At 45.2% G+C, this 57,671-nt stretch carries 40 protein-coding genes and 1 pseudogene (2 of these 41 only partly in view); 15 read left to right on the plus strand and 26 right to left on the minus strand.

Going from position 1 to position 57,671, the window contains the following annotated elements:
* Window positions 1–914, plus strand: the 3' portion of a protein-coding gene (locus tag XZ46_RS08590) for a vitamin K epoxide reductase family protein (protein ID WP_008049656.1). The gene continues 7 nt to the left of window position 1, outside the view; the window shows 914 of its 921 coding nt (coding positions 8–921); its start codon lies off the left edge, out of view; it ends in the stop codon at window positions 912–914.
* A 104-nt stretch (window positions 915–1,018) separates the two neighbouring features.
* Window positions 1,019–3,208 carry a CHASE2 domain-containing protein gene (locus tag XZ46_RS08595; protein WP_008049657.1) on the plus strand — a complete coding sequence of 730 codons (2,190 nt, stop codon included), beginning with the start codon at window positions 1,019–1,021 and terminating at the stop codon, window positions 3,206–3,208.
* Between the two features lie 449 nt (window positions 3,209–3,657).
* On the opposite strand, the gene aat is transcribed toward XZ46_RS08595, so the two are convergent.
* A complete protein-coding gene (gene aat, locus XZ46_RS08600) occupies window positions 3,658–4,236 on the minus strand; it encodes a leucyl/phenylalanyl-tRNA--protein transferase (protein WP_006669656.1) in 579 nt (192 codons plus the stop codon).
* Between the two features lie 62 nt (window positions 4,237–4,298).
* On the opposite strand from aat, the gene XZ46_RS08605 reads away from it, so the two are divergent.
* Together XZ46_RS08605 and XZ46_RS08610 are read left to right on the plus strand one after the other, a co-directional pair.
* Window positions 4,299–4,778, plus strand: coding sequence for a hypothetical protein (locus tag XZ46_RS08605; protein WP_006620431.1), 480 nt, complete (start codon window positions 4,299–4,301; stop codon window positions 4,776–4,778).
* Window positions 4,779–4,809: 31 nt separating this feature from the next.
* Window positions 4,810–5,139 (plus strand): DUF8822 family protein, encoded by a 330-nt coding sequence (locus tag XZ46_RS08610; protein WP_006617915.1) that lies wholly within the window; start codon window positions 4,810–4,812, stop codon window positions 5,137–5,139.
* Window positions 5,140–5,193: 54 nt separating this feature from the next.
* On the opposite strand, the gene rpsN is transcribed toward XZ46_RS08610, so the two are convergent.
* Genes rpsN through rseP form a run of 3 tightly spaced genes read right to left on the minus strand, consistent with a single transcriptional unit; the run spans window position 5,194 to window position 7,305 of the window.
* A complete protein-coding gene (gene rpsN, locus XZ46_RS08615) occupies window positions 5,194–5,496 on the minus strand; it encodes a 30S ribosomal protein S14 (protein WP_006620429.1) in 303 nt (100 codons plus the stop codon).
* Window positions 5,497–5,537: 41 nt separating this feature from the next.
* Window positions 5,538–6,191, minus strand: coding sequence for an endonuclease III (gene nth, locus XZ46_RS08620; protein ID WP_006620428.1), 654 nt, complete (start codon window positions 6,189–6,191; stop codon window positions 5,538–5,540).
* A 13-nt stretch (window positions 6,192–6,204) separates the two neighbouring features.
* The gene (gene rseP, locus XZ46_RS08625; RefSeq protein WP_006669657.1) at window positions 6,205–7,305 is read right to left on the minus strand and encodes an RIP metalloprotease RseP; all 1,101 of its coding nucleotides are present in this window, start codon (window positions 7,303–7,305) and stop codon (window positions 6,205–6,207) included.
* A gap of 79 nt (window positions 7,306–7,384) precedes the next feature.
* On the opposite strand from rseP, the gene XZ46_RS08630 reads away from it, so the two are divergent.
* From XZ46_RS08630 to XZ46_RS08640, 3 genes are all read left to right on the plus strand, one after another.
* Window positions 7,385–7,714 (plus strand): HAD hydrolase family protein, encoded by a 330-nt coding sequence (locus XZ46_RS08630; protein ID WP_008049665.1) that lies wholly within the window; start codon window positions 7,385–7,387, stop codon window positions 7,712–7,714.
* Between the two features lie 652 nt (window positions 7,715–8,366).
* Window positions 8,367–10,178 (plus strand): group II intron reverse transcriptase/maturase, encoded by a 1,812-nt coding sequence (gene ltrA / locus XZ46_RS08635; protein WP_048895012.1) that lies wholly within the window; start codon window positions 8,367–8,369, stop codon window positions 10,176–10,178.
* Window positions 10,179–10,190: 12 nt separating this feature from the next.
* Window positions 10,191–10,787 (plus strand): HAD-IIB family hydrolase, encoded by a 597-nt coding sequence (locus tag XZ46_RS08640; RefSeq protein ID WP_228116517.1) that lies wholly within the window; start codon window positions 10,191–10,193, stop codon window positions 10,785–10,787.
* On the opposite strand, the gene XZ46_RS08645 is transcribed toward XZ46_RS08640, so the two are convergent.
* A complete protein-coding gene (locus XZ46_RS08645; protein ID WP_008052539.1) occupies window positions 10,699–11,919 on the minus strand; it encodes a DNA cytosine methyltransferase in 1,221 nt (406 codons plus the stop codon). The two genes, XZ46_RS08640 and XZ46_RS08645, sit on opposite strands and share 89 nt — an antisense overlap.
* Window positions 11,920–12,939: 1,020 nt before the next feature.
* On the opposite strand from XZ46_RS08645, the gene XZ46_RS08650 reads away from it, so the two are divergent.
* Both XZ46_RS08650 and XZ46_RS36125 read left to right on the plus strand, forming a co-directional pair.
* Window positions 12,940–21,732: a pre-peptidase C-terminal domain-containing protein gene (locus tag XZ46_RS08650; protein ID WP_082113524.1), complete on the plus strand. Its 8,793-nt coding sequence runs from the start codon at window positions 12,940–12,942 to the stop codon at window positions 21,730–21,732.
* Between the two features lie 1,262 nt (window positions 21,733–22,994).
* The gene (locus XZ46_RS36125) at window positions 22,995–26,780 is read left to right on the plus strand and encodes an Ig-like domain-containing protein (RefSeq protein WP_082113525.1); all 3,786 of its coding nucleotides are present in this window, start codon (window positions 22,995–22,997) and stop codon (window positions 26,778–26,780) included.
* A 214-nt stretch (window positions 26,781–26,994) separates the two neighbouring features.
* Here the strand turns inward: XZ46_RS36125 and XZ46_RS08665 are convergent, their stop codons facing one another.
* From XZ46_RS08665 to XZ46_RS08675, 3 genes are read right to left on the minus strand one after another with little or no spacing between them, the layout of a single operon-like run.
* Window positions 26,995–28,134 (minus strand): beta-ketoacyl-ACP synthase, encoded by a 1,140-nt coding sequence (locus tag XZ46_RS08665; RefSeq protein WP_008049761.1) that lies wholly within the window; start codon window positions 28,132–28,134, stop codon window positions 26,995–26,997.
* A gap of 47 nt (window positions 28,135–28,181) precedes the next feature.
* The gene (locus XZ46_RS08670) at window positions 28,182–28,961 is read right to left on the minus strand and encodes a peptidylprolyl isomerase (RefSeq protein WP_008049763.1); all 780 of its coding nucleotides are present in this window, start codon (window positions 28,959–28,961) and stop codon (window positions 28,182–28,184) included.
* Between the two features lie 10 nt (window positions 28,962–28,971).
* A complete protein-coding gene (locus XZ46_RS08675) occupies window positions 28,972–29,544 on the minus strand; it encodes a photosystem I assembly protein Ycf4 (protein WP_008049765.1) in 573 nt (190 codons plus the stop codon).
* Between the two features lie 104 nt (window positions 29,545–29,648).
* Between XZ46_RS08675 and psbD the strand changes: the two genes are divergently transcribed.
* Together psbD and psbC are read left to right on the plus strand one after the other, a co-directional pair.
* Window positions 29,649–30,707 carry a photosystem II D2 protein (photosystem q(a) protein) gene (psbD, locus tag XZ46_RS08680; RefSeq protein WP_006620420.1) on the plus strand — a complete coding sequence of 353 codons (1,059 nt, stop codon included), beginning with the start codon at window positions 29,649–29,651 and terminating at the stop codon, window positions 30,705–30,707.
* A complete protein-coding gene (gene psbC / locus XZ46_RS08685; protein ID WP_006620419.1) occupies window positions 30,691–32,073 on the plus strand; it encodes a photosystem II reaction center protein CP43 in 1,383 nt (460 codons plus the stop codon). The genes psbD and psbC overlap by 17 nt, the downstream gene beginning before the upstream one ends.
* Before the next feature lie 115 nt (window positions 32,074–32,188).
* On the opposite strand, the gene ppk1 is transcribed toward psbC, so the two are convergent.
* The 6 genes and pseudogenes from ppk1 to XZ46_RS08715 all read right to left on the minus strand — a co-directional run bounded on the left by ppk1 (window position 32,189) and on the right by XZ46_RS08715 (window position 40,350).
* A complete protein-coding gene (ppk1, locus tag XZ46_RS08690) occupies window positions 32,189–34,348 on the minus strand; it encodes a polyphosphate kinase 1 (RefSeq protein ID WP_006620418.1) in 2,160 nt (719 codons plus the stop codon).
* A gap of 280 nt (window positions 34,349–34,628) precedes the next feature.
* A complete protein-coding gene (locus XZ46_RS08695; RefSeq protein WP_006620416.1) occupies window positions 34,629–35,105 on the minus strand; it encodes a DUF4112 domain-containing protein in 477 nt (158 codons plus the stop codon).
* Window positions 35,106–35,209: 104 nt separating this feature from the next.
* A pseudogene (gene dnaK / locus XZ46_RS08700) lies at window positions 35,210–37,133 on the minus strand (molecular chaperone DnaK).
* 501 nt (window positions 37,134–37,634) lie between these two features.
* Window positions 37,635–38,051: an ATP synthase F1 subunit epsilon gene (gene atpC, locus XZ46_RS08705; protein WP_006620413.1), complete on the minus strand. Its 417-nt coding sequence runs from the start codon at window positions 38,049–38,051 to the stop codon at window positions 37,635–37,637.
* A 126-nt stretch (window positions 38,052–38,177) separates the two neighbouring features.
* Window positions 38,178–39,635, minus strand: a complete 1,458-nt coding sequence (atpD, locus tag XZ46_RS08710; RefSeq protein WP_006620412.1) for a F0F1 ATP synthase subunit beta — start codon at window positions 39,633–39,635, stop codon at window positions 38,178–38,180.
* Between the two features lie 406 nt (window positions 39,636–40,041).
* The gene (locus XZ46_RS08715; RefSeq protein ID WP_048895013.1) at window positions 40,042–40,350 is read right to left on the minus strand and encodes a phospholipase D-like domain-containing protein; all 309 of its coding nucleotides are present in this window, start codon (window positions 40,348–40,350) and stop codon (window positions 40,042–40,044) included.
* Window positions 40,351–40,625: 275 nt separating this feature from the next.
* Here XZ46_RS08715 and XZ46_RS08720 point away from each other — a divergent pair, with 275 nt between their 5' ends.
* On the plus strand, window positions 40,626–41,069 hold the full coding sequence (locus XZ46_RS08720; RefSeq protein ID WP_006620410.1) for an aspartyl protease family protein: 444 nt from the start codon (window positions 40,626–40,628) through the stop codon (window positions 41,067–41,069).
* 1,274 nt (window positions 41,070–42,343) lie between these two features.
* Here XZ46_RS08720 and XZ46_RS08725 read toward each other — a convergent pair.
* The 5 genes from XZ46_RS08725 to XZ46_RS08745 form a co-directional block, all read right to left on the minus strand.
* The gene (locus tag XZ46_RS08725; RefSeq protein WP_006620407.1) at window positions 42,344–42,682 is read right to left on the minus strand and encodes a type II toxin-antitoxin system PemK/MazF family toxin; all 339 of its coding nucleotides are present in this window, start codon (window positions 42,680–42,682) and stop codon (window positions 42,344–42,346) included.
* Window positions 42,669–42,896: a hypothetical protein gene (locus tag XZ46_RS08730; RefSeq protein ID WP_006620406.1), complete on the minus strand. Its 228-nt coding sequence runs from the start codon at window positions 42,894–42,896 to the stop codon at window positions 42,669–42,671. Before XZ46_RS08730 ends, XZ46_RS08725 begins: the two co-directional genes overlap by 14 nt.
* 327 nt (window positions 42,897–43,223) lie before the next feature.
* A complete protein-coding gene (locus tag XZ46_RS08735) occupies window positions 43,224–43,457 on the minus strand; it encodes an HNH endonuclease (RefSeq protein WP_008053136.1) in 234 nt (77 codons plus the stop codon).
* A gap of 1 nt (window position 43,458) precedes the next feature.
* On the minus strand, window positions 43,459–43,638 hold the full coding sequence (locus tag XZ46_RS08740) for a hypothetical protein (RefSeq protein WP_008053134.1): 180 nt from the start codon (window positions 43,636–43,638) through the stop codon (window positions 43,459–43,461).
* 8 nt (window positions 43,639–43,646) lie between these two features.
* Entirely contained in the window at window positions 43,647–43,970 is a 324-nt protein-coding gene (locus XZ46_RS08745; RefSeq protein WP_008053133.1) for a hypothetical protein, read from the minus strand.
* Window positions 43,971–44,184: 214 nt separating this feature from the next.
* Between XZ46_RS08745 and XZ46_RS08750 the strand changes: the two genes are divergently transcribed.
* The gene (locus XZ46_RS08750; protein WP_174447137.1) at window positions 44,185–45,531 is read left to right on the plus strand and encodes a helix-turn-helix domain-containing protein; all 1,347 of its coding nucleotides are present in this window, start codon (window positions 44,185–44,187) and stop codon (window positions 45,529–45,531) included.
* A gap of 2,338 nt (window positions 45,532–47,869) precedes the next feature.
* On the opposite strand, the gene minE is transcribed toward XZ46_RS08750, so the two are convergent.
* Together minE and minD are read right to left on the minus strand one after the other, a co-directional pair.
* Window positions 47,870–48,154 carry a cell division topological specificity factor MinE gene (minE, locus tag XZ46_RS08755; protein WP_006670759.1) on the minus strand — a complete coding sequence of 95 codons (285 nt, stop codon included), beginning with the start codon at window positions 48,152–48,154 and terminating at the stop codon, window positions 47,870–47,872.
* Window positions 48,155–48,302: 148 nt separating this feature from the next.
* A complete protein-coding gene (gene minD, locus XZ46_RS08760) occupies window positions 48,303–49,109 on the minus strand; it encodes a septum site-determining protein MinD (RefSeq protein ID WP_006670760.1) in 807 nt (268 codons plus the stop codon).
* On the opposite strand from minD, the gene XZ46_RS34995 reads away from it, so the two are divergent.
* Window positions 49,036–49,236 (plus strand): hypothetical protein, encoded by a 201-nt coding sequence (locus tag XZ46_RS34995; RefSeq protein ID WP_162198535.1) that lies wholly within the window; start codon window positions 49,036–49,038, stop codon window positions 49,234–49,236. The two genes, minD and XZ46_RS34995, sit on opposite strands and share 74 nt — an antisense overlap.
* On the opposite strand, the gene minC is transcribed toward XZ46_RS34995, so the two are convergent.
* The 5 genes from minC to XZ46_RS08785 form a co-directional block, all read right to left on the minus strand.
* Window positions 49,217–50,074: a septum site-determining protein MinC gene (gene minC / locus XZ46_RS08765; protein WP_006620399.1), complete on the minus strand. Its 858-nt coding sequence runs from the start codon at window positions 50,072–50,074 to the stop codon at window positions 49,217–49,219. The genes XZ46_RS34995 and minC overlap by 20 nt on opposite strands.
* Window positions 50,075–50,362: 288 nt before the next feature.
* Window positions 50,363–52,090 (minus strand): succinate dehydrogenase/fumarate reductase flavoprotein subunit, encoded by a 1,728-nt coding sequence (locus XZ46_RS08770; RefSeq protein ID WP_006620398.1) that lies wholly within the window; start codon window positions 52,088–52,090, stop codon window positions 50,363–50,365.
* 108 nt (window positions 52,091–52,198) lie between these two features.
* Window positions 52,199–52,510 (minus strand): hypothetical protein, encoded by a 312-nt coding sequence (locus XZ46_RS08775; protein WP_006620397.1) that lies wholly within the window; start codon window positions 52,508–52,510, stop codon window positions 52,199–52,201.
* A gap of 144 nt (window positions 52,511–52,654) precedes the next feature.
* Window positions 52,655–54,958 carry a penicillin-binding protein 1C gene (pbpC, locus tag XZ46_RS08780; protein WP_008049779.1) on the minus strand — a complete coding sequence of 768 codons (2,304 nt, stop codon included), beginning with the start codon at window positions 54,956–54,958 and terminating at the stop codon, window positions 52,655–52,657.
* 334 nt (window positions 54,959–55,292) lie between these two features.
* The gene (locus XZ46_RS08785; protein WP_008049781.1) at window positions 55,293–56,324 is read right to left on the minus strand and encodes an adenosine deaminase; all 1,032 of its coding nucleotides are present in this window, start codon (window positions 56,322–56,324) and stop codon (window positions 55,293–55,295) included.
* A gap of 158 nt (window positions 56,325–56,482) precedes the next feature.
* On the opposite strand from XZ46_RS08785, the gene XZ46_RS08790 reads away from it, so the two are divergent.
* Window positions 56,483–57,671 carry the 5' portion of a four-carbon acid sugar kinase family protein gene (locus tag XZ46_RS08790; RefSeq protein ID WP_008049783.1) on the plus strand. It continues 128 nt past the right edge of the window, so 1,189 of the gene's 1,317 nt are visible here — the first part of the coding sequence; the start codon lies at window positions 56,483–56,485; the stop codon falls past the right edge of the window.

A 57,671-nucleotide genomic window follows, 5' to 3' on the forward strand; every position in this document is an offset into this window, starting at 1 on the left:
GCAGTCCTTCTACTCCCTGGATTTATCGCCACTCTCGTCTAATTATTCTCACCATCGCTATTATAGGGGCGATCGAAACTGCCTATTTAACTGGGGTTAAACTCTTGGGGGGAGTGGCTGTCTGTCCTACCCAAGGATGTCATGAAGTTCTCAATAGTCCATTAGCCACCGTGGCGGGGATACCCATTAGCCTATTTGGGTTTTTAGCCTATTTCACTATGGCAAGTCTAGCCGCTACCCCCTGGCTGGTCAATCCCTCCAGTCAAAAAAAACTACGGACTAAATTAGAATCCGCTACCTGGTGGATTATGTTTGGTTTGGCTACCGTCATGGCCGTTATCAGTGGCTTTTTGATGTATCTGCTGGCTTTTGAACTGCAAGCCTTTTGTCCCTACTGTGTGGCTTCCGCCATTTTCTCCATTAGTCTCTTTCTCCTGACTATGGTGGGGCGATTTTGGGATGATTTCGGACAACAGCTTTTAGTTGGGGTGGCTGTGACTATGGTGGCTTTGGTCACTGTCCTGGGGGTTTATGGTGGACAACCTACCTCAACCACTCAGCCACCTACCCTCGTCAGCCGTCAGATTACTACTAATTCAGGCGCAGCCGAAATATCCCTCGCTACCCATCTTAAACAGATTGGCGCTAAAACTTTTGGTGCTTATTGGTGTCCCCATTGCTACGAACAAAAGCAGCTTTTTGGCCGTCAGGCTTTTGCTATACTGGACTATGTAGAGTGCGATCCACAGGGTCCTAACGCGCGACCACAACTGTGTCAACAAGCTGGAATTAATGCTTATCCGACTTGGGAAATTAACCAGAAATTCTACCAGGGACGGTTATCTTTACAAAAACTGGCGGAGTTGTCTGATTATCAAGACAGACAGGATTTTGCTAATTCTTCCTTTGATTAACTTTCACAGGTTCTGAGGTTGAGCGATCGCTCTCACCATAATTTGAACTGTCTATAATCAGGGTGGGTCTGAGTTCCATCACATTTGTAGGGATAAGCGATCGGATGTTCAGAATCTTACAGGGATTTAGTAAGTATCCTCAGCAGGCTTTAACTTCCCTAAAATTATGGTTTTTGGAACGTAAGCACATCTGGATTACCTCTTCTGGAGTGGCGGCGGCTGTGCTTATAGTCAGGCTTGTAGGACTTCTACAAACCTCCGAATTAGCTGTTTTTGATGTGTTAGTCCGCGCTCGTCTCCCGGAATCTCCAGAAGACCGGATTGTGATTATTGGTATTGATGAACAGGATTTAAGAGAGTATGGGTTCCCCGTTTCTGATGCCATTTTAGCTGATTTATTATACATTATTAATCACGCAGAACCTAGGGCGATCGGTTTGGATTTATATCGGGGTATACCCATGGAACCCGGTCACGATGAATTTACCCAAGCCTTAACAAATATTCCTAATTTGATTGGTATTGAACTCCTGGAAACTCTTAAAGTCGCCGCCGTTCCACCTCCCCCGGCTTTGGCGGAAATAGGTATGATCGGATTTAATAACTTTGTCATTGACTCCGATGGTCGCATCCGTCGCAATTTATTATATGCTGGTAGTGATGATGGTCAGACTCGACGGAGTTTTGCGCTTCAGTTGGCTTTGATAGAACTGGAATATCATGGCATTTTTCCCACTTTAACTGATAATTATGAAGTGCAATTTAATGGGGTGGTTTTTCCGAAATTTCAACCCAATGATGGGCCTTATGTCCGCGCTGATAATGCTGGTTATCAAGTATTAGCTAATTTTCGCAATCCCGCTGTAGGTTTTAAAACCGTTTCCCTCAGAGATGTGTTGAATGGAGATGTCCCACCCTCTCTATTTCAAAATCGCATTGTCATGATTGGGTCTACGGCTTTTAGTGTCAAAGATTTTCACTTAACCCCCTACAGTAGCAGTCTATTTGAAGAACCTCGTTTTATTTATGGCGTGGAACTTCATGCTAATTTTCTCAGCCAAATTTTAACTACAATCCTAGAAGAACGTCCCCTAATGTCTAGTTGGTCAGAACCTGTAGAATGGCTCTGGATTATCTTCTGGTCTTGGGTCGGTGCTAGTTTGTCCTGGAAACTGCGATCGCCTTATCGTTCCATATTGATGATTATTTTACTTAGCGGCGGTATCTTTACAGGCGCTTATCTAGTGCTTTTAATGGGCTGGTGGATTCCCGTTGTACCACCTTTAATTACCCTGGGGGCTTCTGGTATTGTAGTCACCACTTACTTAGCACATATTCAAGAAGAATTTAAACGCTCAACCGATTTCCTTAATAGCATTATTAACACTATTCCTGACCCTATTTATGTCAAAACTAAAGACCATAAAAAAATGGTGGTTAATCAAGCCTATTCGCGATTGGTAGGCTTCCCGGTGGAGATGATTTTAAAGAAAAGTGACCATGATTTATTCCCGAAGAGGGAAGCGGATCTTTTTTATGAACAGGATGAACTGGCTTTTCAGACTAACTGGGAACAGGAAAATGAGGAAAAATTAACTGATGCTAGTGGCGTTAATCACTGGATTGCGACTAAGCGATCGCTTCATAAAGACGCAGCAGGTAATCTGTTTTTGGTTGGGATAATTCGCGATATTACCGAACGCAAAAAATCCGAAGAAACCCTCCGACAACTAGCCGAACAGCTGGAAAAATATAACGCTGAACTTCAGCAAAGGGCTGACCATGACCCCCTCACAGGTTTACCCAACCGCCAACTATTTGAGGAACGCCTCACCCAAGCCTTAATCTGGGCTGATACTAATCAAAAGTTTGTCGGGCTATTTTTTCTCGACCTTAACAATTTTAAACCTATTAATGACCAATACGGACACCATGTCGGGGATTTAGTGCTTAAACTGGTCGCCGAACGTTTGCGAGGCTGTTTACGCGCTAGTGACACTGTGAGTCGCCTTGGGGGTGATGAATTTACTATCATCCTACCAGGAATCCCTAGTCATGCTGATGCGGTCAGGGTGGCGGAAAAAATACTAGACCAGGTAACTCAAGAGTCAGAACTCGATGGCCATGTTATTACCATCGGTCTGAGTATCGGAATTAGCCTCTATCCCCTGGACAGTCAAGATTATGAAACTTTAGTTCAAAAAGCTGATGCGGCTATGTATCGCGCCAAAAGCCGACATCAGAACTCCTATGAGTTGACCCCCCCTGTACCTCCAAATATTACAGAAGCGTGACTTGTCTAAAAATACTTAGTGCTGTATATTAAATGGTGAGGGTCTATATCTGAAAACTTAACAATTCTTTACAAAAGCTAGATCCGTGGCAGGATACCACTTTAGAGATTGTGTGTTGGCTCACTAGCTCTTCGGAGAAAAATACATCCGTAAAATCACTGATATAATTAAGTGTAGACAGTAAAGGGAATCTATGAGCCGAGAATCAGGCGATTGAGTTCACAGAGGTTATGTTCCATTATGAGATGCTTACTCAAATTTACAACTGTCTTAGTTTTAGTCATCGGGTCTACGTTCAGCATAACCACTGTTGCTGAGGCTAGAAACTCGTCCCTTAGTGACGGTGAAGTTGTAGCAGCCTGCAATAATCCCTTTAATGCTTCAGCCTGTCAAGCCCAAGATCCTCCTGTTAACGATACTCCTAATTCAGGAGGAGGCGGCGGGGCTTATTAATCAAAAAAACACCTTTTTTTGAGGGCTTTTGACAGTAACTGATTATATTGTTTTTTACTTACAATAAAAGCCCCAAAACGCTCTAAATGAGGGTTATTCATTTGGGCATCAAATAGGCAAAATTCCCGTTTTTGCAGGTGTTCAACGAGCTTGACCATTGCTACTTTTGAGCCGTTAGGAATATTAAAGAACATAGACTCGCCGATAAAAGCGCCGCCGATCGCAATTCCCAAAATCCCCCCAGCGAGGCGATCGCCTTCCCAGGTCTCGAAACTATGAGCCCATCCCTGTCTATTCAATACTTGATAAATGCGCTTTAATTCCGCCGAAATCCAAGTATTTTCGCGGTCAGCGCAGCCTTCCACCACTGCATCAAAATCGCCGTTAATCGCGACTTGAAAGCGATTTTGATTAAGGAATCGTTGAAGCGATCGCGGATAGCGGAAACGTTCATCTAGGGGAATCAAGGCTCGTTGGTGGCTGCTGTACCATCCTAGGGAGTCTTCCCCATCATTTGCCATTAAGAAATAGCCTTGAGCATATCCTTCAATAATTGCTGATATATCATATTGCATATTCGCCGAAATGTGATAGAATGGTAAGTTAGTCTAAAATCAGCTTTTATTGATTCAATAATATGGTTAACAATCTTTCTTATCCGATGCTGGAGAATACTTTAAGCAAACTGTTAAATCAAACCGAAAAAGATTGGGGATATTTACGGATCCACAAAGTTGATAATGCTTACACTGTGAGAATGTGGGGTTCAACGGACACAATTTTACGGTTTCAGAGTAATGAAAATACTCGGTCCTATCGTCTATTTTGGTATCGTCGCCCCAAGCCATCAGTATCAATTCAGAGTCGCACCACCACCAATAAAGTTTTAGACCCCAAAACGAAGACCTATAAAGTCAAGAAGTATAAAACCTATCAAGTTTGCTGCAAAATCGAGGCTAACCAGGTAGAATCATCGATTAACCGCATATTTGCGGAAATGGTGAGAGTTCACCTAGTAGCATTGATCCAAGCTAGAATAGAGCAACTGGACCGAGATGATCAAACTGGGACAGAAAAAACCTTAGAGTCACCAGTTGTGACTGTCATTCAAAACTAACTGAAGCAAACACACTAGAGATAATATGATTATGGCTGAACCGCCCAAACCTATTACCCTACCCCCTGTTGAAAATCCCCTACAGGAAGGGGAGTGGCTGAAAAAGACGTTACATGACTGGCTCGATCGCGAATTTATACCGGAAGCGGTGAACGCCGAGATAGCGGAACGCGCCTCACAGATTTTCGTGCGCCAGCGCATAGAGGGGGAAAACGATCTAGGCTGCTTAGTGATCGCCATTGTGACGGAGATGGAATCATTCGACTTTTCCAAAACCTTTTTCGGTGAGTTTGCGATCGCCAATGCCGTCAGCGATTTACTATTACAGAGCCTAGGATACGAGCGTTGCTGCGGTCAGTAGTCAAGTGTTGATCGGGAATCGGGGAATTATCCCAACTCCCCATCGATACCGATCCTACCAGCTAGACTTAACCACACCGGGTAAAAGTCCCTGGTGAGCCATTTCTCGCAATTGGTTGCGGCACAAGCCAAAATCGCGGTAATATCCCCTAGGCCGTCCTGTTACCCAGCATCGATTCCGCAGACGGGTGCGAGAACTGTTGCGGGGTAGTTGCTGGATCTGGCGGTGAATAGTCATTTTTTGCGCCTGAGAAGTAGCACTGTCAAACTGTTCTTTCAGTTGTTGGCGCTTGTCGGAATATTTATCAACCAATTCTTTGCGCTTTTTATCACGCTCGATCATGCTTTTTTTAGCCATTTTTAGAGTTAACGCCTCCTAATCAAGTTTAGATAATCCTACTAGCCTATCTGTGCTGATGGGCATAAATCTGACAATTTGCAATTGTAACACGCCGGATTGCGGGCTGTACAGATCCCACGCCCATGATAAATCAATCGGATTGACCAATTTTCCCAATCTGGCTGAGGTAGAACCTGCATCAAATCCCGCTCAATGCGAACGGGGTCTTTATGCTGAGTCAATCCCAGCCGTTGACTGAGACGACGCACATGGGTATCAACAGTCACGCCCATATTAATCCCGTAAGCATTAGCCATGACCACATTAGCGGTTTTACGGGCTACTCCGGGTAATTCGAGCAATTGTTCCATGCGTTTAGGAACTTCCCCGCCGAATTTCTCAGCAATCATCCGGCTTGATTCTTTGATATGGCGAGCCTTGTTGCGATAAAATCCAGTCGATCGCACCAAAGTTTCCAGCTCTTGCAAATCCGCGGTCGCCAAAGAGAAAGCATCAGGAAAGCGCTTAAATAAAGCTGGTGTCACCTGATTAACCCGTTCATCAGTACATTGTGCTGAGAGGATAGTGGCTACCAATAGCTGTAAAGGTGTCTCATAGTTGAGAGTACAAGCGGCATCAGGATATAAACGCTTGAGACGCACAAGAACTTCTAGGGCGCGATGTCGGAGTTTATGGTGTTGGTGGCTGCTCATTTTGGGCTCAATCCTATTGGAGTAGCGATCGCACCCAACTGAGATCGGTTAAATTGGCAGTATCCCGAATAATCAGGAAAATACCCAACCCCAACAACAACATCAATCCGGTTTGCATGACGCTTTCTTGTACCCGTTGCGGTAAAGGTTTACCCCGTAGGGCTTCAATCAGCAGAAACGCCAACTGACCGCCATCAAGAGCCGGGAGAGGGAGGATGTTAATTATAGCGAGGTTGATGCTAATTAGGGCAGCAAATTGGAATAAATTACTAGCATCGGAACGGGCTATATTAGCACCGATCGCCACAATAGCGACGGGACCGGAAAGTTGGGGAGCTGTTTCCCGAAAATTATTAATCAGTTGGGAAAACCCCGCCAAAGTCAAGTTAAAAATCCGCTGAAATTCCTCAGCACCTTTGACAAACGCATCAATTATCCCATCAGCCTGATAACGGACAATTTGACCGTTAGGGCTTAGTTGTACTCCAATACGACCCTTACCATCGGAGCCTGGTTCTGGAGTCACTTCTACGGGGATAATGCGATCGCCCCGTTGAACTTCCATTTTTAGAGGTTGGTTAGGGTTAGACTGAATTACCTCAATCAAGCGGGTAATGGACTTAGACTCGGCTCCTAGTTCCTCTCCATTCACGGATATGATTAGATCATTATCCTCAATCCCAGCTTTCGCCGCCGCTGAACTAACATCACTGGCTACAGAGGGGACTCGGACACCCGGTTGATAGTCAAAGTCGGGAACGCCAATCATTCCTACCTGAACCACTAATAACAAGTAGGCAAAAATCAAGTTAGCAATTACACCCGCACTGATTACGATCGCCCTATCTAAAATTGGTCGATTGCTCAACAGGTTTGGGTCATCTTTGGGGATTTCACTATCGGGATCTTCATCGGGAAAGCCGACAAAACCCCCCAAGGGAAAGCCTCGCAGTGCATACTCAGTTTCTGGGCCTTGATATTTCCACAAAACGGGACCGAAGCCTATGGAGAATCGATTAACGTGGATATGTTGAAGTCGCGCCGCCATGAAGTGGCCAAGCTCATGAACGACGATTAAGATTCCAAGAACCGCGATCGCAGCCAAAACTGACATGAACAATTCCAAATATACTAACTACTAGGGTGATAATTTTGTCATTATATCACTGCTTTGGCTGTGTTGGGCTTGTGCTATGTTGCTAATTTTTACTGATTTAGACGGTACTCTACTAAATTCTGATGATTATGGCTACGATGGGGCTATAAGGGCGATCGCAGACCTCCAACAACAACAGATCCCGATTATCCCGGTCAGCAGCAAAACTCGCGCGGAGGTGGAGGTATTATCAACAGAAATCGGGTTGACGGATTCGTTTATTGTGGAAAACGGCAGTGCTATTTTTATTCCCCCACATCAAGATTATCTGTTTTCTGAGGAGATGAAAAGGGCGGGAAAATACTATTTTAGGCAACGGGGGTGCGAGATGTTTAGGAGTCAAATAAGGCTGCAATGCCTGAAATAACCTCCTAGTGGGACTTTCACCCCTTGGTGAAATATAAGGGACTCGTACCCTGACCATCCCATAACTGTTTATATGTCCCAACGTTTGGTATAGAAATATACAAAACAAGGCAGGGAACTCAAGGTCAAAACGCTAAATTGGAAATCTTAATGATTCCTTAACAATTGCGTTGAGAGTAACGGCGATAGCCACCCCCAGTTTTAGGATTCACAACCCTAGGATTGAAGCGGGGAACGGAAGGCGTGAGGGAAAACCTATTCCCAATAATCCGACCACTGCCAACCATCCATGACTAAGGAAATCTGAATGTTCCGACTTGAACCATCGTAACTAATAAGTAGCGAAATAGGTTGACACGCTGCGCTCAAAAGAGCAAGGGGAAAAGTAGGAGTTTCTTCGTACTACCTACACAGACCTTTAAAAATACCCCGGTGGATAGGACAAGTCTAAAGATGGAAAGCCCATATAAACGGAACGTTTTAACCCCTTTTAGGCTCTGATAATCTGGTCGAGAGAGTCAGTAGTGAAAAGTGTAAGCGTAAGCCTACTAGGGGGTGAGATGTGACCAGAAGCTAATGCCCAACTATAATGGTTGGGATACGCAGACGGGTCACGGTTTGATTGTAAAGAATAGAGTCTAGTAGGAGTTACTATGGCGAATGCGAGTTTAAAGAAAGGATTTGGGAAACCAAAACCAATCAAGACTACGAATGTATGGAAACAAATCCCCTGGGCGAAAGTTCAGAGAAAAGTTTTCAAGCTCCAAAAGAGGATATTTCAAGCAGCTAAATCGGGACAGGACGCGAAAGCAAGAAGGTTGCAACGTCTATTGTGCAAATCATATTATGCCCGTCTACTAGCAGTACGGCGAGTGACCCAAGATAATCAAGGCAAGAAAACAGCTGGAGTCGATGGAATGAGAGCAATCTCATCAAGGCAAAGGTTTAAACTTGTTGAGAACATTAAAGGAAATCTCAAAGTAAAACCACTGCGAAGGGTGTGGATTCCAAAACCCGGTAGGGATGAAAAACGCCCTCTAGGAATACCCACAATCCAAGATAGAGCGAGGCAAGCCTTGGTTAAGTCGGCTCTCGAACCTGAATGGGAATCGAGATTTGAAGACACTAGCTATGGGTTTAGACCTGGCAGGTCAGCCCACGATGCAATATCCAGAATCTTTCAGAGTATCAACAAAGGAGGTTATTATGTTCTGGATGCAGATATAGCTAAATGTTTTGACCGAATAAACCATGATTACCTTCTGTCCAAAATTCATTGTCCAAGCAGTCTAAAAAGAGACCTGAAATCATGGCTCAAAGCAGGCGTGCTAGATAACGGTGTATTTGAGGATACAGAAGCAGGGACACCCCAAGGAGGGGTAATAAGTCCACTCCTAGCCAACATCGCACTGGATGGGATGGTTAGGCTCATAAAAACAATGTATCCTAAGAAGAAAAATGTGGTGCAAGCCACAGTAATCAGATACGCCGATGATTTTGTAGTAATATCTCCATCACTAGAAATCATTGAACAGTGCAAAACTGCAATCTCCGAATGGTTAAAACCTGTAGGATTAGAAATTAAACCCGAAAAGACTCGAATCTGCCATACACTCAATCCCATTGAGTACAACGGCAAAACAGAAGAGCCAGGTTTTGATTTTCTAGGATTCAATATCAGGCAATACCCAGTAGGAAAATATAAATCTGGAAAGAGTGGGGGAAGAAGAAAAGGAGGCTTCCTATGTAACAAGACCCCACATAAAATGTTGGGTTTCAAAACCCACATCAAACCCAGCAACAAAGCAGTTAAAGCCCACATTGAAGCGATAAAAGGTGTAATTAAACGATATAAAACATCACCTCAATCAGCCCTGATTAGCAAACTAAACCCGATTATTCGGGGATGGTCAAACTACTACTCAGGGGTCGTTTCATCTGAAACCTTCAACAAGCTAGATAACATAATCTGGCAAATGTTACGGGCATGGACAGCATCAAGATGCGGAAAGGCAAGTTACGAAAAGCTAGGAAACTACTTCCACAAAGGAACGGTTAAACTTAGCAATGGGAAAGAAAGACATGAATCCTGGTTATTCAAGACTAAGGATGGATTCACATTATGGCAACATAGTTGGACTCCAAATGTTAGACACACCCCAATACGCCCTGACGCAACACCATACGACGGAAACTGGACTTACTGGGCAACCAGGAAAGGACAAGCAATTGAAACGCCAACAAGAGTAGCCAAACTACTCAAAAAGCAAAAAGGTAGGTGTACCTGGTGTGGACAGTATTTCGCACCATCGGATTTAGTTGAAGTAGACCACATTATACCTCAAAGCCAAGGTGGAAAGGATGAATATAAGAATCTTCAACTATTACACCGCCACTGTCACGATGATAAAACGGCGTTAGACAACGCCAATGCTGTATCCTTAACAATGGAGCAATCAGACTAGGAGCCGGATGAGGTGAAAGTCTCACGTCCGGTTTTGAATGGGAGGGGATGGAGGCGACTCCATTCTCGACCCCTAATATGTGTTTATGCACAAGTGCGCGACGGTTTGCGAGATTTGAGCGCGGCGATTGGTGAAGATTTGACGGGGTTCGGTGATTTGAATATTGCCGATATTATGCAGTTAACTGGTTTGTCGGAACCGGAAGCACAACGGGCAAAAAATCGAGAGTTTACTGAGCCTTTTATTACTCCTCACCATGTGGATCCGGAGAGGTTAGCACATCAGGTCAAAGCCCTGGGGTTTAATGTGGTGGTTGGCGATCGCTTTTCTCATTTAATTGGAGACCAGGCGGGAAAAGGTGGCGCGGTTCAATGGCTGGTTAATCGATATCAACAGGTTAATAGGGGGGAAAGTATTACGACTATTGGTTTGGGGAATAGTCCTAATGATTTGGCTATGTTGGAGGTGGTTGATATTCCGATTATTATACCCGGAATAAAAGGGGTACATCCTGGGTTGACTAATCAAGGCTGGAAAGTGGCTCCTTTTCCTGGTTCTGTGGGTTGGGGGGTGGCTGTGGCTGAGGAGGTGAAAGGGTTAAGCTACTGAGACTATTTGGGGAGTTGATGGCTGATTCGGAATTGGCTAATTTGAGGCGATCGCTAAGGGAAAGTTTCTGTAATTCCTGATTGAATTGATATAAATCTACGGGTTGATATGAGTTGTTAAATAGTGGGATTAATGCTTTGACTAATGCTACCATACCATCAGGAGGAACCGCGTTTCCAATTTGACGACGAACTTCGGTTACAGACCCTTCAAAGACAAAATCATCCGGGAAAGTCTGCAACCTCGCACGTTCCCGGTTAGTCAGCGATCGCGGTTCTTGATAATGATAACCCCAAGTTCCCCCACCACCCCCAGCGATAATAGTTGTGGAGGGTTGGTCTGGGTGGAGTCGTCGATATACATGACTAATCATTCCTTTGACATAGTATTCGCTATCTTGGGGAATATCTGTATAATTTCCCCCTGGTTTAATGCGCTTGATAATTTCGACGGTGCGAGAATGGATCCTTTGATGTTCATTATTATCAGCCACTTTTTCCACATCTTTTAAGGCTTGTTTGGCGGTGAGATAGGGATAAAGGCGATCGCTTCCATATTCCGGGGAAGGATGAATAAAATTAAAGCCTGTATCCATTCTTACCCCCACAATTAAGACCCTTTCCCGATATTGGGGGACTCCATAATCGGCGAAATTGTACAGTTTTGGCTTGACCACATAACCCGGTTCTATGTTTTCAAAATCCGCAATAATTTTAGCGATCGCCTTATATTTATTGGCACTGAGTAAACCCTTGACATTTTCCGCAATGAATGCTTTAGGTTTATGGTAACGAATAAACTCTAAAAAGTAGGTATACAGATTTCCCCTGGTTCCCGTGAGTCCGGGACGCTTCCAAATCATCGAAAAATCTTGACAGGGAAAACCTCCGGTAATTAAGTCAGCTTGGGGAACTTTAGTGATCTCAATTTCTTGAATATTATCACAGGCGATATTCTCGGAAATATTCCGCCTAAAAGTCTGACAAGCCGCCTCATTACAATCAATCGCCCAAACCACTTGAAAACCCGCCCGATGAAATGGTAAATCCATTCCGCCACACCCAGAAAACAAGGAAATTAACTTAGGTCGATTTTGCCATTTAATCCCATTTAAAATATCTAAAATTGGCATTTTTTATTTAAACAAATTAATCATAAATTGATAGGATAACATTAAGGGTTAATTCCTGGCAAATTGAACGATACCAATACCAGGATAATAGGCATAATCATCTGCTATCAGTCCATTAATTCCTCCATTCTAGTATAGCAGTTCACTGTCACCTATTGACAGCACCAGTATTTTCCAGGTTTTCTGAGCCACCATCCATGTAAAATTTGTAAATACGCCAGCCACCAGACCTATCATCACTCCACCAGGGAAGAACTCCTTTTACATTTCTTAACTAGGCCAGGAGTGTTTCCATACTTGTTAATGTTCCCTTAATCAGGGGATGGGATCATTTATCCTGGCGAGTCTCAGAAATATATTGACAATCTTGCTCCTTGACGGGGGGCAGGAATTATTAAGATTATTGAAGCAAATTCAGGCTGTGATTTATAGCAATGTCAAAAAATATTAAATTTTCATGAATAAACTCCCAATCCTTTAAGCGGCGGATATAATGGTGTCAAGTCAGGGTTGCAGGAGGTCATATATATAGAGTTAATAGCTTTTCCCAAGCCATCTCAAATAGTCACTGAGTCTCGCAAAAAACATGATAGCCACAACCGTTATGGGAAAGCAGTTTTGAGGATTTAGCCCATCCGTAACCACTGAATTGAGGCCCGTCACTGTTGTAAATTTCATGCCAAGAGGCAGTGCTTATGTCTTGATAACTAGGCTACAGCCACAGAATCTCCGAACCAGGATGAAATCAGGATTTTCCTCTTCACTGTTGCCTTTAGCCTCTTCGTGGCAAGTATCGATATAAGAGGCGTTCTCTCCGTCTGTACCTATTCACTAGGAAATCATTTTCCCAGAAGAGATAACTCAGGAGTTAAATATAGAAAAAATTTGCCAGTTGACACTCAACGGATCTAATTGCCTGAAACTTTGAGCTTCGATGATTAGATCACCTGTGAAAATCACAAACATCCACCCTGATTGGGGGTGGCTTAGGTTTTTGTATTCGTTTAATGGAGAAGAAAAATGCCATATCATTCTGATGATGTCTATGTGATTCCAGCTCCAGAATATCCCTGGCCTTATGGCTGGGACAGCGACACAATATTAAGCGAAGACCGTTTCGCTCCTAATCACAGCTTTGAGGCTGCACACTATTTTGGTACTGTCACCTCACAGCTAGTCGAAAATGACCTGGTGATAGTATCGGGAAATGATGACTGGTTTAGGTTTACCACCGATGGAACTGCTGGCAGTGGTGCAGAGGTTCGTATTGACTTCCTCCACAGCCTAGGAGATGTGGATATGCGCCTGTATGATGCCAACAATAACCAGCTCGGCAGTTCCACCAGTGTATCGGATAATGAGAGCATTAGTTTGGCTGGCTTAGGCGCTGGAACCTACTACGTTCGTGTTTGGGGTTGGAGGGATGCTAGTAACCCCAACTATAGCCTGACCATTGACCCCCGCGTTGTCAGCGCAGACGGTGGCGAAGACCGTTTCGCTCCTAATCACAGCTTTGAGGCTGCACACGATTTTGGTACTGTCACCTCACAGCTAGTCGAAAATGACCTGGTGATAGTATCGGGAAATGATGACTGGTTTAGGTTTACCACCGATGGAACTGCTGGCAGTGGTGCAGAGGTTCGTATTGACTTCCTCCACAGCCTAGGAGATGTGGATATGCGCCTGTATGATGCCAACAATAACCAGCTCGGCAGTTCCACCAGTGTATCGGATAATGAGAGCATTAGTTTGGCTGGCTTAGGCGCTGGAACCTACTACGTTCGTGTTTGGGGTTGGAGGGATGCTAGTAACCCCAACTATAGCCTGACCATTGACCCCCGCGTTGTCAGCGCAGACGGTGGCGAAGACCGTTTCGCTCCTAATCACAGCTTTGAGGCTGCACACGATTTTGGTACTGTCACCTCACAGCTAGTCGAAAATGACCTGGTGATAGTATCGGGAAATGATGACTGGTTTAGGTTTACCACCGATGGAACTGCTGGCAGTGGTGCAGAGGTTCGTATTGACTTCCTCCACAGCCTAGGAGATGTGGATATGCGCCTGTATGATGCCAACAATAACCAGCTCGGCAGTTCCACCAGTGTATCGGATAATGAGAGCATTAGTTTGGCTGGCTTAGGCGCTGGAACCTACTACGTTCGTGTTTGGGGTTGGAGTGGTGCTAGTAACCCCAACTATAGCCTGACCATTGACCCCCGCGTTGTCAGCGCAGACGGTGGCGAAGACCGTTTCGCTCCTAATCACAGCTTTGAGGCTGCACACGATTTTGGTACTGTCACCTCACAGCTAGTCGAAAATGACCTGGTGATAGTATCGGGAAATGATGACTGGTTTAGGTTTACCACCGATGGAACTGCTGGCAGTGGTGCAGAGGTTCGTATTGACTTCCTCCACAGCCTAGGAGATGTGGATATGCGCCTGTATGATGCCAACAATAACCAGCTCGGCAGTTCCACCAGTGTATCGGATAATGAGAGCATTAGTTTGGCTGGCTTAGGCGCTGGAACCTACTACGTTCGTGTTTGGGGTTGGAGTGGTGCTAGTAACCCCAACTATAGCCTGACCATTGACCCCCGCGTTGTCAGCGCAGACGGTGGCGAAGACCGTTTCGCTCCTAATCACAGCTTTGAGGCTGCACACGATTTTGGTACTGTCACCTCACAGCTAGTCCAAAATGAGCTGGTGATAGTATCGGGAAATGAAGACTGGTTCAGCTTTACCACTAATGGAACTGCTGGCAGTGGTGCAGAGGTTCGTATTGACTTCCTCCACAGCCTAGGAGATGTGGATATGGTCCTCTACGATGCCAACAATAACTGGCTCGGCAGTTCCACCAGTGTATCGGATAATGAGAGCATTAGTTTGGCTGGCTTAGATGCTGGAACCTACTACGTTCGTGTTTACGGTTGGAGGGATGCTAGTAACCCCAACTATAGCCTGACCATTGACCCCCGCGTTGTCAGCGCAGACGGTGGCGAAGACCGTTTCGCTGGTAATCACAGCTTTGAGGCTGCACACGATTTTGGTACTGTCACCTCACAGCTAGTCCAAAATGAGCTGGTGATAGTATCGGGAAATGAAGACTGGTTCAGCTTTACCACTAATGGAACTGCTGGCAGTGGTGCAGAGGTTCGTATTGACTTCCTCCACAGCCTAGGAGATGTGGATATGCGCCTGTATGATGCCAACAATAACTGGCTCGGCAGTTCAACGAGTGTATCGGATAATGAAAGCATTAGTTTGGCTGGCTTAGGCGCTGGAACCTACTACGTTCATGTTTACGGTTGGAGTGGTGCTAGTAACCCCAACTATAGCCTGACCATTGACCCCCGCGTTGTCAGCGCAGACGGTGGCGAAGACCGTTTCGCTGGTAATCACAGCTTTGAGGCTGCACACGATTTTGGTACTGTCACCTCACAGCTAGTCCAAAATGAGCTGGTGATAGTATCGGGAAATGATGACTGGTTCAGCTTTACCACTAATGGAACTGCTGGCAGTGGTGCAGAGGTTCGTATTGACTTCCTCCACAGCCTAGGAGATGTGGATATGCGCCTGTACGATGCCAACTCTAACTGGCTCGGCAGTTCAACGAGTGTATCGGATAATGAGAGCATTAGTTTGGCTGGCTTAGGCGCTGGAACCTACTACGTTCATGTTTACGGTTGGAGTGGTGCCAGTAACCCCAACTATAGCCTGACCATTGACCCCCGCGTTGTCAGCGGAAATGGTGGCGAAGACCGTTTTGCTGGTAATCACAGCTTTGAGGATGCATATAATTTAGGTCCGGTAAACTCACAGCTAGTCCAAAATGAGCTGGTGATAGTATCGGGAAATGATGACTGGTTCAGCTTTACTACTAATGGAACTGCTGGCAGTGGTGCAGAGGTTCGTATTGACTTCCTCCACAGCCTAGGAGATGTGGATATGCGCCTGTACGATGCCAACAATAACTGGCTCGGCAGTTCCACCAGTGTATCGGATAATGAGAGCATTAGTTTGGCTGGCTTAGGCGCTGGAACCTACTACGTTCATGTTTATGGTTGGAATGGTGCTAGTAACCCGAACTATAGCCTGACCATTGACCCCCGCGTTGTCAGCGGAAATGGCAGCGAAGACCGTTTTGCTGGTAATCACAGCTTTGATACCGCATATAATTTAGGTCCGGTGAACTCACCGCGAGTCGAAGATGACCTGGTGATAGTATCGGGAAATGATGACTGGTTCAGCTTTACCACTAATGGAAATGCTGGCAGTGGTGCAGAGGTTCGTATTGACTTCCTCCACAGCCTAGGAGATGTGGATATGCGCCTGTACGATGCCAACTCTAACTGGCTCGGCAGTTCAACGAGTGTATCGGATAATGAGAGCATTAGTTTGGCTGGCTTAGGCGCTGGAACCTACTACGTTCATGTTTACGGTTGGAGTGGTGCCAGTAACCCCAACTATAGCCTGACCATTGACCCCCGCGTTGTCAGCGGAAATGGTGGCGAAGACCGTTTTGCTGGTAATCACAGCTTTGAGGATGCATATAATTTAGGTCCGGTAAACTCACAGCTAGTCCAAAATGAGCTGGTGATAGTATCGGGAAATGATGACTGGTTCAGCTTTACTACTAATGGAACTGCTGGCAGTGGTGCAGAGGTTCGTATTGACTTCCTCCACAGCCTAGGAGATGTGGATATGCGCCTGTACGATGCCAACAATAACTGGCTCGGCAGTTCCACCAGTGTATCGGATAATGAGAGCATTAGTTTGGCTGGCTTAGGCGCTGGAACCTACTACGTTCATGTTTATGGTTGGAATGGTGCTAGTAACCCGAACTATAGCCTGACCATTGACCCCCGCGTTGTCAGCGGAAATGGCAGCGAAGACCGTTTTGCTGGTAATCACAGCTTTGATACCGCATATAATTTAGGTCCGGTGAACTCACCGCGAGTCGAAGATGACCTGGTGATAGTATCGGGAAATGATGACTGGTTCAGCTTTACCACTAATGGAAATGCTGGCAGTGGTGCAGAGGTTCGTATTGACTTCCTCCACAGCCTAGGAGATGTGGATATGCGCCTGTACGATGCCAACTCTAACTGGCTCGGCAGTTCAACGAGTGTATCGGATAATGAGAGCATTAGTTTGGCTGGCTTAGGCGCTGGAACCTACTACGTTCATGTTTACGGTTGGAATAATGCTAGTAACCCGAACTATAGCCTGACCATTGACCCCCGCGTTGTCAGCGGAAATGGTGGCGAAGACCGTTTTGCTCCTAATCACAGCTTTGAGGCTGCACACGATTTCGGAACTGTCACCTCACAGCTAGTCCAAAATGACCTGGTGATAGTATCGGGAAATGAAGACTGGTTCAGCTTTACCACCGATGGAACTGCTGGCAGTGGTGCAGAGGTTCGTATTGACTTCCTCCACAGCCTAGGAGATGTGGATATGGTCCTCTACGATGCCAACAATAACTGGCTCGACAGTTCAATGAGTGTATCGGATAATGAGAGCATTAGTTTGGCTGGCTTAGATGCTGGAACCTACTACGTTCGTGTTTGGGGTTGGAATGGTGCTAGTAACCCGAACTATAGCCTGACCATTGACCCCCGTGTAAGGGGAGATGTCAGCAGTATTAATCCCGATTACTACGATCAGAACTATGAGAACAGTAGTTGGGATAATGCAGTTCAAATTAACAGCAGTGGCGTGATTCCCCATCAACTCTCCATCCATGAATCAGGTAATGACGACTGGTTCAGATTTACCCTCGCAGAAACAGGCTGGTTTAATCATGTGGTGGTTGTTGATCAGTTTGAACACAGTTTGGGGGACATTGATGTTGAGTTATATGATTCAGACAATAATCTGCTGCGGGCATCTCGTGGAGTAGGTAATGAAGAAGCTATCTTCTTGAACGGATTAAGTCCTGATACCTATTATGTCCGGGTGTTTGGCTACAACGGTGCCACTAATCCAGAATATCGCCTGACTATTGAGGCTCCTCTTGGTGAGTTCCAAAGTTCTGGTGGTATTGCTGCCGATCGCTTTGAAGGAGACGAAGGAAACAACACCCTAGAAACCGCCCACGACTTTGGTTCAATTCGTCAGGTTAGCGAGAATAACCTCACCCTGCATACCGAGGGAGACAGAGACTGGTTCCAATTCAGCCCTGTTGTCAACGGTCAAGTTGAAGTCCGACTCGAGTTTAATCATGGCGATGGAGATATTGACCTGCGAGTTTATGACCAGGATGGGTTACTGGGAATTTCTCAAGGCACTACTAACAGCGAATCTGTGGTATTCAATGGCAGTGTCGAGGACAATTACTGGGTTGAAGTCTACGGCTATCAAGGTGTTACCAACCCTCAATACAGTCTGAATATCACCACTGGTAGTGGTTTGGGTAACATTGAGCCCGATCGCTTTGAACCTAACAACAGTCGCGAACAAGCCACTGAATTACGTTATGTTACCAGTAGCCAAACGAATCTCAGTATTCACAACAGCGATGATGAAGACTGGTTCAGCTTCACTACCGGCGATAATACCCGCGACCACCGAATTTCCATTGAGTTTGATCCCAATTTCGATCTCAATCTGGAGTTGTATGATCAGTCCGGTAGTTTAGTTCCACTCAACAGCTTCGGACCTAGTGGCGAAGGCATCCGGGGAATTAACCTAACTGACTTGGCTGCCAACACCCCATATTATGCTCGGGTTTCTGGAGATGACCCTGTTAACTATAATCTGAACCTAAACGCTCCTCAAGTCCAAGTTGAAGCTGGTGGGGCTGAATGGACAATTATGGTCTACATTGCTGGGGACAACGATCTTCAATTAGCAGCTATTGACGATATCAATCAGATGGAAGCTGTGAACCTGCCGGATCATATCAATGTGGTGGTTCAGGTTGATGTCGAAAATGTTTCCGCCGATCTCATTAGCGGTTATGACCCAGAGGGTAACCGTTGGACGGAGACCCTTCGTGGCTTGATTCAGCATGACAACAACCCCAACCTGATTACCAGCAACCTCACTTCCATTGGGGAAGCGAATATGGGAGATCCAAACACCCTGACTGAGTTTATCCAGTGGGGCGCAGAAAACTATGCCGCCCAAAACTATGCTGTGGTGGTTTGGAATCACGGTAATGGTCGTGATGGAGTCGCATGGGATGAGACTGATGGTAATGACTACTTGCAATTGTCGGAAGTTGCCCAGGCGATTCAAGAGGCTGGTTTGGAGAGTCTTCAATTGGTTGGTTTCGATTCCTGTCTCAACGGAGTGGTTGAGCAAGTCTATGAACTCCACGACCTCACTGAAGTGGTTGTCGCGTCTCAGGGACTTGTACCCTGGAGTGGTTGGGATTATACAGGCTGGCTGCAACAAGTCGCTGACGCAGGCCGTAACATCAGTGCTGAACAAATGGGTACAGCAATTCTAGAATCCTACGGTAATGTTTACAACAATTCGCAAACCCAGTCTGTGACCACAACGGGTGGGTTGGCAAATCTGAACAATGCTCTGGATAGCTTTGTTGACACCGTCCTTGATCATGCGACTGATAATGATTGGAGTGCTATTGTCCAAGCTCGTTCATTATCGACTGAGTTCTCTAACCCCGATGAGCGTGATTTGGGCAGCTTTATGAATGCGATCGACAACCTACTGGGTGACGATAACCAAATTGGTGTCGCAGCCAGGGAGGTTTCCCAAGCCCTAGATGATGCTATCATCGGTCAGGTTGATGTGTCTGGTGCTAATGGTCTGAGTATCTATTTGCCAGCCATCACAGGCCGTGGCTTTGACTCTCGTTACAATGAGAACAATTATCGGTTCGTAGCCGATACTCGCTGGGATGACTTCCTGACAGCCTTGACAAATCCAGACCGCCGTACCCAAGCGAGCGATCGCAGTCGTCGTATTGAGCCTGATTATGCCGAAACCACTGATATCACTGGCAACATTACCGGCAACGTCAATAACGACTCCTCTAGCACAGCCTTTAATCTCGGTCGTCTGACTGGTTCACAAAACTCGTTTGCGGACTTTAACCTCCATAACAGCCAAGATATCGACTGGTATCGGTTTGAGACTGGTCAACATGATGGCAACCTTGACATCAACATTAGCTCCATTCATGGCGGAAACCTGAATCTGGAAATCTATCAGGGTAATGCTAATGGCGGTGTCAGTCGGGATGAACAAGGAAACCGCATTCGACTCGGTGAGGCTTCTGGACAAAATAACCTAGAGGTTAATCTGGAAGGACAATCGGGTGGCACCTATTTCGTGAGGGTTTCCAGTGAAACTGGAGATACCAACCCCAACTACTCCCTACAAGTCAATCATCAACCCCTAGTTCGCCAAGGTGGTGTGGTTGTTGAACCTGATCATCTTGAAGGAGTCGGTGGCAGCACGGACAATAATACTCAGGCCAAGGCTACTGACTTGGGTGAATTGCGACTCAATGACATCATTGAGATTCCTGGCTTGTCAATTCACGCTGGTGATGTCGATTGGTTTAAGGTGACTCCCAGCCGCATTCCTCAGCGTCATCCTAATGGGATTACCATTGAATATGATCCGAGTTTGGGAGAACTAGATCTCGAACTTTACAATGCTGACGGGGAACGCCTCGATCTTGATCTGGTCAGGGGTGACTCATTTATGTCGATTAGTTTCCCATCTACCAACCAGCCATTTTATATTCGGGTGGCAGGTGAGAACGAAGACACCCAAAATCACTACGAACTCAACATCAGCCGTCGGGAGTTAGATATTAATGGAGATGGTAGTGCATCCGCACTGACTGATGGTTTGATGATTTTCAACTATCTCAGCTTAAGCAATACTAATCCGACTCTACTCGATCAGCGACTAGAAAATGTGGCAAGTGACGCTGGTGGCAATCGCGTCTTCTCTGACGAATTGACTCGATACCTCGAGCTAGCCCAAAATACGATGCTCGATGTTAATGGGGATGGCAGTTTCAGTGCGCTATCTGATGGTGTGATGATTTTTAACTATCTGAGCTTAAGGGATACTAACCCTAACCTACTCGATCAGCGCTTAGAATCATTAGCCCAGACAAGTCCAAACGCTACTCGCACAACTGCTGCCGAGATTCGCGATTTCCTGGATATTCATTTACCCAGCACTAACACCCAACGTTCTTCAAATCCCACTCAGCCGGAAGAACGGCCTAACTCGGTGACGGTTGAACCTGAATCTGAAGAATTGGAGGAATCTGACCAGGTGCCTGAAAATGATTCGGAAACACCAGAGGAGTCTCAAGCATCTCCAGAATCTGAGGCAGTGACCAGCAATATTGCTGAGTCTGACGAGCCTGATGAGTCTGACGAGTCTGACGAGCTTGATGAGTCTGACGAGCTTGATGAGTCTGACGAGCTTGATGAGTCTGATGAGCTTGATGAGTCTGATGAGCCTGATGAGTCTGACGAGCCTGATGAATCTGACGAGCTTGATGAGTCTGATGAGTCTGCGGAAGTTGATCCCCTCACTGGTGAGAGTGATTCGTCAGAAACTTCTTCAGAAAATCTGGAAGCGGAAGCGGAGGACATTTTAGTTAATCCCTCCTCCATCGATGACTTGCAAGGCAGTGAAGAAGCTAACTTGATTGCTGGTAGTTCCGAAGATCTCAGTGGCGTGACTGTAATACCAACCACCGATGATGCGATCGCTCTTGAGGTTGAGGAAGCTGAAGGCAGTTCTAATTTTGATCCCGTTGACTTAGAAGAGGAGGATGTTTTATTGGCGGATGAGCCATCGCTGTTCTAACAGCTATTACTGGCTATAATTTGTCCCAGGTCAATCAGTGGAGTAGAAATATCACATAACCATATTTCTACTTCCTCTAGCAAAGTCGAAGCTCCGAAAACTCCATGATGGGTGCATGAGAACAACAATAGTAGTTGAACATGGAATGCTACTAGCTATCTGATGCACCCTATTAACTTGATTGATACCCAAGGAGTAGCGAAAACAGAATACAGTCAAGCTCAGTAAAAATAGTTTCTTGAACTAAATCTGGCTGGCTTGATCCAATCAGATCGGATGTGTCTGAAAACCTTTCATAACCACCTTAAATTCAACGGGAGAGTATGAACAGCAACTATCAGAACCTGCGCTCTGGGCATAGGATGGCTATCTAGGTTATCAACATCTGTGTAGGGTGTCAATTTTTCTGGGCTGTGTTCACTAAAACTTAATTTTGGGATGATCCAGATCCGGAAAAAAAAACGTTTATATGTAGTATTTTTCAGTCAGATCATGTAGACTGCCAGGTGTGACATAGTGAACCATCTACCCTTGGTCCATATTAAAGGTCAAAAGAGGACTCCCGTTAAGCCGATAGGCTCAACGACGAGATGAATTTTGACCAGTAACTAAACCATCCGGAAGCGAATCCTTTTTTGGGAAACGCTTAGTAGCGTACAGTCCTTTGAGTGTTCAAAGGATGTCCACCTTTCCCACTCCTGATTTGACAGGCGAACCCGTGAAATTTTATACCTTGCCATTGTGGTCTTTCTAGTGCTACAATCGCGATGGCTGTTACCAGTAATGTGGGCTGTAAAAAACCAACCAACTCAGTACCTCGAAAGTTAAATAGCACAAGTATAGGGTTATTGACTCGAAACTCGAAAATCGTAAGGTACGTCAGACCGAATAGCTTAGGTAAGGCCACCATAACTCCGATATGGCTGACGCACTGGAGTGGAACTTTTGAGGAAAAAGTACCGCCTAGATACTAGGGTTCGGGCATAACATAGCTGGGAGAAGAAACCCAGATGAAAATGCTTGTGGAGTGAGTATTACGGGGGTTTCAAGAGTAATCTTGGGGTCTAGTTCAGAGGCACGAAAAGGCAATAATCCCCCGTTATATGGCTTGAGCAATTAACTGCGGGAGTCTCAAATTTAGTACAGATAGATGAGGATGATGTCATATTTTATCCATGAGTAAGGATATGAATTTAGCATCCTTAACCGCTATAATTCTACCGATTGTGATGTAGGTGAGATAATTAGGAGAAAAGGCAAAAATGGGTATTCAATTTGTATACGCAAGCGACCAAAGGTCTGAACCAGGAGTTCTTGGAGAACCCCTTGAATCTCTGACTGTATTACCTGGTGAAGAGTTCACCATTTTCATTATATATGACACTCAGGATGCCACTGGACAAGGTTCAGCATTTAATGAACAAGTCAGTGGAATTGGCTTTTTTACCCTGTTTAATGATAACCAGTTGCAATTGATCGAGGTTGCTGATGTTTTACAAACTGGTCAATTCCCTGGCTTATCTGTTGATCCCAGTGCTTCAGAATCGCTAATAGACGACGCTGATAATCGCGATGGTGATCCGGAAACAAATAAGGCTCTCCAGGGTTCATGGGTTGATTTTGGTGGTCAATGGACAGGTGATGGCACACAGCCTGCCACCCTATACAGCTTAACCTTTAATACTGTTAATGATTTTGATGGCACTTCGATTAACTTCTCCGCAACCGACATAGCACCAGGATTTCAGTTTGACTCGCGATCGCTGAGACTAGAACGTGGGGTTCCACCAAGTAGTTTTACTATTCAACCCCTCCAAGGATTGGAAACTACTGAAGCAGGTGGCACAACAGAGTTTACTGTAGTTCTTGACAGTGAACCGACAGCAAATGTAACTCTTAGCATAGTCAGCAATGACGAGTCAGAGGGAACTGTTGCCGTCAATGAATTGGTATTTAATCCCGAAAACTGGGAAACCCCACAAACTGTGACCATCACCGGGGTAGACGACGATATTGATGATGGAGACCAAGAGTTTACCATTACTGTCGGACCTGCTATCAGTCAAGACCCAGCTTTTAGCGGGTTACCTGCCCAAACTGTGTCGGTCACTAATATTGATGATGATACAGCAGGAGTTTCCATTAATCCTACTGACTTCACTATCGCTCAAGTGGGAGAAACAGCTGAGTTTGAGGTATCTCTCACCAGTGAACCTATAGCCCCAGTACAATTTGAGGTTGTCATTTCTGAACCATTGGTAACTGTTAATCCCGGTTCATTAGACTTTACTGCTGAGAACTGGGATATCCCGCAATCAGTTACCATCACCAGAGAGGCAGGAGATGAAGGACAACTCCAAATCTCCCTAAATCCTACCAGTGATGACCCAAATTACAATGATATTCCGGTTGACCCTGTACAGGTCAATAATCCCCCAGTTGTACCCGACGACGACCCAGACCCGGAATTACTAACGGTCAACATAACTAGCGATGCGGATATTGCTACGGGGGATGTTGTATTTACCTTCACTTTCTCCGCAGCGGTCACAGGCTTTACTGTTGATGACATTACTGTCACCAATGGCACTCGTGGTGAGTTAACCACAGATAGCCCTAGTGAATATAGGCTGTTGGTAACTCCTAGCCCCAACTTTGAGGGGAATTTGACTGTGGAGGTAGCCCCAGAAGCTGCTACGGACGCAGCAGGGAACTTGTTGGTGGCTCCTGCACCCTTTGAACAAGTGGTGGATACTCTAGCTCCTACGGTCAACATAACTAGCGATGCGGATATTGCTACGGGGGATGTTGTATTTACCTTCACTTTCTCGGAAGCGGTCACAGACTTTACTGTTGATGACATTAATGTCACCAATGGCACGGCTGGTGAGTTAACCACAGTTAGCCCTAGTGAATATACGCTGTTGGTAACTCCTAACCCCAACTTTGAGGGGAATTTGACTGTGGAGGTAGCCCCAGAAGCTGCTACCGACGCAGCAGGGAACTTGTTGGTGGCTCCTGCACCCTTTGAACAAGTGGTGGATACTCTAGCTCTTACGGTCAACATAACTAGCGATGCGGATATTGCTACGGGGGATGTTGTATTTACCTTCACTTTCTCGGAAGCGGTCACAGACTTTACTGTTGATGACATTACTGTCACCAATGGCACGGCTGGTGAGTTAACCACAGTTAGCTCTAGTGAATATACGCTGTTGGTAACTCCTAACCCCAACTTTGAGGGGAATTTGACTGTGGAGGTAGCCCCAGAAGCTGCTACGGACGCAGCAGGGAACTTGTTGGTGGCTCCTGCACCCTTTGAACAAGTGGTGGATACTCTAGCTCCTACGGTCAACATAACTAGCGATGCGGATATTGCTACGGGGGATGTTGTATTTACCTTCACTTTCTCGGAAGCGGTCACAGACTTTACTGTTGATGACATTAATGTCACCAATGGCACGGCTGGTGAGTTAACCACAGTTAGCTCTAGTGAATATACGCTGTTGGTAACTCCTAACCCCAACTTTGAGGGGAATTTGACTGTGGAGGTAGCCCCAGAAGCTGCTACCGACGCAGCAGGGAACTTGTTGGTGGCTCCTGCACCCTTTGTTCAAGAGGTCAATACGGTGCCGCCTAACAATCCCCCAGAACCTCAAGATGATGAATTTCGTGGTTTCTTAAATCAGGCGTTGACCATTGCGGTTGCTGATTTACTGGCTAATGATACTGACCCAGATGAGGATGTTCTTACTGTTACAGGTGTTAGCAATCCCGAAAATGCTACAGTAAGATTAGATGGTGATAATGTCATCTTTACGCCGCAAGCTGATTTTACCGGAAATGCTGGTTTTGTCTACACAGTTAGTGATGGAACTGATACAGCTACGGCTAATGTGACGGTTACAGTTAACCCAACTCCTGGAGTGACAGTTGAACCTACAGCAGGCTTGGTCACTGCTGAAGACGGACAAACCGACAGATTTACAGTGGTACTGGATAGCCCACCGACTGCTAATGTATCCATTGGGGTTAGTAGTTCCAATCCACAGGAAGGGGTTGTTAGTCCTAATCAGTTGGTATTTACTCCCGCTAATTGGAATCAAGCCCAAACTGTAACTGTGACAGGGGTTCCTGATGATGGCCGTGTTGACGGAGATCAACCCTATCAAATAATTTTAGCTCCTACAGTCAGTTCCGATCCGCTCTTTGATGGTCTCAATGTGCCTGATGTATCGGTGCTTAACCTGGATTTGGATGTTGCTCCTCCCATACCTCGTCCTCCAGTTCAACCGCCGGAAGTCGAACAGCCGGAAGTCGAACAGCCGGAAGTCGAACAGCCTACTATACCTCCCATTGATATCAATTCGGTCAGACCTCCTATACCTGGCATTGCTGATGCGAATTTGGGCTTTATTACTCAGGCTTCCTTAGAGTTCCCAAATCAGTTATTTGGTACGGATGATCCTGATTTGATTCTAGGTAGTGCTTCGGATGAAACTTTGCTAGGTTTTCAGGGTAATGACTTCCTTCAGGGAACTGCTGGTAATAATACCCTGTTTGGAGGTCAGGGTAATGATACGCTTGTGGGTGGCAATGGTAATGATGTGCTGTTTGGAAATAAGGATGATGATATCCTATTTGGACAGGGTGGTAATGATACCCTCTTCGGAGGTCAGGGCAATGATACCTTAATCGGTGGTGCTGGTAATAATGAACTCTGGGGCGATAAGGGTAATGATGTCTTGTACGGAGGAATGCGAGGGATTGATACTCTGCGGGGAGGAGAGGGTAATGATACCTTTATCCTGGTTCCTGGGGATGGCTACAGTGTGGTAGCTGATTTTCAGATGAATCAAGACTTAATTATTCTGCCAGGAACTCCAGCTAATTACGAGATTGGTGATTTACCCCAGGGATTTGCTAATGCTACGGCGATTTACCAAGTTAATCCGCCTAACTCGGAAACTCCCAGGGAACTGGTGGGAGTCTTGCAAGGGTTGACTGATATCAGTTTGCAAGATGATAATATCTTCAGGTTTGTCTAGTGTCTGGTGCTGTCTAGTATTGATGGAAATTTTGCCATTGGTTTGCTAAACTAAATAAGGCTCAAATTCATCAAGTAAATACCTAGTTGGACTGGAAAGCCTGTGACTTAATTTAATAAGTGTACCTACTAACAGTAGAGGCAAGGCATACTTTGTCTCTACTTTTTTATCTATCTAGGTTGGATATCCATGTGGTGAATTTCAATAATTAAGTCTATTTTTTCGGAGGATGATTTCCTAAAGCGATCGCCACATTTTGCCCCCCAAATCCAAACCCTAAACACAGCACATTATTGACCACCGTTGACCGGGGAGTGGTGACTACATCTAGGGGAAATTCTAAATCCTGTAACCCTACACAAGGCGGTAAAAGTTGCTGTTCTAATGCCTTTAAACAAAAGGCGACCCCCAAAGCACCAGAAGCGCCTAAAGTGTGACCTGTTGCGCCTTTGGTGGAACTCACCGCTACACCATGGGGGAATAGTTGATTAATAATAAAGGCTTCGTGTTGATCATTTAAAATGGTAGCAGTTCCGTGGGCGTGAATATAGTCAATATCAGTAGGATGAAGATGGCTGTCATTAAGGCTTCTTTGAATAGCAGCGATCGCACTTTTTCCCTCACCATCAGGCTTATTATGATAGCAGGCATCCACCGTGACACCAAAGCCTAAAATACTCCCATAAATCTTACCATGGCGGCGATGGGCAAGTTCTGCTGACTCCAATACCAAAAGCGCCGCGCCTTCTCCCAAGGCTAAACCATCTCGCCGCCGAGAAAATGGGTAAGCAGACCGAGAGGCTAAAGCACCCATTTTGGCAAATCCGATTAAACTTAGGGGAGTAATGGGAGCCTCGAGTGCCCCAACGATCACGCGCTGACATTGTTGGGTTTTAATTAACTCAAATCCTTGAGCGATCGCCCACAGTCCGGTCGCACAAGCAGCCATAGGACTCAATACCGGACCTTCAGAGCCAATTATAGCGGCGATCGTAGCGCCTAGTTGACCATGCAGAAAACCAGGGAATAATCCCAGACAACTGTCTGTAGTGTCCCTAGCCAGTCCTTCTAAATCGGCTTGGTAGCCACGAGAAGACCCCACTACTACCCCACAATCAGTTAAGGGAAATTCTAACCCGGCATCTGCTAAAGTCTCAGCTACCGTCGGCTGAATTAGTGGCTGTAGGTGGGTGGGTTGGCTTCCCCACATTGCTAGAGGCGACGGGGGAAGTTCCGGGAAAGGTTGAGACAAGGCGATCGCCGTCTGACCCTTAATGATAGCTTCCCAAGTCTGGTTCAGATCACCACTAGCCGAACGCAAACCTATTCCCGTCACCACAACATCCACAGCCACTTACCAACCCAGAAACTTAGTTTCTTGTTGCAAATCGTAACAATCTGCTAATTTTGGAGGTCCTCTAACCCCGTAATAATCTTAGCCGACTCAATGCGATCGCCCTGTTCAATTTGGTCTACAACCGCCATACCATCGACAACATAGCCAAAAACCGCATAATTGCCATCTAGGAAAGGCAAATCCGACAGAGCAAAATAGAACTGAGAGGAAGCAGAATCAGGTAATGCGGAACGAGCCATAGCTACCGCCCCCCGGGTATGGCTTAATAGGGGAGCCACATTAATCTTAGCCTGATCAAAGGTTTTGCCATAAATCGGTTCATCCGCATTCCTCGGTTTAATTTCCAAGGGGATATAGCGCTGTTGGGAAGTGTCCGGGTCAATAAATCCCCCCGTACCTAACCGAGAAGTCGGAACAGTTTCATCCTTACTTTGGGGGTCGCCACCCTGAACCACAAAAGGTTGTGGGTCGCGCACGACACGATGAAAAGACACCCCATCATAAACCCCACGATTAACTAGATCTACAAAATTTCCCGCCGTAATTGGGGCTGCTATGCCGTCTACCTCAATGGTAATCGGCGATCCGTTAACCGTCATGACAATAGTTGCCTTTCCTTCGAGTCTTGGTAAATTGCTCATTATGCTTGAATTATTAGTTGCAGAAATGGAAGCAGCCCTTTGACTGCCGCCGGGTGGCGTGGTATTTTGGACCCCCATGGAGTCCCCAACTGATGGGTTACCACAGCCAGTTACCAGAACCAGGAACACCAGAGACAAAAGCCACAGCCACCCTCTAATCATGGTTAGTAGTCTATTTTTCATGTACCTGATGTTAAAGTCCCTCCAAGGGAACCTGTAGAAACTTAGCCAGTTGGGCCCCATCATTTTCTAGCTCAGATAAAGCCATAGGCTGGCCCACCCTGGTTAAAGGAATTTCCCGCCTGTCCTTTAATTTTAGATACAAGGCGCGACGGGGGCTAAGTCCTTCTTTGAGATCTACCCGAATAGATTGGACTTGGGAACGATTGCAGTTGAACTCAACCCGGCGGTTCTTGCCAGGAAACCCCCAACGAAAAATCTCGATTTCCCCAGTTTCCTGGTCAAATCTATTGTAACCGCCACCAAGATCCCAGATAACGACTAGCCATAGGTATGTCGCTAATAATATGGCAGCAGTGCCATAAAGTCCCATGACCAGCCCCTGGGGAAGAAAAATTAGTTGGGAAGGGTCAGCAAAGGGTAACAGGTTCTGGCCCAAATAGCTGGAAAGCCCAGCCAGCAGAAAACCTACCCCGCCAATAGTGATTGTGGTCGCCCAAAAGTAGTTACTGAAGCGACGCGAACCTAAGATTTGCTTTTCAAGAATGCGATCGCCCATAGCGGCCTTTTCTGTCTGTGTGTTCATAAAAATCTCAGAAATCTTTGCCAAAAATGTGAACTGTAATATATATTTATGTTAACTTGCTTAACAAAGCATGATCTTTAGAAAATCCCGAGGAACGTTCTCAAATGACTATAGCAGTCGAGCGCCCTCAAGTCACTAGAGGATGGTTTGATGTCCTCGATGACTGGCTGAAGCGCGATCGGTTCGTATTTGTGGGATGGTCGGGTATCCTGCTTTTCCCCTGCGCCTATCTATCTATCGGCGGATGGTTGACAGGAACCACCTTTGTTACCTCTTGGTACACCCACGGACTCGCCAGTTCCTACCTAGAAGGTTGCAACTTTCTGACCGCTGCCGTCAGCACCCCCGCTAACAGTTTGGGGCACTCCCTACTGTTCCTGTGGGGTCCCGAAGCTCAGTGGGACTTTACCCGCTGGTGCCAATTAGGGGGTTTATGGGCTTTTGTAGCCCTGCATGGAGCTTTCGCACTGATTGGGTTCTGCCTGCGTCAGTTGGAAATCGCCCGGTTGGTTGGCATTCGTCCTTATAATGCGATCGCTTTCACCGGCCCTATTGCCGTGTTCGTGAGCGTATTCTTAATGTACCCCTTGGGTCAGTCGGGGTGGTTCTTTGCTCCCAGCTTTGGTGTAGCAGGTATCTTCCGGTTTATCCTATTTTTCCAAGGATTCCACAACTGGACTCTAAACCCCTTCCACATGATGGGAGTTGCGGGCATCCTCGGCGGTGCGCTACTATGTGCTATTCATGGTGCTACAGTAGAAAACACCCTGTTTGAAGACGGAGAAGGATCTAACACCTTCCGAGCCTTTGAACCGACCCAAGCGGAAGAAACCTATTCCATGGTGACAGCCAACCGCTTTTGGTCTCAAATTTTCGGTATTGCTTTTTCAAACAAACGTTGGTTACACTTCTTCATGCTGTTCGTTCCCGTAACAGGTCTGTGGATGTGTTCCATCGGTGTAGTGGGTCTAGCTGTAAACCTGCGTGCTTATGACTTCGTGTCACAAGAATTACGCGCCGCAGAAGATCCGGAGTTTGAAACCTTCTATACTAAGAACATTCTGCTCAACGAGGGTATTCGCGCTTGGATGGCTCCAGCCGATCAACCTCATCAAAACTTTGTATTCCCTGAGGAGGTATTACCGCGTGGTAACGCTCTCTAGCAATTCTTACTTAGGCGGTCGCGACCAAGAATCCACAGGGTTCGCCTGGTGGTCTGGTAACGCTCGTTTAATCAATCTTTCTGGAAAACTGCTGGGCGCTCATGTAGCCCATGCTGGACTCATTGTATTCTGGGCTGGGGCAATGGCCCTGTTTGAAGTGTCCCACTTCGTTCCCGAAAAGCCCATGTATGAGCAAGGTCTGATTCTGTTGCCTCACTTGGCTACCCAAGGTTGGGGTGTCGGGCCTGGTGGTGAAGTGATTAACACTTTCCCCTACTTTGTCGTCGGCGTACTACACTTGATCTCCTCTGCAGTTCTCGGCTTAGGTGGCATTTATCACGCTGTTCGTGGTCCTGAAGTCCTGGAAGAATATTCCTCCTTCTTCGGATACGACTGGAAAGATAAAAACCAAATGACCAACATCATCGGTTATCACCTGATTCTGTTGGGCTGCGGTGCGCTTCTACTCGTATTCAAAGCCATGTTCTTTGGCGGTGTCTACGATACTTGGGCTCCTGGTGGTGGTGACGTTCGCATCATCAACAATCCTACCCTAAACCCGTTGGTTATCTTTGGCTACCTACTTAAAGCCCCCTTCGGTGGTGAAGGTTGGATAATTGGTGTGGACAACATGGAAGATATCATCGGCGGTCATATCTGGATCGGTCTGATCTGCATCGCTGGTGGTGTTTGGCACATCTTGACTAAGCCCTTTGGTTGGGCTCGTCGTGCCTTCATCTGGTCTGGAGAAGCCTATCTATCCTACAGCCTCGGTGCTTTGTCTCTGATGGCTTTCATTGCCTCTGCTTTCGTCTGGTTTAACAACACCGCTTATCCCAGCGAATTCTATGGCCCCACTAACGCTGAAGCATCCCAAGCTCAGTCCTTTGTGTTCCTAGTTCGTGACCAAAAACTCGGTGCTAACATCGGTTCCGCCCAAGGCCCCACTGGTCTGGGTAAATACCTGATGCGCTCCCCCACTGGTGAAATCATCTTCGGTGGTGAAACTATGCGTTTCTGGGACTTCAAAGGCCCCTGGCTTGAGCCTCTGCGTGGACCTAACGGCCTTGACCTGAACAAGCTCAAAAATGACATTCAGCCTTGGCAAGTACGTCGCGCTGCTGAGTACATGACCCATGCTCCTAACGGTTCTATCAACTCCGTAGGCGGTATCATTACTGAAGCTCAAGGGTTCAACTACGTTAACCCCCGTGCTTGGCTGGCTGCTTCTCACTTTATTCTCGCTTTCTTCTTCCTGGTTGGTCACTTGTGGCACGCAGGTCGCGCCCGCGCTGCTGTGGCTGGCTTTGAAAAAGGAATTGATCGCGAGACTGAGCCAGTTCTCGCTATGCCTGACCTAGACTAATTCAGTCTCCTTAATTCTCCCTTTATAACAGGGGGAATTAGAGGTTGATTTCCTAACAGTTAGGAAAATTTACCCCACCTATAAACGGTGGGGTTTTTCGCACTTTGATGGGACTTTATTTCCCCGTTTCCGCTGTTTCCATAAAAATTGTTTGGGCGCTTAGTTCAGGAGCCTTATCAGCCGGTTGACGCTGAATATAAATCCCGTCAGACTGTAAATCCCAAGCATGACGATTATCTGATAGCATAATCCCTAGGATTTCCTGTAAATCTTTGACAATTTTCGGATCTTCTACTGGTGCGATCGCCTCTACTCGTCGGTTTAAATTTCTCGGCATCCAATCTGCTGAACCAATATAAACCTCCTCCTCACCATGATTGTGGAAATAGAAAATCCGAGAGTGTTCCAGAAATCGCCCCACAATACTAATTACATTGATATTTTCACTAATTCCTTTCACCCCCGGACGTAAACAACAAATCCCTCGCACAATTAAATCAATCGTTACTCCCGCCATGGAAGCCTCATAAAGAGTAGCAATTATTTCCGGGTCTACTAAAGAATTCATCTTCGCCACAATTCGCCCCGTCTTCCCGGCGTTACAGTTGTCAATTTCCCGGCGAATTAAACCCAAAAAGCGATCGCGCATATTCACAGGCGCAACCAGCAATTTTCGATAGGACTGTTGGCGAGAATACCCCGTCAAGAAATTAAACAAATCCGTTAAATCCTCTCCCAACTCTTCCCGACAACTAAACAACCCCAAATCTGTATAAAGTTTCGCCGTTTTCGGGTTATAGTTCCCCGTACCAATATGAACATAACGGCGGATATGACCTTCTTCATGGCGCACAACCATCACAATTTTGGTATGGGTTTTTAACCCCACCACCCCATAAACCACATGAACTCCCCGCTGTTCTAACTTCCGCGCCCAATGAATATTATTTTCCTCATCAAATCGCGCCTTTAACTCCACTAAAGCCGCCACCTGTTTACCATTCTCCGCCGCCGCAATGAGAGCATTAATAATTGGCGAATCCCCAGAAGTTCGGTACAAAGTCATCTTAATCGCCAACACATTCGGATCATCCGCCGCCTGGGTAATAAACTGCTGTACCGTCGCTGAAAAAGATTGATAGGGATGATGCACCAATACATCACCCTGTCGAATAATTGCAAAAATATCCTTTTCCAGTTCCCCATTACTCGAACAGGTAGTTTCATCACTATCAGCTAACCATTTGGGTAGAGCCGGAGTCCAATCAGGATCTTTTAACTCCGGTATAGGAAGGCCTATAAATGACATCAAATCCTTCAGGTCTAGCAGTCCATCTAAGCTATAAATATCCTCTGGATCTATTTCTAGTTCCTCCATTAACATATCTCGGATATACTCAGGCATGGCGGTATTTACTTCTAATCTCACCACCGAACCGCCTAAACGTCGCTTTCTTAACTCCTGTTCAATCGCTAGTAATAAATCATCTCCCTCATCCTCCTGAACCGATAAATCCGCATCCCGGGTAATTCGGAAGGGATAGTAATCGAGGATATTCATTCCGGGAAATAGAGATTCCAAATTATGAGCAATTAGCTGTTCAATTGGAACTCCCGCCCAAAAACAACTTTCGCTCTCTTCCCGTTTCTGGAATTGGTCGGGAATAGCAATAAATCTAGGTAATAGTTTCGGGACTTTAATTCGAGCCAATAGATCTTCGTTAGTTTCGGGATTTTTTAGCACCACCACTAGATTAAGACTGAGGTTAGATAAGTAGGGAAAAGGATGGCTTCTATCAATGGCTAACGGAGTGAGAACTGGGAAAATTTGTGACTCGAAATACTCGTGTAAATAGTTCCGCTGTTCCTGATTTAAGTCAATGTAGTTCAGGAGGTGAATATTATGTTGTCCTAGTTCAGGTTTGATAATTTTATCAAAAACATTATGTTGCTCAGATACCATGGGTAGCAACTTCTCGTGAATTTCTGTAAGCTGCTGTCTGGGAGTGCGACCGTCAGGGGTACGTTTATTAACATGGGCTTCCATTTGGCGTTTTAACCCGGCTACCCTCACCATAAAAAATTCGTCTAAATTGGAACTAAATATTGCCATGAATTTTAGACGCTCTAATAGTGGCGTGCGAGGATCTAATGCTTCCGCTAGTACCCGGCGGTTAAATTCTAGCCAACTCAGTTCTCGGTTAAAAAAGTATTGAGGGTCCTTCATGTCAATTTTGACAGATGTGGAGTTGTCGGTTTTTTTAGATTTTGCCATAATCTCAAATTAATCCCGGGAGTCCGGGAAACAGGTGATTGATTGGATAATACCTGAATCGGGTAACAGGTAATACATACTACAGGAAGTTTAACACTGAAAAGTAGGGGTAAGCTGTGCCTGGTCTTTACTTACCACAGGGAACAGCCAACTCCCTAATTATCCTGGCAGTTACTATATGTTAAATTTTTGTTAAGTATGATTCAAGCGATCGCCTTTTGATATTTAATTAGGATTAACCCCCAATCTCTGCCCATATATATAGGCAATTCCACATTATTTAACCGCTGAAAGACACAATAATTATTAATGCCAAAACTATGATTGATGTGACGAATAACACCGCCGTAAATATCAGGCAACCTTTACCCGAAAAATTCCCGGCTGAATAGTTTTTAATATTGTTTATATCTTCCCCTTCACAATCACTTAAATATGACTCTAATATATCGACATTTTTAACATTGGCTTGCCAAAATACATCAAATAAATCACCAAATATTGGCACACTTCCTAACACCGTATCTATGACAATATTGTATGTCATAATCAGCAATAATTTCTTAGGTACACCTAATTGCAAAGACCTAAACACAATATATGCAGCTAATACCGCTCCCCATAAATCACCACCACCAGGAATTAATCCGATGAGAGGATCTAAACCAATACCTTGGGAAGTTCCGGGAATGCGAATAGCTCGATCTAAAAAATCACTAAATTGTCTGAGTTCTCGTAGTGCGATCGCTTTTTTCAAAGAACCTCCTCGACAAATTCCCAAAAAAATAGAGGGATATTAATATAATACCCTCTATCATAGAATCCGAGTCAAATTATCTGCAATACTCAACCTTTACTAACTTATTTAGCTTCGGTGAAGTCCGCATCAATTACATCATCAGAACCGCCTCCATCACCATCAGTAGGACCAGCACCCGGTCCAGGCCCCTCAGCACCCGGCGCAGCGCCACCAGCTTGCTGATATAGATTACTGCTGAGAGTATATAGCGCCTGTTGCAGATCTGTAGTCAAGGTTTTAATCTGATCATCATTTTCCTGAGCGATCGCATCCCGCAGGTCCTTAATCATAGCCTCAATCTTAGACTTATCATCAGCGGGAACCTTATCACCCAGTTCCGAAATTTGCTTTTCAGCCTGATAAGCCAAAGTATCAGCCTGGTTCTTACGGTCAATACGTTCACGGCGTTCACGGTCGGTGGCTGCATTCTTTTCAGCTTCCTTAACCATGCGTTCAACTTCCGTATCCGGTAAAGTCGAAGCACCAGTAATGCTGATAGATTGTTCCTTACCAGTACCCTTATCCTTAGCAGTAACATTCAAGATACCATTGGCATCAATATCAAAAGTTACCTCAATTTGAGGAACACCACGGGGAGCCGGAGGAATCCCATCGAGGCGGAAAGTTCCCAAACTCTTGTTATCATTGGACATTTCCCGTTCACCCTGGAGAACGTGAATTTCCACATTAGTCTGACCATCAACTGCTGTTGAGAACACCTCAGACTTCTTAGTAGGAATAGTGGTATTACGGGGAATAATCTTAGTCATCACACCGCCCAGGGTTTCCACACCCAGAGACAGAGGAGTAACATCTAGCAGCAGAATATCCTTAACCTCACCAGCCAGAACACCCGCTTGAATCGCAGCACCCACAGCCACCACTTCATCAGGGTTCACCGTTTGGTTAGGTTCCTTACCCAGAACCCGTTTAACCAACTCCTTAACCGCTGGAATACGGGTAGAACCTCCTACCATTACCACTTCATTAATAGCAGACTTATCCAGTTTCGCATCCCGGATCGCATTTTCCACAGGAATGCGACAGCGGTCAATTAAATCAGAGCAGATTTCCTCAAACTTAGCGCGGGTGAGGGTCATATCCAAATGTTTAGGACCATCGCTAGTCGCCGTAATAAACGGCAAGTTAATTTCAGCTTGGGTAACGCTAGATAGTTCCTGCTTCGCTTTTTCCGACGCTTCTGTTAGACGTTGTAGCGCCTGTTTATCCTTACGCAGATCAACACCTTCTGCTTTCATGAACTCCCCAGCGAGGTAGTCCACTATTTTTTTGTCAAAGTCATCACCACCGAGGTGAGTATCACCAGAGGTAGCCAATACTTCAAATACCCCATCACCCACTTCTAGGATGGAAACATCAAAAGTACCACCCCCAAGGTCAAAGACTAAAATAGTCTCATTGCTTTTTTTATCCATCCCATAGGCTAGGGAAGCAGCGGTAGGCTCGTTGATAATCCGCTTAACTTCAACACCAGCAATTTTACCAGCATCCTTAGTCGCTTGGCGTTGAGAGTCATTAAAGTAAGCCGGAACAGTGATTACAGCTTCCGTTACCGTTTCCCCTAGATAGGTACTAGCATCTTCCACCAGTTTGCGTAGTACCTGGGCGGAAATTTCCTCTGGCGCAAATTGTCTATCTCGTGCGGGACGGGACAGTCTAGCTTAACGTAACGTTGCCGCTACTGTCTCTGAGAACCTTGTAAGAAACTTCTGTAGACTCATTACTAACTTCTTCCTGCTTACGACCAATGAACCGTTTTACTGAATAGAATGTGTTGTCCGGGTTCATGACCGCTTGGCGCTTGGCGATTTGTCCCACTAGCTGATCGCCATTTTTAGCATAAGCAACTACTGACGGGGTGGTGCGAAGACCCTCTGCATTGGCTATTACAGTGGGTTTACCACCTTCCATTACCGCTACACAAGAGTTTGTGGTTCCTAAGTCAATTCCAACTACTTTTCCCATATTGGTGTCTTGGCTCCTATCATAACTACAAAATCGGCTTTACTCAGGCGCTATTGATTTGCCCAAGTATCTGACCACAGGTCAAACCTGGAAACTTTAATTTAGTCCGGGGGTTCTTATTTGAATAAGATCTTCAGGATCGATTCTTATCTCTATACTGTGGGTGGTTAGTCATTTTGATGAAGGGGTATTTACCGAACCTCTAGGGACGGTTAGACTCCTTGCCAACTAACCTTTCCTCGCTGTTGGCGATATCTATTGAATACTGTAGAGGTAGCGATCGCATTTGATGTGGTGGCAAACCCTAACTCCCAGGTTGTATTTCCCGTCCATGGGAAATTAGCGATCATACTGTTGTGTGTCGTTGGTTAGTTCACGCTAATTGGCAGTCTGAAAAACCATCACTAAACATTTTGATAAAAAATGTACAGACAAGGCACGCCCTGTCTATAAGCACGCCTTGTCTCTTTGATCTTGGTGGTTGATTTCACCAGAAACTGGTTATTCCATTGCCTTGTCACCCGCCGCCTGTAGACGGGCTCTGGCACGCTTTAACCCTTGCTTCGCTTTCATTTGCTCCTGCACATTCCCACCAGCGTTAGCAGCTTCTACGGCTGCTTGAGCTTGATTATAGGCTTCGCGGGCTGTCCCCACATCAATATTTGCACCTTTCTCGGCACCATTGACCAGAACAGTTATTTCATTATTTTGAACTTCGGCAAACCCTTCCATGAGGGCAATAGTCACCCATTCATTTTTAGCTCTCACTCTCATAACTCCCGGATCTAAAGCCGTTAGTAGGGGAGCGTGATCACTAAGAATACCAAGCTGACCGGTAGTGCTTGGGAGAATCACCTCTTGAGCCGTATCATCCCAAACCGTTTGGTCAGGGGCTATAACACGCACAGTTAATGTCATTTTCAGTTATTAATAGTAAAATCCACAATTGAAGCGCCTTTTTTGCACTCAAGAATCAGAATCAGGCGGATTATCTCCTCTGACTCTGATTCTCTAACTACACCTTTGCAGGTTAATCAGACCGAGTTATTTATTCTCAGCCTTCATTTTTTCCCATTTAGCGATCGCCATATCGATATCACCGACCATATAGAAGGCTTGTTCTGGCATATCGTCAAGTTCTCCATTGAGAATCATCTGGAAGCCCTTAATAGTTTTTTCCAGGGGCACATATTGACCCGGAGAACCAGTAAACACCTCAGCCACAAAGAAAGGCTGAGATAGGAACCGTTCAATTTTCCGAGCCCGAGCCACAACCAGGCGGTCTTCCTCAGAAAGTTCATCAAGACCCAGAATCGCGATAATATCTTGCAGTTCTTTATAGCGCTGCAAAGTAGACTGTACAGCACGAGCGGTCTGGTAGTGTTCTTCCCCGACCACACTAGGCTGTAACATAGTGGAACTGGAATCGAGGGGGTCAACCGCCGGATAAATACCCTTAGATGCCAAAGAACGAGACAATACAGTGGTCGCGTCCAAGTGAGCGAAAGTAGTAGCCGGAGCCGGGTCGGTCAAGTCATCAGCCGGAACATATACCGCTTGAATAGAGGTAATCGAGCCTTCTTTCGTAGAAGTAATCCGTTCTTGCAGCTCACCCATTTCCGTCCCCAACGTGGGCTGATATCCCACAGCAGAAGGCATCCGTCCCAGGAGAGCAGACACTTCCGAACCCGCTTGTACAAACCGGAAGATATTGTCAATAAATAATAGAACGTCTTGTTTACTGACATCACGGAAGTATTCAGCCATTGTCAGAGCCGACAGAGCCACCCGCATCCGCGCTCCGGGGGGTTCATTCATTTGTCCATAAACCAGAGCCACCTTAGACTGACCCAGATCTTCTTTGTTAATTACGCCGGACTCGATCATTTCGTTGTAGAGGTCATTCCCTTCGCGGGTACGTTCTCCCACACCACCAAACACGGAAACACCCCCGTGAGCCTTAGCGATGTTGTTGATCAACTCCATAATAATTACAGTTTTACCAACACCAGCCCCCCCAAATAGGCCGATTTTGCCTCCACGACGATAGGGAGCCAACAGGTCTACCACTTTAATGCCTGTTTCAAAGACCGATGGGCTAGTCTCCAAATCTACAAAAGCGGGTGCGGGGCGGTGGATAGAAGAAGTTTCATCATTGGGAACCGGACCCAGGTTATCAATGGGTTCGCCCACCACGTTAAAGATACGACCTAGAGTTCCAGAACCCACCGGAACCTGAATCGCTCTCCCTGTGTCTGTGGCTTCCATACCCCGAACCAAGCCATCTGTACCACTCATGGCAACCGATCGCACTTGGTTATCCCCAAGAAGTTGCTGAACTTCACAGACCACGGAAATCTCTTGGCCGGCTTCGTTTTTGCCAGAGATTTTCAGAGCGTTGTAGATTTCCGGCAGTTTGCCATCAGGGAACTTAATATCTACAACTGGACCAATTACTTGGGTAATGTAGCCGATTTTTGTTTTTTCTGCGGTGCTGACCATGCTTTCGCCTATTTCCTTATTTCGCTAATCCGATGTTTCGGCAAGCTTTAGAAGAATTTAATATTGCCATTTCTTAGGGTATCACTCTATGGAGACATCAAGAACAACTTAGCTGATAAAATTGATACCGTCCCCAAAAACTATCCTTCCTTACCACCCCCATTTTTTTGGTCAGTGGGCGGGCTTGCTTTTTGTCTTTCACCGTGCTATTATTTGATATAATCGAAATATTGCCGTTTTTTGGATTTTAGCAAATATTCGATTATTAAACAATATGTCAATATATTAGCATTAACTCTGGGTGGTTGTCAACCCCTGGGGGCTTTTTTTGGGAGGGTCGCCCTAAAGGTTTCTAGGAGAAGGTGACAGAGGGGGGTCGCCCCAGGTCATCAATGCTAGGTCGGGGTCATCCTCGAAGGCTTCCGGGGAAAAGTGACCCGGCGATTGTGGCCATTGTCCGATAAGAGAGTCCAAAGGCGATCGCCCTCTTTTTGGAAGTGAAACCCGGCCGCCCGGAGGATGTTTGAATAGGCTCCAAGTCCCCCGGGTGAAACTGACAACCCATAATCGATCGCATTTTTCCATGATTATGCAACAGGAGACCCAACCCGGCGGCGACCCGGCGAATGAGTGCGCTGGCGAAAAATCCCGACTGGCGATCGTACTGACTACAGTTTTCCCAAGCTGGAATATAAAAGTCGATAAAATTAATCATTAATAATTGATAATTTTATAGTAGGTAATATAACTCCCCCCAAAAAGCCGATTTCCAGAAACCCGGTTTCTGATCCCGCTAACTAATTAATAATTTTACATGAGCAACCCCGTTTGTGTCTGTGCTGGGTTGGCTTTCTTGTGCTAAACTGGTGATGAAACTGGCAAAAACCCGGTTTCTGAGTTGAAGGTGATCATGAGACTCCATGGCTTTGGAAATCCCACCTCTGCTCAAAAATTAGTCATAATTGAGGTAGAGTAGCAGGAGGTACAATCATGTCAAATCCCACAGAAAAGACCATGGGCCGAATTATCACGACTTTAACCATAACGAACCGGATCGACCAAGCCAATGCCAGACAAGGTTTGATTCCAGTCGAACAAGTGCGATCGCTAACTTTAAATAATGTTCTGGTGGATACAGGAGCTACGACATTATGCCTTCCTTCCAATGCGATCGCCCAATTAGGTTTAGAATTACTAAAAGAAGTTGATGTAGCCACGGCTAACGGATTCAGTAAAGCCAGAGTTTTCCGAGACGCTAGTATTTCCCTATTGGGTAGAGAAGGAACTTTTGAATGCTTAGAATTACCTGGAGGACGCGACCCGCTTTTGGGGGTTTTGCCTTTGGAAGCATTAGGAATCGAACTGGATTTGACAAATCAGCAATTAAAGCTATTACCCGAAACCTCAATGGACACTTATTTAACTATTTTGTAATTGAAAGCGATCGCTTGGATAATTAATAATTAATAATTAATAATTGTAGGGTCGGGTTCTGCGAATACCTCTCCTCCTCACGAACTCCCCTAAATCAGGTGGATTGGGTTGATTTTCTGGCAGTTATTAAGTTAAACTGGTAATATCGCTCAATCAATTTATTGTGTGATGGCAATGGTTACACTGCAAATTGAAAACTTGCCTGATGAATTATACTATCTAATTGAAAATATTGCCTCTGAAAATAATCTTACTGTTAATGAGGCAGTTTCTTTATTGTAGGGTGCGTTAGGCGGTGACCAACTTGAGATTTTTACGAAAATTTAGCAATCCGCCGTAACGCACCAATATTTAGCCAAAAAGGTGCGTTACGTTGGCAATAGAGATGGTTAATTGGAGGCAGAAATTTACCCCCAACTAACGCACCCTACCAAAGACTTACTGAGAAATTTTACTTGATTGTAGGGTGCGTTAGGCGGCGACCAACTTGAGATTTTTACGAAAATTTAGCAATCTGCCGTAACGCACCAATATTTAGCCAAAAAGGTGCGTTACGTTGGCAATAGAGATGGTTAATTGGAGGCAGAAATTTACCCCCAACTAACGCACCCTACCAAAGACTTACTGAGAAATTTTACTTGATTGTAGGGTGCGTTAGGCGGCGACCAACTTGAGATTTTTACGAAAATTTAGCAATCCGCCGTAACGCACCAATATTTAGCCAAAAAGTGAGTTTCTTTATTGTAGCGTTAGGCGGCGACCAACTTGAGTTTCTTTATTGTAGGGTGCGTTAGGCGGCGACCAACTTGAGATTTTTACGAGAATTTAGCAATCCGCCGTAACGCACCAATATTTAGCCAAAAAGTGAGTTTCTTTATTGTAGCGTTAGGCGGCGACCAACTTGAGATTGTTACGAAAATTTAGCAATCCGCCGTAACGCACCAATATTTAGCCAAAAAGGTGCGTTACGTTGGCAATAGAGATGGTTAATTGGAGGCAGAAATTTACCCCCAACTAACGCTACCAAAGACTCAATGGACACTTATTTAACTATTTTGTAATGGCAAGCGATCGCCGTTTTGGGGTTGGTAGAGGGCTTCAGAAACCGGGTAATTTACGACCATCGAAAGCCACCCAACCAAAATACTCATAGAAACCCGGTTTTTTTGCTTAGTTGCTTGAGGCGCGATTCCGCGCAGCGGATCCAGAGACGGGAATCGCGCTTTTTTAACCACAAATAAAGGTGAATGAATCAATGGCGATCGTGAGGAAATTTAATCTAGCTTGAAGTGGAGTTTGAGGGCAGTCTCTACTATTTGCATAACTTCCTGACTCAAAAAACCCACGGCATCCCCACCGATCCTTTGTTTAGAAATAGTTCGCACCTGCTGCGCTTGCACCTTGGAAGGCTTGGATAAACCGCTATCCTCTGGATTGATTAACACTTCAAAAGGGTAAACGCGAGTCACATTAGAGGTAATGGGTAGAATTGTCACTGTATCCGCTGCGCGGTTATTTGCATCGTTACTTACTATAAGCACGGGGCGGCGTTTATCCATTTCCGATCCAACCGCCGGACTGAGATTAGCATAGTAAATTTCACCACGTTTCATCGGTTAATCCATCGGCAATTGTAATATCCCAAGCGGAATCAATTTCACTAGATGCTTCTCTGTAAGCGGATTCTAGTTCTTGATTTCTCAATAATTCTAAAGCTAATTGAATCACTTGGTCAGGGGATTGACATCCTTTGGCGGTTTTATAGTTCTCAATAAATTGTACTAGGGATGTTGGTAAGGAAATTGAGATTTCTTTAGCGGGCGACATCTTAGTTATCGATTGTTATAGATATGATTATTTGATTATAGCATCAGCGGTAAACTTAATTCAGAAACCGGGTAATTGACACCAAATCTCTGTCACCCAACCAAAATGCTCACAGAAACCCGGTTTCTTTATTGTAGGGTGCGTTAGGCGGCGACCAACTTGAGATTTTTACGAAAATTTACCAATCCGCCGTAACGCACCAATATTTAGCAACAAAGGTGCGTTAAAGTGAATCTATAAATTACCGATTATATCCATAAATTTTTATCCGCATAACGCACACTATCACGTTCAATTAAACTACTACACAAAAATTTGACGTTTTAATTAAAATCGCCAAATATCTACTTTTATTTCACCATTGTGATAAGCTCTGTGACAGTCTGGGCAAAGCGTCATCATATTTGTTAAATCCGCTGGCCCACCATCACTGTAAGCAATAACATGATGTCCATGTGCGATTTCTCCTATTTTACCGCAAATTTCACATTCGTTCCCATCCCTCTGCTTAACTAATTTTTGTGCTTTTTGGTGTTCTTTTGGTCGCTTTTGACTTGCCACATTAATCACCTTTTATTTTCTTTTTAGAGGAACCTTCAAACACTTCTGGACTTGCCCCTAGAATAGAAATATCACTATTGGGAGCTTCGGACTTGACTGCTTTAACTACCTGATGAGCGACATCCGCGTAGTTATCATCATTCAACCCGTTGACGGTAATTTTAAGAGACTTCTTACCCACTATTTACCTCATTCACCCGTATACGTTATAGACAAAATTTCCTCTCCACTATTAGGATCGATAGCCGAGGCTTCAACTTCACCATCTCCAGAAGTGATAGTAATCGCTGGTTTTTTAGACAATCTAGGCTGTCCACCCTCATCAAGAAAGACGACGTAAATTAAAACTTCCTCGTTTTTTTGGCGCACCACTATATGGATTTGATCGCCAATGTATGAGACATTCAAAACTTGATCGCCTTCTTTAAGGATTTTTATGGTTAGGCTCTGCTTGCTATTGTAGAGCCTAAAAGGTGCAGGTTGCTCTGTGTGCTTCTCTAGAGCTTGCTCCATGTAGTTAACCTTAATAAATCGATAACAGTTGATTTATATTGATCATAGCAACGACTTGTTATGACTGGGTTTGGAAAAAATATAATTTTGTTGGCAATTTTGTTGGCAACTCCAACTCCACCTCGTCAAAAATGTGGTAAAATGCAATAATTTGTGGTAAAATGCTGGTAAATGTTGGCTATAATATGGAAAATCACAAAATCTACCCGACTCCATGAATGTTGATGAAGTGCTAAAAATGGCTGACGCTCTGGTGTTTGCTAAGACTGGGCAACACCTTGATGACTTGCAACAGGCGATCGCACGGGGAACTCTGCAAGGCAAGAAATACAGCGAAATTGCCCAGGAAAAGCACTGTAACGAGAGTTATGTTCGGGATGTTGGAGCGAAATTATGGCAGACTCTTTCAGAGGAGTTGGGAGAAGAGGTTAAGAAATCCAATTTTCGCTCGACCATACAGAGGTGGCAAATTGATCATGTGACAAATTTTGCACAGGACGTTGTAGCCATTAGTAGTTTTAACACTTGTGGACAAGCCAGACAACCACCAGATATACCCAACCAAAACCCGGAAAATCAAGTAACATCTAACCCCCAACAAAGCCCAACTTTCCATCACGATTTAAGTGAAATGCCTAAGTTAGGTAACTTCTATAATCGTACTGCTGAACTGGAACTCCTCAAAACATTAATCCTCACAGAAAAAGCACAAATTTTAACTATTACTGGCATGATAGGGATGGAAAAAACCGCCCTGGGTATCAAACTGGTAGAAGAAATTAAACATGAATTTGAATATGTGATTTGGCGTAGTCTGGAAACTTGCCCCACTGTCGCCCAATTGCAAAATAATTTAACCGAAATTTTTGCCGAGGGGGATAATCAAACTTCACGGCTACCCCTGATGAAATATTTACAAAATCATCGCTGTTTAATTATTTTAGATGATATCAATTACCTATTTAGGCGGGGTGAATTGGCTGGTCACTATCAACCAAAATCTGAGGATTATCGCAGTTTATTTAAACAAATTAAAGAGCGATCGCATCAAAGTTGTTTTATCCTGATGGGTTGGGAATACCCGCGAGAAATTGCTCAAATTAAACACCCAAATACCCATAACTTAATCTTGAGGGGGTTAGACACTGCATCCGCTCACCAAATTATCGCCCAACAAGGATTAGAACCCGAAGCAAATGGCTCCCGATTTATTGACTATTATCAAGGCAACCCGTTATGGTTAAAAACTGTGGCTAATTTCATGGTTGAATTAGGCTTAACCGTGAGTGAATTGTTAGCAAATCAGCCTTTTTTATTGCCTCAAGATTTGCAAGATATTTTACAGCAACCGTTGGCTTACCTATCGGAACCAGAAAAGCAACTTTTATCGCTTTTAGCTAAAGAAGATGAGGCGATCGCCCTAGTCAAACTCTTAGAAATTGCCCCGATGCCATCTGCAGATTTACTCAATACCTTACAATCTCTTAGCCGTCGTTGTTGGCTGGAAAAAACCGATCGCCTTTATCGGATGTCACCTGTATTGAGACAGTACCTAGGATGAGGCGATCGCCTCTATCCAGAAACCGGGTAATTGACGACCATCTCTGTCACCCAACCTTCATGCTGATAGAAACCCGGTTTGTTTGGTTGTAAGATTAATTATCAATATACTGGTAAATTTAGACTAATTTTAGATAAAATATAATAGGTTTTTCTGGAGCAAAATAGATGGAAAAAATTAAGCTAAATTGTCATGTGGGAACCGATGGTATTCTCCAAATTCCGATGCCAGTTTCTTGATTGTAGGGTGCGTTAGGCGGCGACCAACTTGAGATTTTTACCAAAATTTAGAAATCCGCCGTAACGCACCAATATTGAGCCAAAAAGTGAGTTTCTTTATTGTAGCGTTAGGCGGCGACCAACTTGAGATTTTTACCAAAATTTAGCCATCCGCCGTAACGCACCAATATTTAGCCAAAAAGTGAGTTTCTTTATTGTAGGGTGCGTTAGGCGGCGACCAACTTGAGATTTTTACGAAAATTTACCAATCCGCCGTAACGCACCAATATTTATTTAGCCAAAAAGGTGCGTTACGTTGGCAATAGAGATGGTTAATTGGAGGCAGAAATTTACCCCCAACTAACGCACCCTACCAAAGACTTACTGAGAAATTATACTTTATTGTAGGGTGCGTTAGGCGGCGACCAACTTGAGATTTTTACCAAAATTTAGCCATCCGCCGTAACGCACCAATATTGAGCCAAAAAGTGAGTTTCTTTATTGTAGCGTTAGGCGGCGACCAACTTGAGATTTTTACGAAAATTTACCAATCCGCCGTAACGCACCAATATTTATTTAGCCAAAAAGGTGCGTTACGTTGGCAATAGAGATGGTTAATTGGAGGCAGAAATTTACCCCCAACTAACGCACCCTACCAAAGACTTACTGAGAAATTTTACTTGATTGTAGGGTGCGTTAGGCGGCGACCAACTTGAGATTTTTACGAAAATTTAGCCATCCGCCGTAACGCACCAATATTTAGCCAAAAAGTGAGTTTCTTTATTGTAGGGTGCGTTAGGCGGCGACCAACTTGAGATTTTTACGAAAATTTAGCCATCCGCCGTAACGCACCAATATTTAGCCAAAAAGTGAGTTTCTTTATTGTAGGGTGCGTTAGGCGGCGACCAACTTGAGATTTTTACGAAAATTTAGCCATCCGCCGTAACGCACCAATATTTAGCCAAAAAGGTGCGTTACGTTGGCAATAGAGATGGTTAATTGGAGGCAGAAATTTACCCCCAACTAACGCACCCTACCAAAGACTTACTGAGAAATTTTACTTGATTGTAGGGTGCGTTAGGCGGCGACCAACTTGAGATTTTTACGAAAATTTAGCCATCCGCCGTAACGCACCAATATTTAGCCAAAAAGTGAGTTTCTTTATTGTAGGGTGCGTTAGGCGGCGACCAACTTGAGATTTTTACGAAAATTTAGCCATCCGCCGTAACGCACCAATATTTAGCCAAAAAGTGAGTTTCTTTATTGTAGGGTGCGTTAGGCGGCGACCAACTTGAGATTTTTACGAAAATTTAGCCATCCGCCGTAACGCACCAATATTTAGCCAAAAAGGTGCGTTACGTTGGCAATAGAGATGGTTAATTGGAGGCAGAAATTTACCCCCAACTAACGCACCCTACCAAAGACTTACTGAGAAATTTTACTTGATTGTAGGGTGCGTTAGGCGGCGACCAACTTGAGATTTTTACCAAAATTTAGCAATCCGCCGTAACGCACCAATATTGAGCCAAAAAGTGAGTTTCTTTATTGTAGCGTTAGGCGGCGACCAACTTGAGATTTTTACGAAAATTTACCAATCCGCCGTAACGCACCAATATTTAGCCAAAAAGGTGCGTTACGTTGGCAATAGAGATGGTTAATTGGAGGCAGAAATTTACCCCCAACTAACGCTACCAAAGACTTGAGATTTTTACGAAAATTTACCAATCCGCCGTAACGCACCAATATTTAGCCAAAAAGGTGCGTTACGTTGGCAATAGAGATGGTTAATTGGAGGCAGAAATTTACCCCCAACTAACGCTACCAAAGACTCAATGGAAACTTATTTAACTATTTTGTAATGGCAAGCGATCGCTTTGAGAATTAATAATTAATAATTAATAATTGTAGGGTCGGGTTCTGCGAATACCTCTCCTCCCAACGAACTCCCAGAAACCCGGTTTCTCAAAGAAACCCGGTTTCATAATAGGCTAGATGTCTAATGTTGGCAGATAATATACCACTTTTTCCTTAATCTGCTGCACGCGCCGCCGGTTGACTAAAGCCTCCCACTCCGGGTCGGTTTGACAACACAAAAAAGCAGTTCTCCTGGGAGTGCCAGTTTAGGAGTCCGGCGCGACGGTTTTTCTCACTCGTCTGATCGGAAGGTTAGCTATCAAAATAGTCGATCTTTGGTCGCTTTCTAACCCAAATTCTGAGTCATCTGTATCAATTTCCACATACCTAGATACCACCTCCAAAATCTCCCGCCGCATAGCTTCTACAACTTCGGGAGATAAATCAGCGCGATCGTGGGCGAGAACTAATTTTAACCGTTGTTTGACCGCATCACGACTGTTAGGCCTCTTGCGGTTCAAAAATTTGTCGATAAATTCATTAATTTTCATTGCTGTTGCTACATTATCGAACAGTGGATCAAAACCTACACCTGGGCGATAAATACCTCGATGATCCAATACTCCGCACGTCCCTAGTCACCTCTTGAGAAAGCCCCCAGACCCCTACCGCCCCGGCGATGAGTTATTCAAAGGGTTACTACATAATCTTAGACGACAACAGCCTACGCAGTCGCGCAAAAAAACCAGGAGGCGCTGGGTCTAACTCCATAAACGGCACTTTTTCCCCCTCTAGGCGGCGGGCAATATTATTAAAGGCTGTCACCGCCGGAGAAATAGTTTCCGTTAATACCAAAGGTTCACCCTTGTTAGTCGAAACAATTACCTGTTCATCATCGGGAACTACGCCCACCAGTGGAATGGCTAGAATTTCCTCGACATCCTGAACCGACATCATATCATTAGCTTTTACCATCCCCGGTTTAATCCGGTTGATCAGCAGCCGTATCCGCTTGATACCATTCGCCTCCAATAAGCCAATCACACGATCGCCATCTCGCACGGCTGATATTTCCGGTGTCGTTACCACAATAGCCTCACTCGCCGCGGCGATCGCATTTTGGAAACCTTGTTCAATACCCGCCGGACAGTCAATCAAAATATACTCATATTTCGGACTCAACTGGCTGATCAACTCCTTCATTTGTTCCGGCGTTACCGCATCCTTCATCCGATTTTGAGCCGCTGGTAACAATACTAACCGGGGTTGGCGCTTGTCTTTCACTAAAGCCTGTTCCAGACGACACTCCCCTGATAGGACTTCCACCGCCGTATATACAATGCGGTTTTCCAGTCCCAGCAGCAAGTCTAAATTTCTCAAACCAAAGTCAGCATCAATCACCACAACTGAGTGTCCTCGTTGGGCGAGAGCCATGCCAAGATTGGCTGTAGAGGTAGTTTTTCCGACTCCTCCCTTTCCAGAGGTTACAACTATAATGCGACTCATGGGGGTTCTTAGTTGGTTAACAGTTATTAATATTAACGATCGCTACATGGGCAATAAATGCGATCGGATGATAGCAGATTCCCTAGCCATATCCAACAGCAATAGTATTACAGGCTGTCATCACTAGGGGCTTTGCTGATTTGCCAGAGTTTCACTCGCCCCATTTCCGTAGCCCGGCTAATACGGATGCCTTTCGCCGTCATATAAGCTACTTCCGGGTAAAATTCCTCCGGCGGGTTTTCTGGACCCCGCGCCACCTGATCCCCTATGCGGATCAGCATCGGTTCCATTTGCAAGGCCATAATCATGGTTTGCAGGTTTCCGTTAGCCCCAGCATGGACGGTTCCCCGCAAACGACCCCAAATGATTATATCCCCATTAGCAACTATGGAACTACCTGGGTTAACATCTCCCAAAACTACCACCGTCCCCGGATGACGTATTTCTACCCCCGATCGCAAAGTCATCTTTAAGTATAGGGGTTCAGCCTCTACGGTAGTCCTTTCCCTTTCCTTTTGGTTTAAATGGTCGCGATCCGATTCGCGATCGACTGAATATCCCGCCGTCGCCGCCGCTACCGCTGTTTGCGCCCTACCTGTTCTTACCCGCTTTAGCTCTAATTTCGCCGATGTCAGGATATCTCTAATATCCTGCAATTGACGACTATCTAACAGCCTATTTGGGCTGACCAGATGCACTTCTAGCCCCTCTTCCCAGCTATGTTCCTCCCCTGTGATCCGATGTTTCATCACCTGCAACAAATCCCCCCAACTACTACTGTTGGAGTTCTCAGAGCGATCGCCTTCCTCTGGTAAAATCAGCAGTAAATTCTCACCCTCCCGTTTAAACCGGATTTGGGAATTACCATCACTCTGCCCAAATCCCTTTGCCGTTTCTTCGGCGGTTTCTTCGGCGGTTTCTTCGGCGGTTTCTTCGGCGGTTTCTTCTAAGTTTTCTTCAGACATAATAATTGGTTAAGCACATTCTTCACCGGGAACTGTTTACCCGAAATCATCACCAATCACTCACTTTCCACTATCCCATCCCAAATGTCAAGATTTCAGAAACCCGGTTTCTGGGAAGTCAGCTTGTGTTCACAGTGGCGGGTGTATTAATCTTTTCCGTGGGAGGCGAGGTATACCGGAACCCCGTAGGCGATCGCCTTTCCCTGACCGATATCTTGAATTATCAATTAAATTTTCTCCCCTGTAAAAGTCTTCTTTGGTCACAGGGGAGATGATAATTTGAGTGATTTAATACTTGCGTTCCTGGGGTTCAAACATAGTAATAGCCACAGGACGATAAGCCAAATCAATGCCAGCCTGGGAATAGTAAGCAAGAGTATGCTTGAGGAAATTCTGGTCATCGCGGGTAGTATAATCCTCGCGACTGTGAGCGCCCCGACTCTCGCGACGGTTGAGGGCAGAAGTCAAAATCATCTCACCCACAATCATAATATTCCGTAATTCCAAGGCTTCAATAACTTCTGTATTCCACAATTTACCCCGGTCATCCAAATAAATATTTTGGTAACGTTCACGGCATATCTGAAGCTGATTTAAGCCCTCCTGCATGACATCTTCAGTGCGAAAAACTCCACAATGCAAAGTCATAGCATCCTGAAATTCTTGTCGAAGTTGACCAATGCGACAGTCCCCGGACTTATCCAGTAATTCCTGTACCTGATTTTTAGCTTCTTGGAGGTAGTGCGACTCGTTGACATTTGGCAATTTACGGTTTTGTACAAATTGTGCGATCGCCGCCCCCGTCCGCTTCCCATAAACCACACACTCCAACAGAGAATTACTACCCAAACGGTTAGCCCCATGGACAGACACACAAGCCGCCTCACCCGCAGCAAATAACCCATCTACCAAACTATCAGCACTAGCGAGAACCCGACCATCAGTATTAGTGGGAATACCCCCCATAGAATAGTGAACCGTAGGACGCACAGGCATAGGTTCAACCACCGCATCAACCCCCACCAAACGATGGGCTTCTTCCCAACAGAAAGGAATGCGACTCATAATTTTTTCCCGCCCCATGTGTCGCAAGTCCAGATACACAAACGGGCCGCCCGCAGTGCCATCACGATTAATACCCCGTCCGGCACGAATTTCTAACGTAATTGCCCTAGAAGTAATATCACGGGGGGCTAACTCCATTTTACCGGGGGCGTAATTTTTCATAAAGCGATCGCCCTCACTATTAATCAAATAAGCCCCTTCACCGCGTACCGCCTCAGAAATTAACACACCCACCGGATAAAGGCCTGTCGGGTGAAACTGGACAAACTCCATATCCTGTAACGGTATCCCCGCCAAAGCCGACATAGCCAAGCCATCCCCCGTAGAGGCAAAATCATTAGAAGTAGTGTTAAAAGCCCGACCATAGCCACCCGTAGCGAACATCACCGCTTTAGCCCTAGCCACTTGGATAGTACCATCGAGGATATTATACATCACCACACCTTTCGCTTCCCCTTCTTCCAGAATCAGGCGCATTACATACCACTCATCATAGATATGCACACCGTAGCGACGCAGGTTATTAACTAACTCGTGGAGGATAGCGTGTCCAGTTTTATCAGCCGCGTAGCAAGTGCGGCGGTGGGTATGACCTCCAAAAGCCCGTTGGGCGATACGACCGTCCGGGAGGCGCGAAAACAAAACCCCCATGTGTTCCAGGTCAATAATTACATCTGGGGCCTCTTTCGCCAGAATTTCCACAGCGTCTTGGTCTGCTAGGTAGTCTGACCCTTTCACCGTATCAAAGGCGTGGGCTTCCCAGGTATCTTCAGGGTCAACATTATTGAGAGTCGCCGCGATACCTCCTTGGGCTGCTACAGAGTGAGACCTAATGGGGTGCGTTTTAGCTATAACAGCAATATTTAGGCTGGGGTCAGTCCGGGCTATCTCAACGGCCGCGCGACTTCCCGCTAAACCACCACCAACGATAATTACATCATGTTCTAGCATAGTTCTCTAGTTTGTTCGATATTTGCACATATTCCATAGTTAAACAAAAAAAAACCTCCCTGCCAAAAGGCAAGGAAGTCTTTAGGGTTGACTGACTGCTATGGTGTCTTAACTGGTAGCTTGCGCTGGCTGTTCAGATCCCTTAATTTCCTGATCTGTTGCTGTTTCTGAGTTGATGTCTGTGGGCATGACTTCGATATGGTTTAACAAGGTGGTAACGAAGGCAAACAGCAGAAACGGCAGCGATAGCACTACAATCAGTCCTAGCATGGTGAGGGCAAAAATTTGCTGAGAACTACTCCACAAGGCTAGGGAGGAGGCTAGGGCGATGAAAATGACGATCAGCCAAATCATGATTTGACCGTAAATGTCGCCATAGGTAAGGGTACAGTTGATCCGGTATTTCTTTAACTTTTCCATCTCAGTTAATCTCGTGACTTATAAAATTCTAGGCTAAGGCTAAGATGAGGTTTTGGAACATTTCTCAATATTTTCACAAAAGTTGTAATTAAACTTTACATTCCCTCGGCTGGCTTCGGTTTGGGGTCTGTCCCGCAGCCCCTGTCAATCTTCACCTATGGAAAAACCCCGCCGATACGGTTTGACTTCGGCTTCCCTCACTTGAAAATTAATGCGATCGCTCATATTTTCACGGGTGACTACTTTCAGGGTAAAATCTCCGATTTCTGGCTGCCAAAATATTGATTTGCTGGTGGTTGTGGCTATCTTATTATCATTAATAAACCATTGGATTTCTTGATTGTCAACTCCCGCAACTTTCAACTCTAGGGGCGAATCATGACCCGCAGTGACCAGGAAATAATCATTATTTTGAGGTAAAACAATCCTCAGTTTTCCTGAACTTAAATGAGGCGATTCCTGTTGCGATAACCACTCATTATATGCGGCGGGTAACTCCCCCGTCACAGACAGGTTATCATAATCCTTAATATCCTCTGGATAGAAATATTCTAACACAATCCCTGAGCCACAATCATCAGTGGGTTTCCATCCCGTATGGCTACAAATCGGCAATTCAAATAATCCCTCTGGCGGCGGGAAATTATCCGGTTTTTTGTTTCTATGAAGATACATCATAATCTGATTCCATAACGGCGCAGCCCCCATGACACCCGAAATATTTTGCATCGGCTGAGAGTCGAAATTTCCCACCCAAGTTGCGACGGTGTAATCAGTAGTAAATCCCACCGTCCAAGTATCTCGATAATCAGAAGAAGTCCCTGTTTTTACGGCTACCGGAAAGGGTAAATTTAACACGGAATCAACTCCAAAGGCTGTAGCCCTAGCATGGGAGTCCGCCAGCATATTTACAATTAATTCCCAACTGGTGGCTGTGTCTATTTGCATACATTTCTGTTTACACGGGGGCGCAATTTCTGGTATAATTGTAGTCACCAGTGGCGTGAACTTTCCCCGGTTCGCAAAAGTTAAATAAGCCTGGGCTAATTCCCAAAGACTCACCTCGCCACTACCTAAACTTAACCCAAGTCCATAATGTTCCGGTTCTCGGTCAAGGTGGGTAAAACCTAGTTGATGTAAACGTGATAAAAACTCACCTACACCGACTTTTTCTAAAACTCGCACAGCCGGAATATTTAAGGAATTACCTAACGCAATTCGTACCCGCACAGGTCCTAAAAAGGTTTCACTATAATCAACGGGTGCATACAGTTTAGCACCGGGAATAGGGTAATATGTGGGTACGTCTGGGAGTATGGTATTCGGTCGGATAATTCCTTGGGCGATCGCTAATTGATATAAAAATGGTTTCAGGGTTGAACCCGGCTGTCGCCAGGCTTGCACTCCATCATTTGAACCTAAATTTTGCCAGTTAAAATAATCAGGAGAACCTACATACGCTAAAACTTCCCCCGTATGATTATTAATCACTATAGCCGCCCCATGATTAACATTTTGACCCCCTAAAGCCGTCACGACATGACGGACTTGGGTTTCTACAAATTGCTGGAGAGTCCGGTCTAAGGTGGTCTGTATTTTGGGGCTGGTAATTTCTGCTTTTGACAGTTGACTAGCTACCCAAAATAAAAAATGAGGCGCGGCGATAATACCCTGTTCCCGAGGTGCAATTCTCAGAGTTTCTCGATAGGCGCGATCGCTTTTTTCTGGGGTTATATACCCATCTTCTACCATGCGATCTAAAACATATTTTTGCCGCTGTTTCAGTCCCTCCCAATTGAAATAAGGATTTAGATCCGTTGGGTCGTTGGGAAGTCCCGCTAATACACTCGCTTGCGATAAACTTAGGTCAGAAGCACCTATACCAAAATAAGTCCGCGCCGCCGCTTCCACACCATACAGGTTACCACCCATAGGAATACGGTTAATATAAGCTGCTAGAATTTCGTCTCGGTTCATTCCAGCAAATAGTCGCCAAGATAACCAAATTTCTCTGATTTTGTGCGGGAGAGTATTGGGTGAGGGTTCTAACATTCGCGCTAGTTGCATGGTAATAGTAGACGCGCCACTAACTATCTCTCTGGCTTGTATGGCTTCCATGACCGCCCTCACGATCGCTATTATATCTACAGCACCATGTTGATAATATCGCTTATCTTCTGCTGCAATAATGGCTTGGATAAAATACGGGGAAACTTCCTTTAAGGGGACTACAGCCGTATGACTTTGGTCTTGGCTGAGAATTGTTCCTAATGCTAAACCTTGGCGATCGCTAAATTCCATCGATACCGAATTTTGACGGATATCTTTCGCCCTAATTGGTATTGAATAAGGAATGCTTCTAATTAACACCACTAGCAGCAACATCACTGCTACAACTTTCACACACCTACTACGCCGCAGAATACCCACATCTGGCCATTTTAACATTCTCTTTGTCCCCTTCCTTCAACAACTCTATTTATCCATATTCATTCATGCGATCGCCTAATCTTCACCCCGTGTTGATTTATTATTCAATTTTTAAAAAATTGTTCCGACAAATTAGCGCCAACAGGTTGACAAGCACCCAGAACTAATGATATTATCTTGACATACTTTTAAATAATCGACTTTTTGCTTAAATAAAAATTTAACAAATATTCCCATTATCTAAAATGATAGCACAAACTTCACCAAAAAACCACCGCCCCCTCCAGAAAAAATTGTTCGCAACATTTATTAACTTTTCGTTACAAAAGTTAACATAACCTTCTATAGATAATTAACAGGGGAACCCGCCGCCACAATTACCACAATTATATAGATTATTATCGATGTCGGCTAAATACTTATCTTTTTCGGCTTGACTGAGAAAGGAAGCGATAAAAGAATTTTTCGCCAACTGTATCAGTTGAGAATTAGTGAAATGCAAAGCATCTTGAACAGCGAGATAATTTTCGTTAATATATCCCCCGAAGTAAGCGGGGTCGTCCGAATTAATAGTAACACATAAACCCAACTCAAGCAATTTTTTAATATTATGGAATTTTATGTCAGGAAAGACCCTCAAATTAACATTAGACAAAGGGCAGACAGTTAAGGGGATTTGTTGCTGTACCAAATAAGCAACCAATTCCGGGTCTTCTGTACAGCGGACACCGTGATCAATCCGGGATACCTGTAAGAGATTAATGGCTTCCCAAATATAATCAGCGCCGGCTTCTTCTCCCCCATGGGCGACAGTTAAAAACCCCTCAGATTTGGCTTTATCAAATACCTGTTTAAATTTACTAGGAGGATTGTGCAATTCCGCCGAATCTAAACCGACAGCCATAATGCCATCTTGATAAGGTAAGGCTTGTTCAAGGGTATTCATGGCAGCTTCTGCGCTTAAATCTCGGAGGAAACAAAGAATCAAGTGGGAGGAGATATTTAGATAGGTTTTGGCATCTTGTAGGGCGGAGTGTATCCCCTGGTAGACAACGGAGAAATCAATACCGCGATCGCTATGAGTTTGGGGGTCAAAAAAGATTTCCGTGTGGCGGACATTCTGCTGAACGCATTTTTGTAAATAAGCCCAGGTTAAATCATAAAAATCCTGGTCAGTGCGGAGAACATTAGCGCCCTGATAATATAAATCCAGAAAGGATTGTAAATTGGAGAAATGATAGGATTGTTGCACATCCGCCACTGACGCGAAAGATAAAGATAGATGGTTTCTTTGAGCGAGGTCAAACATCATCTGTGGTTCTAAAGTCCCTTCGATGTGAAGATGTAGTTCGGCTTTGGGAAGACTATAAATCAACTGATTCATCTGGCGATCATCCTACAACCTGTTGACTGTCAATGATAACTGGAAAGCCATTAACAAATTTGTATGGGCTGTAGATTCAAGTTACCATTAATGGTAAGGTGGTCAGAGAGTCCTACGGTCTGACTCAATCTTTCTCTTGTTACTTCCACACTAAAGCAATGGCACCTAAAATTATAGTTCTGGATGATGACCCCACCGGTTCCCAAACGGTTCATAGTTGTCTGTTATTGACACAATGGGACGTAGAAACCTTACGGCTGGGACTTAGTGACCAGTCTCCGATATTCTTTATCTTAACTAATACCAGAGCATTAACCCCAGAAGCAGCAGCCACAGTTACACGAGAAGTTACCCATAATCTGAAAATAGCGATCGCCGCCGAGTCTATCGAAGACTTTTTAGTGGTGAGTCGGTCTGACTCCACCCTACGGGGTCACTACCCCATAGAAACCGATGTGATCGCCGAAGAATTAGGCCCCTTTGACGCTCATTTTTTAGTTCCCGCTTTCTTTGAAGGGGGACGGATAACCAGAGGGGGAACCCACTACCTGAAAATAGACGGCGTTGATACCCCTGTACACCAAACGGAATTTGCTCGCGATTCAGTATTCAGCTACCATTATTCCTACCTACCCGATTATGTAGAGGAAAAGACCCAAGGACGCATTAAAGCCGAAGCTGTGCAACTTTTCACATTGGGGGACATTCGCAACGGGACCCTAGACCGACTGATGCAACTCAGTGATAACCAATGTGTGGGAGTTGACGGGGAAACCCAAAGCGACCTAGACCAATTCGCCTCGGATATCCTAGCCGCCGCCAGTAAGGGAAAACGTTTCTTATTCCGCAGCGCCGCCAGTATCCTCACCTCCCTAGCCTCCCTGGGTCCCCAACCATTACCACCGGAGTCTATGGGGAAATATACCCGAAATAATCAACCGGGAGTGGTGTTGATGGGTTCCCATGTGAAAAAATCTACCCAACAGCTTGAACAGTTATTGAAAGAACCAGATATCGTGGGGGTTGAGGTAGATGTGTCTCACCTGTTAGATGATAGTCCCTCCCTACGTCAAGAGTTACTCAGCCAAATTAGCGATCGCATTGCTCAAATCCATAAACAGGGTCAAACCCCTGTAGTGTACACCTCTCGCCAAGAAATCACCTTTGACAATACCCAAGTCCGGTTAGAATTTGGGGCGGCGGTTTCAGATTTGTTAATGGATATTGTCCGGGGTTTACCAAAAGATATTGGATTTTTGATTAGCAAGGGAGGCATCACCTCCAATGATGTCCTTAGTAAAGGTCTAAGCCTCCCCACCGCGCGACTCTTGGGACAGGTTATGGCTG

Origin of the sequence: Limnospira indica PCC 8005 (assembly GCF_000973065.1) — a bacterium.
Classification (GTDB): Bacteria; Cyanobacteriota; Cyanobacteriia; order Cyanobacteriales; family Microcoleaceae; genus Limnospira; species Limnospira fusiformis.

Bases quoted from the DNA above. Each gene is read 5' to 3' on its own strand.
- XZ46_RS08730 (WP_006620406.1), bottom strand. From the start codon at position 42,896: ATGTCGCCCGCTAAAGAAATCTCAATTTCCTTACCAACATCCCTAGTA.
- XZ46_RS34995 (WP_162198535.1), top strand. From the start codon at position 49,036: ATGCCAAGATTGGCTGTAGAGGTAGTTTTTCCGACTCCTCCCTTTCCA.
- rseP (WP_006669657.1), bottom strand. From the start codon at position 7,305: ATGTCAGTTTTGGCTGCGATCGCGGTTCTTGGAATCTTAATCGTCGTT.
- XZ46_RS08675 (WP_008049765.1), bottom strand. From the start codon at position 29,544: ATGAACACACAGACAGAAAAGGCCGCTATGGGCGATCGCATTCTTGAA.
- minC (WP_006620399.1), bottom strand. From the start codon at position 50,074: ATGTCTGAAGAAAACTTAGAAGAAACCGCCGAAGAAACCGCCGAAGAA.
- XZ46_RS08650 (WP_082113524.1), top strand. From the start codon at position 12,940: ATGCCATATCATTCTGATGATGTCTATGTGATTCCAGCTCCAGAATAT.
- rpsN (WP_006620429.1), bottom strand. From the start codon at position 5,496: ATGGCTAAAAAAAGCATGATCGAGCGTGATAAAAAGCGCAAAGAATTG.
- XZ46_RS36125 (WP_082113525.1), top strand. From the start codon at position 22,995: ATGGGTATTCAATTTGTATACGCAAGCGACCAAAGGTCTGAACCAGGA.
- XZ46_RS08630 (WP_008049665.1), top strand. From the start codon at position 7,385: ATGTTGCTAATTTTTACTGATTTAGACGGTACTCTACTAAATTCTGAT.
- XZ46_RS08715 (WP_048895013.1), bottom strand. From the start codon at position 40,350: ATGATTAATTTTATCGACTTTTATATTCCAGCTTGGGAAAACTGTAGT.
- XZ46_RS08720 (WP_006620410.1), top strand. From the start codon at position 40,626: ATGTCAAATCCCACAGAAAAGACCATGGGCCGAATTATCACGACTTTA.
- XZ46_RS08670 (WP_008049763.1), bottom strand. From the start codon at position 28,961: ATGAAAAATAGACTACTAACCATGATTAGAGGGTGGCTGTGGCTTTTG.
- XZ46_RS08610 (WP_006617915.1), top strand. From the start codon at position 4,810: ATGGCTGAACCGCCCAAACCTATTACCCTACCCCCTGTTGAAAATCCC.
- XZ46_RS08745 (WP_008053133.1), bottom strand. From the start codon at position 43,970: ATGGAGCAAGCTCTAGAGAAGCACACAGAGCAACCTGCACCTTTTAGG.
- XZ46_RS08595 (WP_008049657.1), top strand. From the start codon at position 1,019: ATGTTCAGAATCTTACAGGGATTTAGTAAGTATCCTCAGCAGGCTTTA.
- atpC (WP_006620413.1), bottom strand. From the start codon at position 38,051: ATGACATTAACTGTGCGTGTTATAGCCCCTGACCAAACGGTTTGGGAT.
- nth (WP_006620428.1), bottom strand. From the start codon at position 6,191: ATGAGCAGCCACCAACACCATAAACTCCGACATCGCGCCCTAGAAGTT.
- XZ46_RS08770 (WP_006620398.1), bottom strand. From the start codon at position 52,090: ATGCTAGAACATGATGTAATTATCGTTGGTGGTGGTTTAGCGGGAAGT.
- XZ46_RS08605 (WP_006620431.1), top strand. From the start codon at position 4,299: ATGGTTAACAATCTTTCTTATCCGATGCTGGAGAATACTTTAAGCAAA.
- XZ46_RS08725 (WP_006620407.1), bottom strand. From the start codon at position 42,682: ATGAAACGTGGTGAAATTTACTATGCTAATCTCAGTCCGGCGGTTGGA.
- XZ46_RS08775 (WP_006620397.1), bottom strand. From the start codon at position 52,510: ATGGAAAAGTTAAAGAAATACCGGATCAACTGTACCCTTACCTATGGC.
- ltrA (WP_048895012.1), top strand. From the start codon at position 8,367: ATGGCGAATGCGAGTTTAAAGAAAGGATTTGGGAAACCAAAACCAATC.
- atpD (WP_006620412.1), bottom strand. From the start codon at position 39,635: ATGGTCAGCACCGCAGAAAAAACAAAAATCGGCTACATTACCCAAGTA.
- minD (WP_006670760.1), bottom strand. From the start codon at position 49,109: ATGAGTCGCATTATAGTTGTAACCTCTGGAAAGGGAGGAGTCGGAAAA.
- ppk1 (WP_006620418.1), bottom strand. From the start codon at position 34,348: ATGGCAAAATCTAAAAAAACCGACAACTCCACATCTGTCAAAATTGAC.
- XZ46_RS08785 (WP_008049781.1), bottom strand. From the start codon at position 56,324: ATGAATCAGTTGATTTATAGTCTTCCCAAAGCCGAACTACATCTTCAC.
- pbpC (WP_008049779.1), bottom strand. From the start codon at position 54,958: ATGTTAAAATGGCCAGATGTGGGTATTCTGCGGCGTAGTAGGTGTGTG.
- psbD (WP_006620420.1), top strand. From the start codon at position 29,649: ATGACTATAGCAGTCGAGCGCCCTCAAGTCACTAGAGGATGGTTTGAT.
- XZ46_RS08645 (WP_008052539.1), bottom strand. From the start codon at position 11,919: ATGCCAATTTTAGATATTTTAAATGGGATTAAATGGCAAAATCGACCT.
- aat (WP_006669656.1), bottom strand. From the start codon at position 4,236: ATGCAATATGATATATCAGCAATTATTGAAGGATATGCTCAAGGCTAT.
- minE (WP_006670759.1), bottom strand. From the start codon at position 48,154: ATGAAAATTAATGAATTTATCGACAAATTTTTGAACCGCAAGAGGCCT.
- XZ46_RS08750 (WP_174447137.1), top strand. From the start codon at position 44,185: ATGAATGTTGATGAAGTGCTAAAAATGGCTGACGCTCTGGTGTTTGCT.